This window comes from Blastomonas sp. (assembly GCF_030373265.1).
Lineage (GTDB): Bacteria > Pseudomonadota > Alphaproteobacteria > Sphingomonadales > Sphingomonadaceae > Blastomonas.
Genome location: NZ_JAUCZC010000029.1, coordinates 1 through 44,166 on the forward strand (window position 1 = coordinate 1; position 44,166 = coordinate 44,166).

38 protein-coding genes are annotated in these 44,166 nt (G+C 60.9%); 28 read left to right on the top strand and 10 right to left on the bottom strand.

The annotated features are described in order from the left end of the window. Positions 1–100 precede the first annotated feature (100 nt). From QUV11_RS14605 to QUV11_RS14625, 5 genes are all read right to left on the bottom strand, one after another. A complete protein-coding gene (locus tag QUV11_RS14605; protein ID WP_300883627.1) occupies positions 101–1,633 on the bottom strand; it encodes an acetyl-CoA acetyltransferase in 1,533 nt (510 codons plus the stop codon). Position 1,634: 1 nt separating this feature from the next. Next, complete coding sequence (locus QUV11_RS14610) at positions 1,635–2,441, bottom strand: crotonase/enoyl-CoA hydratase family protein (protein WP_300883628.1); 807 nt, start codon at positions 2,439–2,441, stop codon at positions 1,635–1,637. After that, a complete protein-coding gene (locus QUV11_RS14615; protein WP_300883629.1) occupies positions 2,438–4,741 on the bottom strand; it encodes a CoA transferase in 2,304 nt (767 codons plus the stop codon). Before QUV11_RS14615 ends, QUV11_RS14610 begins: the two co-directional genes overlap by 4 nt. A 150-nt stretch (positions 4,742–4,891) precedes the next feature. Beyond that, on the bottom strand, positions 4,892–6,082 hold the full coding sequence (locus QUV11_RS14620; RefSeq protein ID WP_300883630.1) for an acyl-CoA dehydrogenase family protein: 1,191 nt from the start codon (positions 6,080–6,082) through the stop codon (positions 4,892–4,894). Then, positions 6,079–7,185 (bottom strand): acyl-CoA dehydrogenase family protein, encoded by a 1,107-nt coding sequence (locus QUV11_RS14625; RefSeq protein ID WP_300883631.1) that lies wholly within the window; start codon positions 7,183–7,185, stop codon positions 6,079–6,081. Before QUV11_RS14625 ends, QUV11_RS14620 begins: the two co-directional genes overlap by 4 nt. Positions 7,186–7,270: 85 nt before the next feature. Here QUV11_RS14625 and QUV11_RS14630 point away from each other — a divergent pair, with 85 nt between their 5' ends. After that, positions 7,271–7,885, top strand: a complete 615-nt coding sequence (locus QUV11_RS14630) for a TetR/AcrR family transcriptional regulator (RefSeq protein ID WP_300883632.1) — start codon at positions 7,271–7,273, stop codon at positions 7,883–7,885. A gap of 506 nt (positions 7,886–8,391) precedes the next feature. Here QUV11_RS14630 and QUV11_RS14635 read toward each other — a convergent pair. Both QUV11_RS14635 and QUV11_RS14640 read right to left on the bottom strand, forming a co-directional pair. Beyond that, positions 8,392–9,603 (bottom strand): acyl-CoA dehydrogenase family protein, encoded by a 1,212-nt coding sequence (locus tag QUV11_RS14635; protein WP_300883633.1) that lies wholly within the window; start codon positions 9,601–9,603, stop codon positions 8,392–8,394. Further along, the gene (locus QUV11_RS14640) at positions 9,603–10,691 is read right to left on the bottom strand and encodes an acyl-CoA dehydrogenase family protein (protein WP_300883634.1); all 1,089 of its coding nucleotides are present in this window, start codon (positions 10,689–10,691) and stop codon (positions 9,603–9,605) included. The genes QUV11_RS14635 and QUV11_RS14640 overlap by 1 nt, the downstream gene beginning before the upstream one ends. An 88-nt stretch (positions 10,692–10,779) precedes the next feature. On the opposite strand from QUV11_RS14640, the gene QUV11_RS14645 reads away from it, so the two are divergent. The 4 genes from QUV11_RS14645 to QUV11_RS14660 are packed head-to-tail and all read left to right on the top strand — an operon-like array spanning position 10,780 to position 15,137. Beyond that, on the top strand, positions 10,780–11,580 hold the full coding sequence (locus QUV11_RS14645) for an enoyl-CoA hydratase/isomerase family protein (RefSeq protein WP_300883635.1): 801 nt from the start codon (positions 10,780–10,782) through the stop codon (positions 11,578–11,580). A gap of 1 nt (position 11,581) precedes the next feature. Then, entirely contained in the window at positions 11,582–12,676 is a 1,095-nt protein-coding gene (locus QUV11_RS14650; RefSeq protein ID WP_300883636.1) for an acyl-CoA dehydrogenase family protein, read from the top strand. Further along, complete coding sequence (locus QUV11_RS14655) at positions 12,673–13,878, top strand: acyl-CoA dehydrogenase family protein (RefSeq protein ID WP_300883637.1); 1,206 nt, start codon at positions 12,673–12,675, stop codon at positions 13,876–13,878. Before QUV11_RS14650 ends, QUV11_RS14655 begins: the two co-directional genes overlap by 4 nt. Before the next feature lie 11 nt (positions 13,879–13,889). Then, complete coding sequence (locus tag QUV11_RS14660) at positions 13,890–15,137, top strand: acetyl-CoA C-acetyltransferase (protein WP_300883638.1); 1,248 nt, start codon at positions 13,890–13,892, stop codon at positions 15,135–15,137. Between the two features lie 72 nt (positions 15,138–15,209). On the opposite strand, the gene QUV11_RS14665 is transcribed toward QUV11_RS14660, so the two are convergent. Continuing rightward, a complete protein-coding gene (locus tag QUV11_RS14665; RefSeq protein ID WP_300883639.1) occupies positions 15,210–16,697 on the bottom strand; it encodes a class I adenylate-forming enzyme family protein in 1,488 nt (495 codons plus the stop codon). Positions 16,698–16,771: 74 nt separating this feature from the next. Here QUV11_RS14665 and QUV11_RS14670 point away from each other — a divergent pair, with 74 nt between their 5' ends. From QUV11_RS14670 to QUV11_RS14695, 6 genes are read left to right on the top strand one after another with little or no spacing between them, the layout of a single operon-like run. Further along, entirely contained in the window at positions 16,772–18,070 is a 1,299-nt protein-coding gene (locus QUV11_RS14670) for a MaoC family dehydratase N-terminal domain-containing protein (protein ID WP_300883640.1), read from the top strand. A 30-nt stretch (positions 18,071–18,100) separates the two neighbouring features. Further along, positions 18,101–18,889, top strand: coding sequence for an enoyl-CoA hydratase-related protein (locus QUV11_RS14675; RefSeq protein ID WP_300883641.1), 789 nt, complete (start codon positions 18,101–18,103; stop codon positions 18,887–18,889). Between the two features lies 1 nt (position 18,890). Further along, positions 18,891–20,078, top strand: coding sequence for an acyl-CoA dehydrogenase family protein (locus QUV11_RS14680; protein WP_300883642.1), 1,188 nt, complete (start codon positions 18,891–18,893; stop codon positions 20,076–20,078). After that, positions 20,078–21,076 (top strand): acyl-CoA dehydrogenase family protein, encoded by a 999-nt coding sequence (locus QUV11_RS14685; RefSeq protein WP_300883643.1) that lies wholly within the window; start codon positions 20,078–20,080, stop codon positions 21,074–21,076. The genes QUV11_RS14680 and QUV11_RS14685 overlap by 1 nt, the downstream gene beginning before the upstream one ends. A 29-nt stretch (positions 21,077–21,105) precedes the next feature. Further along, a complete protein-coding gene (locus tag QUV11_RS14690) occupies positions 21,106–22,032 on the top strand; it encodes a nitronate monooxygenase family protein (RefSeq protein ID WP_300883644.1) in 927 nt (308 codons plus the stop codon). 10 nt (positions 22,033–22,042) lie between these two features. Further along, a complete protein-coding gene (locus QUV11_RS14695; protein ID WP_300883645.1) occupies positions 22,043–23,035 on the top strand; it encodes a nitronate monooxygenase family protein in 993 nt (330 codons plus the stop codon). Here QUV11_RS14695 and QUV11_RS14700 read toward each other — a convergent pair. Next, complete coding sequence (locus QUV11_RS14700; RefSeq protein ID WP_300883646.1) at positions 23,022–23,450, bottom strand: nuclear transport factor 2 family protein; 429 nt, start codon at positions 23,448–23,450, stop codon at positions 23,022–23,024. The two genes, QUV11_RS14695 and QUV11_RS14700, sit on opposite strands and share 14 nt — an antisense overlap. Positions 23,451–23,528: 78 nt before the next feature. On the opposite strand from QUV11_RS14700, the gene QUV11_RS14705 reads away from it, so the two are divergent. The 10 genes from QUV11_RS14705 (at position 23,529) to QUV11_RS14750 (ending at position 35,526) form a co-directional block, all read left to right on the top strand. After that, on the top strand, positions 23,529–24,410 hold the full coding sequence (locus tag QUV11_RS14705; RefSeq protein ID WP_300883647.1) for an SDR family oxidoreductase: 882 nt from the start codon (positions 23,529–23,531) through the stop codon (positions 24,408–24,410). Further along, on the top strand, positions 24,410–24,913 hold the full coding sequence (locus tag QUV11_RS14710) for an SDR family oxidoreductase (RefSeq protein WP_300883648.1): 504 nt from the start codon (positions 24,410–24,412) through the stop codon (positions 24,911–24,913). Before QUV11_RS14705 ends, QUV11_RS14710 begins: the two co-directional genes overlap by 1 nt. Positions 24,914–25,033: 120 nt before the next feature. Beyond that, a complete protein-coding gene (locus QUV11_RS14715) occupies positions 25,034–25,816 on the top strand; it encodes a FadR/GntR family transcriptional regulator (RefSeq protein ID WP_300883649.1) in 783 nt (260 codons plus the stop codon). Continuing rightward, positions 25,813–27,336, top strand: coding sequence for an AMP-binding protein (locus tag QUV11_RS14720; RefSeq protein ID WP_300883650.1), 1,524 nt, complete (start codon positions 25,813–25,815; stop codon positions 27,334–27,336). Before QUV11_RS14715 ends, QUV11_RS14720 begins: the two co-directional genes overlap by 4 nt. 54 nt (positions 27,337–27,390) lie before the next feature. Continuing rightward, positions 27,391–28,155 (top strand): SDR family oxidoreductase, encoded by a 765-nt coding sequence (locus tag QUV11_RS14725; RefSeq protein WP_300883651.1) that lies wholly within the window; start codon positions 27,391–27,393, stop codon positions 28,153–28,155. Further along, positions 28,155–29,657, top strand: a complete 1,503-nt coding sequence (locus QUV11_RS14730; protein WP_300883652.1) for a class I adenylate-forming enzyme family protein — start codon at positions 28,155–28,157, stop codon at positions 29,655–29,657. Before QUV11_RS14725 ends, QUV11_RS14730 begins: the two co-directional genes overlap by 1 nt. A gap of 35 nt (positions 29,658–29,692) precedes the next feature. Further along, positions 29,693–30,478, top strand: a complete 786-nt coding sequence (locus QUV11_RS14735; protein ID WP_300883653.1) for an SDR family NAD(P)-dependent oxidoreductase — start codon at positions 29,693–29,695, stop codon at positions 30,476–30,478. Positions 30,479–30,600: 122 nt separating this feature from the next. Beyond that, positions 30,601–31,488, top strand: a complete 888-nt coding sequence (locus tag QUV11_RS14740) for a DUF2889 domain-containing protein (protein WP_300883654.1) — start codon at positions 30,601–30,603, stop codon at positions 31,486–31,488. A 178-nt stretch (positions 31,489–31,666) separates the two neighbouring features. After that, entirely contained in the window at positions 31,667–34,120 is a 2,454-nt protein-coding gene (locus QUV11_RS14745) for a TonB-dependent receptor (RefSeq protein WP_300883655.1), read from the top strand. A 107-nt stretch (positions 34,121–34,227) separates the two neighbouring features. Further along, on the top strand, positions 34,228–35,526 hold the full coding sequence (locus QUV11_RS14750; protein WP_300883656.1) for an MFS transporter: 1,299 nt from the start codon (positions 34,228–34,230) through the stop codon (positions 35,524–35,526). Positions 35,527–35,568: 42 nt separating this feature from the next. On the opposite strand, the gene QUV11_RS14755 is transcribed toward QUV11_RS14750, so the two are convergent. Beyond that, positions 35,569–36,687, bottom strand: coding sequence for an amidohydrolase family protein (locus tag QUV11_RS14755; RefSeq protein ID WP_300883657.1), 1,119 nt, complete (start codon positions 36,685–36,687; stop codon positions 35,569–35,571). 136 nt (positions 36,688–36,823) lie between these two features. Here QUV11_RS14755 and QUV11_RS14760 point away from each other — a divergent pair, with 136 nt between their 5' ends. The 7 genes from QUV11_RS14760 (at position 36,824) to QUV11_RS14790 (ending at position 44,015) form a co-directional block, all read left to right on the top strand. After that, positions 36,824–37,519: a GntR family transcriptional regulator gene (locus QUV11_RS14760; RefSeq protein WP_300883658.1), complete on the top strand. Its 696-nt coding sequence runs from the start codon at positions 36,824–36,826 to the stop codon at positions 37,517–37,519. Beyond that, positions 37,516–38,742, top strand: coding sequence for an alpha/beta fold hydrolase (locus QUV11_RS14765; RefSeq protein ID WP_300883659.1), 1,227 nt, complete (start codon positions 37,516–37,518; stop codon positions 38,740–38,742). The genes QUV11_RS14760 and QUV11_RS14765 overlap by 4 nt, the downstream gene beginning before the upstream one ends. Before the next feature lie 84 nt (positions 38,743–38,826). Further along, on the top strand, positions 38,827–40,044 hold the full coding sequence (locus QUV11_RS14770; RefSeq protein WP_300883660.1) for a thiolase: 1,218 nt from the start codon (positions 38,827–38,829) through the stop codon (positions 40,042–40,044). Further along, positions 40,044–40,472 carry an OB-fold domain-containing protein gene (locus QUV11_RS14775; protein WP_300883661.1) on the top strand — a complete coding sequence of 143 codons (429 nt, stop codon included), beginning with the start codon at positions 40,044–40,046 and terminating at the stop codon, positions 40,470–40,472. The genes QUV11_RS14770 and QUV11_RS14775 overlap by 1 nt, the downstream gene beginning before the upstream one ends. 2 nt (positions 40,473–40,474) lie before the next feature. Next, positions 40,475–41,776 carry a hypothetical protein gene (locus QUV11_RS14780; protein WP_300883662.1) on the top strand — a complete coding sequence of 434 codons (1,302 nt, stop codon included), beginning with the start codon at positions 40,475–40,477 and terminating at the stop codon, positions 41,774–41,776. Between the two features lie 14 nt (positions 41,777–41,790). Continuing rightward, positions 41,791–42,462, top strand: a complete 672-nt coding sequence (locus QUV11_RS14785) for a hypothetical protein (RefSeq protein ID WP_300883663.1) — start codon at positions 41,791–41,793, stop codon at positions 42,460–42,462. Continuing rightward, positions 42,459–44,015: an AMP-binding protein gene (locus tag QUV11_RS14790; protein ID WP_300883664.1), complete on the top strand. Its 1,557-nt coding sequence runs from the start codon at positions 42,459–42,461 to the stop codon at positions 44,013–44,015. Before QUV11_RS14785 ends, QUV11_RS14790 begins: the two co-directional genes overlap by 4 nt. The last annotated feature ends 151 nt before the right edge of the window (positions 44,016–44,166 follow it).

A 44,166-nucleotide genomic window follows, 5' to 3' on the forward strand; every position in this document is an offset into this window, starting at 1 on the left:
CCCATGGCTGCGTAACTTAAACCAAACAGCCTCCGGGAAACCCGGTGCGGTTCAGCTTGTGTCAGATGGGCGTTCCAACGCGCGAGGCATTGGTCAGGCCTTAATGTTCATGCTGGGAATGAGCTATCTTCCAGATCTGGTTACCGTCGTCATCAGCGACCACATCACCTGATTTGCCGACTGGTTCCGAGTTACCGCCAATCAAATAGGCAATGGTAGCCTCATCTTCTCCGGGTACCTTTGCCAATGTCCGCCGGCCATCTGCAGTTCGCGCGACAATCACCCCGTGTTTGACGGACCCGTCTCGTTCATAAAGCACTGTATAGCTTTCGATGGTCGCAGGCCCGGAGTAAGATTCGATGACTATCGGTGCAGTGCCGCGGTTCGCATCTGCCTCCTCCTGATAGTCGAACGTCCGCGGGAACCGTGCTGCACCTATCGGTGCGCCGGCCAGGATGATGGTGTGGTTATGGGTTGCAAAGCCGCCATTGGCAAACAGCAGCCCGACACGCTGCCCTCCCCGCAGCCGCTGCACCATGCTGACGACTGCATGGCTCATGTAATTGCCAATCGGACCGCCGCCGAAGGTGAGGCCTCCGAACACCGTTGCGGGCCGCTCAATCGGCCAGTCCAGTATGCGGCGCGCCATCTTTGGCACGCATGGGAAGCAGCTGTACAACTCCACCAGATCGATATCGGGAACCGTAACCTCGTTCAGCGCCAGCGTGCGGCGGATTGACACCTCCATGCCGGATGACCGGTCATAGCGATCGCGACCAAGCGGATCTTCACTCTCATGGGCGGCCGCGCCATTGCCGACATAAACGATCCGATCCTCAGGCACGCCGCGCCGACGCGCCTCGGCAAGGCTGCTCACTATAAAGCCCGCACCCTGATTGACCGAGGAGTTTGCGACCATCAGCTTCGTATAAGGGAAAGCGATCGGCCGGTTGTCCGCTGTCGGCGTCTCGACCGTATCGATCGATACCGGGCGGTGAATCCAGGCACCTTCGTTACGGTCGGCTACCTCGGAGAAGCGGGACCATATCGCAGCGGATTCGCGCTGCCCTTCGGCAAGGCTTTGCCCATACGCGGAACGACCGGCATTCTCGTAAAGCGGATAGATATCAACTGGCGCGGTCAATCCATAACGCTGGCGAAAACTGGGGTTCTTGCGGGTGGATGCTGCGCGCGAGGCATTTTGAGCAGCAACAGCCGTGCCCTGTTCCCGTGCAGCACGCTGCGCCGCAGTCCTCAGCGCTTCACCGCCGACAATGGCTGCGACCTTAATCTCACCGGCACCAATCCTGTTCGCAGCCTCGTTCAACAGCAAGATCGGACTGTCGCCGCTGGCCACCGGCGTTTGTTCGATACGTCCAGGCGACGCGCCAAGAGCCTTAGCCAGGCCCGGGGCAATCGGATTGAGGTTGCGGAAGGATATCTGATCGACCACGGCCAGCGAATTGAGGCTGGCCAGCCATCCGTGACCTGCATCGGCATCCGCAGCGCGGAGCGCCGCGAGCATCAGGCCGAAGGAGTCCAGTCCTGCTTGAGGGTCACTAGGGCGATCGTTGACCTGACCGACGCCGACAATGACCGGGATCCGCTCAGGATCATGGGTGGCTCCAGTCATATCAACATCCCTTCCACTGAGGCTCACGCTTTTCGGCAAAGGCCCGCGGACCCTCTCGTGCGTCCTGTGACCGCATCACCAGGGCGCTTTCGTGCTGGTTCATTGCCCAGCGAGCAGCCTCGTTGGCAATCGCGCCCTCCTTAATCCCAAGAGCTATTCGCTTGGTGGCTTGAACTGAAAGCGGCGCATTGGCGGCGATCCGTTGCGCCAGGCTGAGCGCAGTGTCAATCAGATCACCGGGTGGAACGACGGCGTTGACCAGCCCCAAGGCCAAAGCACGCGTGGCGTCGAACGTGTCACCAGTCAGCAGTAATTCCATCGCAATTTTGCGGGGCAACTGCTCAACCAGGCGAAATGCGCCGCCGGCGCCTGCAAGTATGCCCCGCTTCACCTCCGGCAATCCAAATGTGGCGTTGTCCGCAGCAACGACCAGATCGCAGGCAAGCACTATTTCGGTGCCGCCACCAAGGGCAGTGCCATTCACTGCTGCGATAACCGGCTTTGAAATTGGGTGGTTCACGATACCCGCAAACCCCCAACTCATCTGTTCCTTTGACTCCGGCGCGATCCGTTCTCCGCGGGCCAAGGCCTTGAGGTCTGCGCCAGCGCAAAAGCTTTGATCGCCGGCCCCTGTAACGATGACTGCCCGAATGGTGATGTCATGCTCCGCCTGTGCCAGGGCGCTGCCGACGCCGACCCAAACAGCCTGATCGACTGCATTGCGCGCTTCAGGTCGATTGAGGGTAACCAGCAACACGCTTCCACGTTGTTCAACGACGACAGCCTTTTTGGTTCCGCTCTCGCTCATGATGTCTCCTCCCGCAGGACCACGATCTGCTCCAATATCCCAGCCTCGATCAGGCTGGTTATCGCCGCATTTCCGAGCCCCAGTTTTTCGCGCATCAGTTGCGCGGTATGCTCGCCTAGCAGCGGCGCAGGGAGATCGGGGGGAGCAGGCAGATGCATGGCTACCACAGGCGCGTCTTCTACTGTGATCGGTTCACTGAGATGGGGATGGACCTCCGTGCGAAAGAAGCCACGTTCTACGAAGTAATCGAATTTTGGTAACTGTGAGACCCGCAGCATGGCACCGGCAGGAACACCAGCGGCCTGCAATGCCACCATCGCATCTTGCGGCGTTTGTTTTGCCAACCAGTCCGACAGAGACAACCCGCCGGTCAACCGCGCCACAGCCTGCTGGTCTGTTGCATTGCGGATCGTGACTACGCACCATTCGTCATCCCCGGCGCATGGGTAGACGTCCGACTGGGGTGCATCACCTTCCAGCGTACAGCCTGCACGGCTGATGGCCTCGGCTGCAATTCTGGTCGCCAAATGGCTCAGCATGACTTCGGCCTGGCTGACGCTGACCTGTCCGCCGAACCCCGTCCGCAATCGTCGGACAAGCATGGCGATGACGCCGATAACGCCGATCCTCCCAGCAACGTGATCGGGATAGACGGTAATGGCATCGGAAAAGCTGTCTTCCTCGCCGGGATAGCGCCACTGCATTGTCAGGCCGGCCGAAGCGCGGACAAGCGGACCATAACCCATGCGCTTGGACCAAGGACCGGTTGGTCCGAATGCCGAACTGTCAACTACGATGATGCCAGGGTTAATTGCCTTGAGCGAGTGATAATCGAGCCCCAGCGATTCTAGCGTACCGCCCTTGAAGTTGGATAACAGGACATCGCTTTGCCGGATCAGATCGAGCAACAGCGCCTTGCCGCTAGGGTCCTTGATGTTGATACCGAGACTGCGCTTATTGCGATGCCCGGTGGCGAAGGTGGGCGCGATGAGGCCCGGCATGCGGCTTTGGCGGCTTCCGTCAGGAAACGCCGAGCTTTCAACCTTGATGACATCCGCGCCTTGATCGGCGAGGAGGCGTCCACCCTCGGCGCCGACCACAATCACGCCAAAATCCAGAACCTTGAGGCCGCTGAACGGACGGTCGCCAGAACGAGTGCCCGGTGTCACAGGGTTGCGCGGACGCCAATGGATTTCTGCCTGGGGAAGGGAGGGCGCTGGCCCCGCGATTCCCATCCGCTTTCCGTTGATCTCGATGACGCCGTCCGGCACCGGCGCGAATACGCCAGGCGTGATCTCGGTGGGCACAAAGGCGCATCGTGCCTTGATCTGTTCTGTATCGAGCGCCTCGTCCAGGTCGAGGACAGCTGCCGCAGGTACGCCGAACTGTTGGGCCTCCAGCTCCACTTGCTCACGGCTTTTCATGGCAAAAAAACGTTTGATCGCGGGCAGCAGGGTTTTCGAGGCAAAGCGGTTTTGCAGTTTGTCGAAAGCCGGGTCGGCAAATTCCTCCGGCCGCCCCATCCATTCGAACATGCCTTGCCACTGGCGCGGTGCGAGCACGCAAATGCGCACAAAGCCGTCGGCGCAAGGCAGGATCGGATACATGAAACGCGCTTCGGGTCGGCCACGCGGCAATTTGCTGGCAGGAACACCCGCGCTTGCGCTGCCGGCAATGCCAAAGCCGGGATCAAGCGCCTGGGTGGCTCCATCGAGTACCGAAAAATCGAGTACATCGCCGCGACCCGTCATGAGTGCCTGCCAATAGGCGACCAGCGTGACATAAGCCGCTTGAACCGCAGCGCAGGCAATCGCCAAATCGCCAGGCGGCAGCAATGGCGGCCGACCGGGAATACCGGAACGAGACAACTCTCCGGAAAGCGCATGGAAGACCGGGCCGGAACCCACCCAGTCCTTAAAATGGCGCGTATTGCCAAAGTCGGAGACCAATAGCACCACGAGAGCGGGGTTCAGTGCCGTCAGCCTGTCAGCATCGATTGCGCCGCGCGGCGCAATCATGATGTCTGCATCCGCAACCAGCGCCTCGTAACAGTCAAAGATGGCCGCTCGCTTGCCGAGGTTGGTTGTTACAAAGTCAATGCTTGCACCTTCGATGCTCAGACCGTTGCCACGATCGTCAGCCCCCGATCGTGGCTCGAGCCTTATAACATCCGCACCAAGCTCGACATACGTTTTGGAGATGGCTGCCATAGGCCCGGTCACGAGTTCAAGTACACGTACCCCGGCCAACGGCCGTTCGTCAGGCGTAGGTCTGTCTGGCGCAACATCAGCGTTGGTCATGCATCTAGTGTCCCATAATTGCGATGGTCAGACAGGGTCCAAGCGCGCGTTCGCGCGCATGGAAACAGGAGCTACCAAGGTGATCGCCTGCGCGCTTGCCGTTGTTATCTTCCGCGCTTGGCGCCCGTGAGGACTACTCTTGGTAAGGCCTCAACCAGTCACCGCTCGCGATTCCCTGAAGGGCACATTGCGGTCGGCTTCAGTCTCGCGCGGTAACCCAAGCACACGTTCGCCGATGATGTTGCGTTGTATCTGATCAGTTCCGCCACCGATCGAGGTCATATAGGCGTTCGCCGTCCGGTAATTGACGTCCGCTGCCAATGAATGCTCTGGCCCGTCGAGCATGGATGCAGCCCCCATCAGCTTGGTCATGATGCGGGCATCTTCATGCAGGATACGGCTCATTGCCAGCTTGCCCAGCGACATGATAGGCGAGGCAGAACCTTGCGCCATCTCTTGCTTGGCGCGCAGCATATTCAGAGCGTTGAGCTTGCGATAGGCCATTGCCTGTGCGATCTCCTGACGTGCTACCGGATCATTGATCTTACCGGTCTCGCGGGCAATATCGATCAGGCTGACGACATTGTTCTTGGAAGAACCCTGGCGCCTTTCGCCGGCGCCATCGCCCATCACCAATCGCTCAACGGCCAGCGCGGTCTGCATAACCTTCCAACCCTGGCCCTCGTCGCCCACGCGGTTCTCGACAGGGACGACAGCACCGTCGAGAAAGACCTCGTTGAAGTGGCTGTCGCCAGTGATCTGGTTTATCGGGCGGACTTCGATGCCGGGCTGGCGCATTTCGATGATGAAGAAGCTCAACCCTTCATGCTTGGGCACATCCCAGTCGGTTCGCGCGATCAGTAGTCCATAATCGGCGTTTTGGGCACCTGATGTCCAGACCTTCTGTCCAGTCACGAGGTAGTGGTCTCCCTGCAGGTCCGCGCGCGTCCGGACTGCTGCCAGGTCGGAGCCTGCGCCCGGTTCGGAATACAACAGGCATTGGCTCGCCCGTCCGGTCAGAAATTCAGGGATAATCTTCTGCTTGAGCGCATCGTTGCCGAACTGCATCACGCTGTTTGCGGTGATGTTGGTCCGGTCCTGGCCCGCACCGGGCGCCCCTACCTTGCGAAACTCGTTCACAATCAAGCTGACCGATTTCTTGTCGAGACCCCGGCCCCACCATTCGGCAGGCCAGCTGGGGACTGCCCATCCTGCTGCCACGACCTGGTCCATCCACTCGGCAAGCGATCCGCCGGACTTGGCGCGTCGGCTTTCGGCATCCCAGTGCTCGGCCAGCCAAACGCGGACCTCGTCACCCAACGTCTTTGCATCATTCATCATGCTGCCTTCTCCATCGCTGCAACGAACCGCTCGCGGTACGCATCGGATTGTCCAAACAACTGTGCGTCGGCACGTGCCCGGCGCAGATAGAGATGGGCGGGGTGCTCCCAGGTGAAGGCGATCCCGCCGTGCATCTGGATTGACGCCGCAGCGACCTGCGAAAACGCATCGGCGCACGCGAACGCTGCAAGGCTGATCAGGACATCCTTGTCTGGAGCATCGGTGGCAAGAGCCAGTGCGGCTGAGCGCGCTGCGGATGTGGCAGATTCGACTTCGATCAACAGATCGGCTGCCATGTGCTTGATGGCCTGAAAGCCCCCGATCGGACGCCCGAACTGCACGCGCGTCTTCAGATACTCGACGGTAATGTCGAAAATTCTGCGGCAGGCTCCGGCCTGTTCGCCTGCCAGCGCAACGACAGCAATCTCGATCAATTGTTCGAACGTAATGCTGTCGACACCGGCGATGCGAACTGCCTGGGTTTCACTGAGAGCGATTTTCGACATCCGCAGCGAGGGGTCCCAGCTCACCAGCGGACTGATCTGCACCTTGGACGGATCGACTTCAAAGCAGCCCACGCCGTCGGGTGTCCGCGCGAAAACCAGCAGGACATCGGCCAGATTGGCAGACAGGAGGAATGACGCTTCACCTTCAAGCACCCAAACGTTGCCCTGTGGCCGCGCAGTGACGCTGATGTCGGTTAGGCTCCAGGTCCCAGTATCTCCGGTAAAGGCGACGGTCGCAATGGTTTGCCCTGAAGCAATGGCGGGGAGAAGTCGCGCCTTGGCGTCGGCATCGTCTGACAGGCTGACAAGGCTTGCCGCAATGAATGCGCTCGGGAGCAGCGGACCAGCAAGCAAGGCAGCGCCAGCCTCCTCCATGATTTCCTCCATTTCGACGGCCCCGGCGCCGATACCGTCAAATTCCTCGGGTACCAGCAGCGACACGATACCAAGGTTTGCCATCGCCTGCCAAAGATCGGCATCGTGACCGCCCGGTGACGCCATTACACGCCGGATATCGGTTTCCGCGCACTTCTCGGCGAGGAGCCGTCTGAAGCTCTCGCGCATTGCTGCTCGTTCGTCAGCACTGATTATGGTCACGCCGCCACTCCCCTGCTATCTCTGATTCTGGAATTACCAGACAGTTATCGTCGGTATATGATTCGAGATGGTTATACAAGTGACAATGAACGTCGATCAGCCCGATGAGCGACCTGGCCGCGGGAGGCCGAGGAATCCCGCCATCGAAGCCAGGATCATGGACGCAGCGTTGCGGCTTTATGGTCAGATGGGATGGCAGGGGTTCAACCTTGATGCGGTTGCGCGCGGTGCCAGTGTCAGCAAGGATGCTCTCTATCGGCGCTGGAAGTCTCGCGAATCCCTGCTTGAAGCTGCCTTACGAGAGCGTCTAAATTGGGTCGTCACGATCGATACCGGAAACATCAGGGACGATTTGCTCGCGCTTGCCGCCAGAAGTTTCGATGTCTTTGCCGGAACCTATGGCGATGTGGCCTTGCAGTTAAGATCTGACGCGCGGCGCTTCAAGGAAGTGGGAGCTTTTGCTGCGCCATATCGCGAAACGATGGTGCTGCAGGGGCGGCGGATTGTAAGGCGTGCGCTGGACCGGGATGAATTGCCAGCTAACGCCAAGCCCGCACTCATTATGGATCTCCTGATCGGGGGGATTATCAATCACATTGTCTCAACACCGCCCCAATTGCGCGAGAGCATGATGTCAAATGCAGGGCTTTTCACGACGACGATCGTGGACATCATCCTGAACGGCATTGGCCAGATCTGACAATTGTTTACGTTCATCGAATATCCCGATAGCTCGGGCGACAACCGACACGAACATCGTTCTCCAGCTGCCCGTTGCGGCCAATCCAATCAAAGCCTCCGCGCGCGATCGAGCTAGGACTGGTTGCTGTTCAGTGCCTTTCGCACCGCAACCTTGGGAAAATAGCGGTTCCCCTGAACAGCGTTGTTACTGTCCATTTGCGTATACCTTGGAGCGATGATCAAGCGATGGTGTCCTTGCAGATGTGCAGCAACGGCCAAAGCGCAGGCATCGGCGGCATCGGCCGTGTCTAACTAACTCTACAAGTTCAGTTAGCGCCAGGCCGGACTGACATGGATTTCCTGAACGTGTCGATAGTCGTCCTGCGCGAGCACGTTTGAAGACCGCAGCGAAATTACCTCGAGGTCGGCGTGCCAGCGGCAGAAGCGGTCGCCCAGCTGCTCGGATAATGCGCAGGACAAATTCGGCCGATCGGGGGCAGCGTCGTTGAACCAGATCGACGGGGACTACCTCAACTGGTCGAAGGGAACGTCTTTGTCCATGCGAACATCACCCGGCATGCCCAGTACCCGCTCGGCGATCTGGTTCTTCAGCACTTCGTCAGCCCCGCCTGCGATGCGCATAACGGTCGACCAGATGTAATCGTGCTGCACCTCCCGGGTTGCGGCGTCCTGCGGCGCGGGCGCGATGGCATCGAGACCGCGCAACTCCATCGCAAGCCCGCTGGTCTTCTGGAGACGCGAGGCATAAGCAAGCTTGACCATTCCTGCGAGCGCGCCCGGGTTCTCGCCGCGGCTTACCATGGTGCGCAACCGAGCCTCGAAGTAGCGGCTGCCCTGTTCCTCCGCCAGCGCCTGGGCCAGCGCCAGCCTGATGCCGCCGCTTTCCAGGGCAGTTCCGCCTGCATGGCCCGGTGTTGCGAGCGCATAGTCGATCAGCGGGCCGACAGTCGATTTCTCACTGCCGCTTCCCAACCGCTCGCCCATCAGCACCGTCATGCAGCACGCCCATCCCTCTCCCGGCGCGCCGACTCGGTTCGCATCGGGAATGCGTACATCGGTAAGGAAAGTCTCGTTGAAGTCGCTTGCACCCGATATCTGGCGGATCGGACGGATGTCGATGCCAGGCGATTTCATATCAACGACGAAAAAGGTCAGTCCCTTGTGCTTCGGAAGCTTGGGGTCGGTCCGCGCGACGAGAATGCCCCAGTCGCTGCGATGCGCCCAGCTCGACCAGACCTTCTGGCCGTTGACCACCCAGTCGCCGTCGTATGCCACTGCCTTTGTACGCAGCGCCGCAAGGTCGGAGCCGGCGGCAGGTTCGGAAAAAAGCTGGCACCAGGTGAGATCGCCTCTGAGCGTTGGTTCGACAAAGCGCGCTCGCTGCTGGTCGGTGCCGTGGCGCGCAATGACCGCAATGGCCATGCCAAGGCCGATAGCAATATACGGGCCCTTGGGTAAATTGTAGCGTGCCTCTTCTTCAGCAAACACGACCGCTTCTATGATTGATCCACCTCGGCCTCCGAGCGCTGTTGGCAGTGTGATGCCAGCATAGCCGCCATCGTACAACGCGCGCTGCCATGCCTTGCCGCGTGATACTTCCTCAGCATCGTCAAGCATGACGCCTGATGGCACGACGTGGCTGGGCGCATTGGAGGCGAGCCATGCCTTCGCTTCGGCGCGAAAGGTCGCTTCCTGTGGGGTGTCGTTGAAATCCATTATGCTGCCTCTGCCTGTGTGCCGGGCAGATGCGCAATCAGCCTGTCGGCCCAGTATTCGCGGTTGCCGACGTGAACACTCAGCACGCGTTCGCGCCGGTAGAAAAAGTGGCAGTTCGCCTCGAATGTATAGCCGATACCACCGTGGACCTGCAGATTCTCGCGTGCGCCCGTCTCGAAGGCCGCAATGGCGGATAGTCGCGCTGCAGCGGCGGCAGCAGGGAGCTGATCAGGCGATTGCTCGACAGCCCAGCCGGCGAAATAGGCGTTGGATCGCGACAGCTCGACCAACATTGCCAGGTCAGCCAGCTTGTGCTTGATTGCTTGGTACGATGCGAGCGGACGGCCGAAGATCTGCCGTGACAGCGCATAATCGCGCGCCATGTGCAGACAGGCCTCGGCAGCGCCAGTTGCCTCGAACGCGGCCTGCACGGCGGCGCGGTCCAGTAACGTTGCTGCCGATGTTTTGCCGGGGAGCATTTCGGCAGCCGCATTGGTGAAGCTGAGGCTGTAGTGCGCGCGCAACTGGTCGAAGCTTTCCAGCTTCGTGCGCGTGACACCGGGCTGGTCAAGCTCGATCAGAACCAGTCCCGACGCGGTGAGCACGACGGCAATACTGGCGATCCCGGCATCGGCGACGGGGGTCTTGGTTCCGTTTACGCCAGCGGACGAAAATGTTGTGCCCGTCGCCAGCGCCGGGCCGGGGCCTTCTGCATAGGCAAAAGTGCCGACCACCTCGCCTGAAGCCAGAAGAGGCAACCATTTGGCCTTTTGCGCTTCGCTTCCGGCAAGCTGGATCGCATCGGCGCACAGCACGATGGACGAAAAGAACGGCACGGCCGCATTGGCGCGGCCAAGTTCCTGAGCAATCACGCCAAGATCAAGCTCGCCCAGGCCCAGGCCGCCATGCGACTCCGCAATGGTGACGCCCAGAAAGCCCATCTCCCCAAGCTCATGCCACAACGCCTGGTCCCATTCGGCACAAGCGTCGATCAGCTTGCGCAGATGGTCAAAAGGGCTACGCTCGGCGAGGAGCCCGCGTGCTTGTTCCGCGAGCATTTTCTGCTCGTCAGACAGGTCAAAGTTCATCGTGCCTGCTATCCTCTCTCGAATGAGCCGGTTATAGCCACTTGTATAACCAGGTCAACTACGATAGGCCGAGTGGCAGGAGCAAGGGATGCCATACGAAACGATCATCGTCGACATTGTCGACCATATTGCCACGATCACGATTAACCGCCCGCAGGCGATGAACAGCTTCACTCGCCAGATGATGGACGAGTTCGAGCATCTTTGGAAATCCATCGCGGCGAATGACGACGTGCATTGCTGCGTGCTGCGCGCGGCACCTGGCCGGGCGTTTTCCACCGGCGTCGATGTCAAGGCATCGCAGGAGGCGGGCGGTACGGTCGTCGATCTGGCCAACATCTGGCATTGCGAGGATCCGGGCAACTACCTCGGCCCCAAATCGATGAACTGCTGGAAGCCGGTGATCTGCGCCGTACACGGCATGGCGGCAGGCGGCGCGTTCTACTGGATCAACGAGGCTGATATCGTCATCTGTTCCGAGGACGCGACGTTCTTCGACCCGCATGTCACTTACGGCATGACATCGGCGCTGGAGCCGATCGGCATGACTTACAAGCTGCCGTTGCAGGATGTGTTGCGGATGGTGCTGCTGGGCAATGATGAACGCATCGGTGCAGGCACGGCTATGCGCATCGGACTTGTCAGCGAAATCGTTACGCTCGAAGAATTGTGGCCGCGTGCAAACGAGCTCGCCGCAACGATTGCCGCCAAACCACCAGCCGCGACTGCAGGGTCGATCAAGGCAATCTGGCAGTCGCTTGATCTGCCGCGCAGCGTCGCGTTGCAAATGGGCCTGAAATATTGCCAGATCGGTAACCCGGTAGGCGTTCCACAGGTCGATCGTGCCGCTCTGACGGCGGACAAGGCCAAGCAATTCAAGGTTCGCTGATATGTCACTGCTTTATGATGAGGGCCAGCAGGCCATTGCCACCGAATCGCGCCGGGTGCTGGAAGCGCGGGTGCAGACCGACCAGTTGCTGCCGCTGCTGGAACGGCAGGGTGAGTTTCACCGGCCCTTCTGGGATACGGCCAGGGAGCAGGGCTGGACCGCGCTGGCACTGCCCGAGGCTTATGGTGGGCTGGAACTGGGTCTGGTGGAACTGGGGCTGATCGCGCTTCAGGCCGGGCGTTCGCTATCGGGTGCGCCGTTCCTGACCAGTTCGTTCGGTGCCGCGCGGGCGATACTCGATTTTGGCGATGATGCTTTAAGGGGGCATTGGCTGCCTTTGCTGGCGCGCGGTGAGGCAATCGGTGCTATTGCATTTGCCGAAGGCCAGTCGCCGCTGCCAGCCAACCCGACGGTTAAGTTCAGCGGCGGAAAATTGCTTGGCGTCAAGGATGCGGTATCTGCCGCGCTCCATGCCGACGTTGCAGTCGTGCTGGCGATGAACGATTCTGGCCCGGTTTTGGCGATTGCGTCGCTGAAGGACGTTGAGCGCATCGGCTTCAACACTTTCGACAACAGCCGCTGTATTGCCGATCTGGCCTTCAACGGTGCCCCTGCCACCGTGATCGCGCAAGGGGATGCTGCCCTCGATGCTGCGCAGCATATCCTGGCGCTGCAGGCAGTGATCACCGCGCATGAGCAGACCGGTGGCGCAGAGGTGCTGATGGAGCGGGCGCGCGATTACGCCAACACACGGCGGGCGTTCGGCCAGACGATCGGCTCGTTCCAGTCGGTCAAACACCGCATCGCGGAAATCTACGGGCTGGTCGAACTGGCACGCGCAGGTGCGCTTCACGCTGCCACGCGCGAGGGGCATGCCGATTTCCTGAAGGCCGCCGCAGCGGCGCGCATTCAGGCTACGGAAGCCTATGACACTGCTGCACGTGACTGCGTGCAGGTGCATGGCGGCATTGGCGTGACTTGGGAGGCCGGCTTGCATCTGCATATGCGCCGCGCGCGAACTTTGGCAATGGAACAGGGCAATATGCTGTTCTGGGAAGATGTTCTGGTCAACGAACTGGCAGGAGAGAATGCATGAGCGACCTGGTAGCCTATTCGGAAAAAGCCAACGCATGGCTGGAATCGGTCGCCGCTGAGTTCGGACGCAGCGCCCGCAAGGGCCTGTCGGAAGCCGAAGATCTGGCGCTTGGACGCCGTTATCTGAAGGCACGTTTCGATGCAGGCTATGCCGGCATAAATTGGCCCACCGAATATGGCGGGCAGGGGCTGACACATATCGAGAAGGTTGCGTTCGAGACTGAAGAGATGAAGTTCGGCATGCCGACAGCCTATTTCGGTATCAGCCTCGGTATGCCGGTGCCGATCATGATGAAATTCGGGTCGGATCAGGTGTTCGCCAAGGAACGCGTGCTTAAGGCACTGCAGGGTGAGGAAATCTGGTGTCAGCTTTTCTCCGAACCTGCAGGCGGGTCCGACCTTGCCGGCCTGCGGCTGCGCGCCGAGCAGGATGGCAATGGCTGGAAGCTCAACGGGCAGAAGTTGTGGACCAGTTGGGCGCAATATTCCGATTATGGGGTAATCGTCGCCCGGACCGATCCCACCGTGCAGAAGCACAAGGGCCTCACCTATTTCTGGGTCGATATGAAGGCGCCCGGCGTCACAGTGCGCCCGATCAAGCTGGCAGGCGGCGACAGCCACGTCAACGAGGTGTTCTTCGACGACGTCAAGCTTACCGATGATCACCGCATGTCCCCGGTTGGCGGCGGATTTGCGGTGGCGATGGCGACCCTGATGATTGAACGTTATGTCGCCACTGACAGCGCTGGGTTCGGACCGCATCTCGACCTGTTTATTAGCCTGGCCAAAGAGGTCGAGGTCAATGGCCGTCCCGCCATAGAAGATGGCCGCATCAGGCAGGCGATCGCCCGCAATTATGCGATGCGTAACGGGCTGGACGCTATCACCGCGCGCGCGATGCTGATGATGCAGGCGGGCATGGAGCCAGGGGCGGAAGGTTCGCTCAACAAGCTGGTGTCGGTGCGCTCGCGTCAGCGATTGTCCGAAATGGCCATTGATCTGCAAGGCCCCGGCGGGGCGCATTTCGATGAACACGCTCCCGTTAAAGAGAACTGGCAGACGAGCTGGATCAACGCGCCCACCGGGCGGATCGCGGGTGGTGCAGACGAGATGCTGCTCAACACGATTGCTGAGCGTATTCTCGGCCTGCCGCAGGATTATCGGCCCGACAAGGCCGTACCGTTCAATCAGATACCAGCGTAGGAAGATCGAAAATGTCCGAAGCCTATATCATCGATGCCGTTCGCACGCCGCGCGGGATCGGCAAGCCTGGTAAGGGCGCATTGTCGCACCTGCACCCCCAGCATCTTGCAGCCACCGTGCTGAAGGCACTGCGCGACCGCAACAACATCAACACCGCCGATGTCGAGGACGTGATCTGGTCGACCTCGACGCAGAAGGGCAAGCAGGGCGGCGACCTTGGCCGTATGGCGGCGCTCGATGCCGACTACGACATCAAGGCGTCTGGGATGACGCTCGACCGTTTCTGCGGCGGCGGCATCACTTCGGTCAATCTTGCTGCGGCGACCATCATGTCGGGCATGGAAGACCTGGTCATCGCAGGCGGCACCGAGATGATGAGCTATACCGCTGAGGTTAGTGCCCAGGAGTCCGCTGCCGGAATCAAGCCGATGGGCATGGGTTCGGGCAATACGCACCTGATGAAGCTGCATCCGCAGTCGCATCAGGGTGTGTGCGGCGACGCGATTGCCGCGCGCGAAGGGATCACCCGCGCCGATGTCGATGCCCTTGGCTATGACAGCCAGCAAAAGGCAGCGCGGGCCATCGCCGAAGGCCGGTTTGACCGGAGCCTGATCGCAGTCCTGAACGAGGATGGCTCGGTTGCACTGGACCATGAGGAGTTTCCGCGTCCGCAGACCACGCTGGAGGGGCTTGGCCAGCTCAAGGCCTCGTTCGATGCCATCGCCGATTACGATTTGGGAGGCATGACATTCCGTCAGCTCATCCAGCTGAAATATCCTGACCTCAACTGGACTGGTGTGCATCACGCAGGCAACAGTTCGGGCGTTGTCGATGGTGCCGCGGGCATCCTGCTCTCCTCGAAGGGCTATGCCAACAAGCACGGCCTCAAGCCGCGCGCGCGCATCGTCGCGTTTGCCAATCAGGGCGACTGCCCGACCTTGATGCTGAACGCGCCGGTGCCTGCCGCTCAAAAGGTTCTCGCAAGGGCCGGTCTGACGGTGGATGACATCGACCTGTGGGAGATCAACGAGGCATTCGCGGTGGTAGCTGAGAAATTCATTCGAGACCTCAAGCTGGATCGCGACACGGTCAACGTCAACGGCGGAGCGTGCGCGCTGGGCCATCCGATCGGTGCGACCGGGTCGATCCTGATCGGCACGGTGCTCGACGAATTGGAGCGCCGCGATCTCAAGCGCGGATTGGTGACCATGTGTGCTGCGGGCGGCATGGCGCCTGCGATCATTATCGAGCGTGTCTGACTGATTGCAACTGCCCCTCTGCCTGATCGCGGGCAGGGGGCAACTGTGACAGGGGGCAGGACGACCAGGCTTTCAGGCGGCGCGTTTTCTGGCCTTGGCGGCGGCCTCGAGCAACGGCTTCAGCTCGCGCTTCAGAACCTTGCCGTTGGGATTGTGCGGCAATTCTGCAAGAATAATGATGGTGCGCGGCACCTTGTTGTCGGCAAGGTGCTGTTTGCACCAATCGGCCAGGTCTGTGTCGGTGGCTTCGGTATCGGGCCGCAGGGTAACGGCAGCCGCAACGTCTTCTCCCAGAACATCGTGATCGATACCGACGACAGCGGCGCTGTGGACTGCGGGATGTTCGTGCAGCACCGATTCGATCTCCAGCGGCGTGATGTTGTATCCGCCGCGAATGATCAGCTCTTTTGACCGGCCAGACATGATCAGGTCACCGTCATCATCGACAAAGCCCAGATCACCGGTTTTCGTCCAGCCTTCGCGGAACGACGCGGCTGTTGCCTCCGGGTCGTTCCAGTAGCGCCGAGAGTGATTCTGATACCCGTAAATTTCGCCACTGACGTTCCGTGCAGTGATGATCTTACCATTTTCGTCGCGCAGTTGCATGTGATCGGGCATCCTGCCGACACAGCCGGGCTTCAGGATCTGTTCGCGCGAAGTCGTCGCAATTCCGATGCCGCCTTCTGACATGCCGTAGCTGTTGCGCATCCTGACATTGGGCCACAGAGTTAGCGCACGTACCACTGAGTCATGCGGCAACGGCGCGGTGCCGGTCATCAGATATTTGACTCCGGCAAAATCGTAATCCGCGACGTCGGGATGATCGAGCAACAGCCTCAGCATCGATGGCACCAGATACACCAGGTCCGGCTGCTTTTCGCGCACGAGATCCAGAAAGCCTTTGGGATCGAACTTGGGCTGGGTAAATGTCGTAGCGCCGCCACGCGCGGGCAGCATCAATACACCCAGATTGCCGCCAGAGCCGGAGAACGGCAACGCATGCAGCGTAGAGCGGCTGCGATCGAGGTTGAGGCCGGTCACGTCCTTGACGAGATCGGGATGGCTGACGACCACGCCCTTGATCTTGCCGGTGGTGCCGCTGGTGCCGAGGATTTCGGCATCGGCGGTCGCATCGAGCGTCGTTTGGTCGGGAAGCTGCGCCAGATCACGCGGCGGCGAATCGACATGCCAGCACCCGTCAAGCGCGATGTCGGCCAGCAGTTCGGGTGCATCGGTCAGCGCAAAGCGCGGTTCGCACAGCGCAGCGTAATCGGTGATTTCTCGCGGCGACAGGCGGGTATTGATCGGGCAGACGATGCCGCCTGCGCGGAACACCGCGAAGACCGCAATGGCGTGCTCGACCGCACGGTCGTTGCTGATCGCCAGAAACACGCGGTCACCGGGGGTCAGCCCTGCTGCGGCCAGACCGCCACCGATCTCGTCGGCTTCCCGGTCCCATTCGGCAAAGGTCAGCACGCGCCGGGTATCGTCATGTGCGACCTCGTCGCGCTGATGCCGCGCGCGCACCTTCAAGGCATCGCTGATCCGCCTGACTTCCACCCTCGATATCCCCTCTTGCTTCTAATTGATCCGTGTATTACCTAGTTATACAACTACGATCAAGGAGAGAATGGATGTCGGATAGCAAAACCGCCGTAAAGGCGGATATCCTCGAAAGTGACGAATGGCGCAAAGCCGTCGATTACGCGATAACGGATGACGATATCGAGCGTCAGCGCAAGCTGCTGGGATTCGATCAAGCGGCAAAGGCGCGCGAGTACAACCAGGTCGCTACCGAGGACAACATCCGCAATTTCGCGCACGGTTGCGGCAACGACAATCCGCTGCACTGCGACCCGGACTATGCAAAAAAGACCCGTTGGGGTGGCCTGATCGCGCCCGGCATGATGGCGGGCATCATCAACAAGCCGATGCTGGGCGATCCGGTGCCGGACGAGATCAAGGCGCTGCGCAAGAGCCTGTTCAAGGGCGTCCATGTGTTCGTGTCAGGCTCGACCTGGGATTTCTATCGCCCGATCTATCCTGGCGACACGATTTACAGCTTTAACGGTGATGAAACCTGCGAGGTCAAGCAGTCCGAATTTGCGGGGCGCTCAGTGATCAGCACGCGGCGCGACGTCAAGCTCAACCAGCGTGGCGAAGTCGTTTCGGTCTATCGCATCCTGCGGGTGATGACCGAGCGCAAGACCGCTGCGAAAAAGGGCAAATATTCCGCGATCGAACCTGCAACCTATACCGATGACGACATCGCGAAAATCGACGCCGTCTACGCCGAAGAAAAGGTGCAGGGTGCCAGCAAACGCTATTTCGAGGACGTAGCCGAGGGCGACGCATTGGGCACCCAGGCCAAGGGTCCGCTGACTGTCACCGATGTGATCTGCTTCCATTCTGGCGGTTACGGATTTGTGCCCTATGCACCCACCGTCGGGAGGCTCGCCCACAAGAACCGCAAACGCATTGCGGCGTTCTATGTGAAGAACGAGCAGGGCATCCCGGATGTCGCGCAGCGGCTGCACTGGGATCCGAAATGGGCGCAGGCGATCGGGAACCCGATGGCGTACGACTACGGGGTCATGCGTGAGAATTACCTCTACCAGTATCTCACCGACTGGTGCGGTGATGATGGGCTGGTGCTGCACGTCCATGACGAGATCCGCAAGTTCAACTATATGGGCGATGTCCAGATGGTGACCGGTAAGGTGCTCGCGAAGAGGACCGAAAATGGCCAGAACCTGGTCGATGTCGCGGTGACGTTCGTCAACCAGCGCGATGAGGAGACCTTGCGCGCCACCGCAACGATTGCCCTGCCTTCGAAGGACAACCCGTTGCCACTCTTCCCCGAGGTGCCACGCGAACTGGCACAGAAGGCCGCGCAGATGATGGCGCGGCATTGGGAACTGGGCGGCCAGTGATGTCACAGTATGGCTTCAGCGGACACTGCCATGAGTGACGAGGTGCTGATAGAAAATCAGGGAGGGGTGCGGATCATCACGATGAACCGGCCCGACCGCCTGAATGCACTGACCGGATCGATCATGGCACCACTTGCCGACGCCTGTGCCGACGCGGCGCGGGATGCATCGGTAGGCTGCGTTATCGTCACCGGTGCAGGCAGAGGGTTCTGCGCCGGTGGCGATCTGAAGGATGGCGGCTCGTCCCGTGATATCGTCCCAGCCAATAGCGAGAGCGGGAGCCGGACTGAGCAGGGCTTTGCGCGGCTGCGCGGCTTCATGGAAACATCGCGGCTGCTGCACGAAATGCCCAAACCTAGCATTGCAATGGTAAACGGCCCGGTGGCCGGCGCAGGCATCGGCATTGCTGGGGCTTGTGACCTGCGGTTTGCCGGCGAGAGCGCAACCTTTCTCACCGCATTTGACCGTATCGGCGCGGGCGGCGACTTCGGATCGACATGGTTCTGGACCAAGATCGTCGGCACAGGCGTTGCGCGTGAGCTTTTCTTGCTAGGGGAGAAGCTGACAGCCCAGCAGGCCTTCTCCAAGGGTCTTTACACCCGGCTGTTGGCCGATGATGACCTGCGCGCTGTGACGCTGGCAGCAGCGCATCGTCTGGCAGATGGCCCTCGCATGGGCTTTCGCTACATGAAAGCCAATCTCAACAACGCCGAGGACTGGGCATTTGAAGCTGCACTGGATCAGGAGGCATTGAATATGTCCCTGTCGACACAGGCAGCCAGTGCCATCTGGAAAACATCGCAGAAGAAGGACGACTGAGATGGATCTCAGCTATGGGGATGACGCCGAGGCTTTTCGCGGCGAGGTGAAAGCGTTTCTAAATGCTGCGTGGCAACCGGGCGAACGCCGGAGGGATGAGCTGAAGGCCTACATCGCCGAGTTTCGCACGAATGCGACCGGACACGGCTATCTTTACCGCTCGGTACCGAAACGTTATGGCGGATCCGAACAACCCGTTGATGTCATTCGCGCTCAGGTTATCCGCGAAGAATTCCAGCGCGCACGTGCACCGATGGAGGTGGGTGGCAACGGCATGAACATGACCGTTCCCACGCTGCTGGAAAAAGGAACTGAAGAGCAGAAGGAGCTTTTCATCCGCAAGACGGTCGAGGGCGAGTACATATGGGGTCAGGGCTATTCCGAACCCGGCGCCGGGTCTGACCTCGCAGCTGTGCGCACCAAGGGCGAGCTTTCAGCCGACGGCAGCACATGGATCATCAACGGCCAGAAGATCTGGACGTCACAGGGCATGCAATCGACCCACATGTTCATGCTGGTTCGTACTGAGCCAAATGCGGCCAAACATGACGGCATCACTTACCTGCTGATCGATCTCAACCAGCCCGGCATTACCCGTCGTCCGATCCGTCAGATGACCGGCGAGGGCGGATTTTGTGAATTTTTCTTCGACAACGCTCAAACGCCAGTCAGCTGGCAGGTCGGCGAGCGCGGACAGGGCTGGTATGTCAGCCGCACCACGCTCAAGCACGAGCGCGCCAGCATCGGCAGTGCGGACGGCCTCGGCAACCAGTTTGACAAGCTGGTCGAGCTTGCCCGTGAAACCGGGCGCATCGCTGACCCGGTTGTACGTCACGAGCTCGCCCGGATTGAAGGGTTCGTTATGGCGCACCGTTACACCAGCTTCCGGCTGTTTTCGTGCGCGGCGGCCGGGGAAGATCCCGGCCCCGTAAGTCTGATGATGAAGCTGGCACTGACCGAGATCGGACATGAGATGGCGCTGCTCGCGCAGGACCTGGCCGGCGAAGCATTGCTGCGCGAACCTGCGGCGGCAGGGACGCGAGGACGGGGTCCGGAAAAGTGGCTCGACCAGATCATGGGTAGCCTGGGCAATTCCATCGCTGGGGGTGCATCTAACATCCAGCGCAACATCATCGCCGAACGCGGTCTTGGCTTGCCGCGCGATCTGGCCATGCAGGCAGAACGCTGATGCATTTTCATCTGACCGAAGAACAGATCGCCATCCAGGAAGCGGTGCGCGGTACATTGGCAGACAACTGGCCGATGGCGCGGCTTCACGCCTTTGCCGAGAGCGATGCTGATTTCGATCCGCCAAGCTGGCAGGCGCTGATGGCGCTGGGGCTCGGTGGCATCCTGCTGCCCGACAGCGGCATGGGGCTGCTCGATGCGGCGCTCGCCAGCCAAATTGCCGGGGAAGCCGCTGCACCGGGTCCGCTGATCGGCCAGATGCTAGCGGTTCATGCGGTCGCGCTTTCATCCAACCCGGACGTGGCAGGGTTTCTTGATGATCTGGTGGAAGGTGCCACGGTAGCCACACTTGCGCTGGACGGCAGCGATCATGTGCAGTCAGCAAATGCCGCTCGATTCTTTCTCACTGGTTCGCGCAACGGGCCGCTTGAGCTGGTTGAAGCAGGGGCCGGAGTAACGATAACGCCGATGCCATCAACAGACCGCAGCCGTCCACTGGCCAGCGTGACTTTTGACGGGGCCATGACGCACCAGCTGTTTGCAGCGGGCGATCCATTCATCGCGCGCCTGTTCGACGCCGCGCTGATCCTGGTCGCCGCCGACGCTCTGGGCGGCGCACAGAAATGCACGGATATGTCCGTAGATTATGCCAAGACGCGCGAACAGTTCGGCCAGCCCATCGGGCGGTTTCAGGGTCTGAAGCATCAGTTGGCGCAGATGGCGCTGGAGGTCGAGCCTGCGCATGCCTTCGTCTGGTATGCCGCTTATGCCTGGGATGCGCAGCTGCCTGACGCCCCGCGCGCCGCCGCCATGGCCAAAGCGCATCTGGCAGATGTCTATGTCCGCTGCACCCGCGCTGCGGTCGCGGCACACGGCGGCATCGGCTACACGTGGGAATTTGGCCTCAATTACTGGTTCCGCCGGGCGATCTTCGACCGGGCGTGGCTGGGCTCGCCCGCTGAGCATCGCGCCCGCGCTGCGCAGATGGCGGGCTGGTAAGGTACTGTGTCCCAGGGTAGCGTTTTGAGATGAGCTTTGATCTCTCCCGCCTGCGCCTTCCGCTGATGTGTGCGCCGATGTCGTTCGCCTCGTCGGTGGATCTGGCGGTCGCTTGCTGCAAGGCGGGCGTCATCGGTGGCTGGCAGGGCGGTACCTTCACGCCCCTTGGGCAGTTTGAGGCCTACCTTGACGCTCTGGCAGCGGTCGATGGCGCGCCCGCGATAGTCAACCTGCCCGCCCGCATCGCTTCTGAACCAACCGGCGCGGCCAAGCTGGACTTGCTGGAAAGGCACCGCGTGCCGCTTGTGCTGTCGAGTATCGGTGACCCCCGCCTGCTGGTGGAACGCGTTCATGGCTGGGGCGGCAAGGTTATCCATGATGTCACCACCATGCGGCACGCCGAAAAGGCACTGGCGGCGGGTGCAGATGGCTTGATGCTGACCTGCGCGGGAGCTGGCGGTCATACAGGCTTTCTGACGCCTTTTGCCTTCGTGCCTGCAGTGCGTAGGATGTTCAGCGGATTGTTGATCGTTGCGGGCGGCATCGCCGATGGTTCGGGTATCGCTGCGGTGCTCGCGCTTGGTGGGGACATCGCCTGTATGGGGACGCGGTTTATCGCGACACCAGAGTCGGGCGTGGTCGATGGCCACCGTCAGATGATCCCGCGATCTGGCATCGACGAGATCGTCGTTTCCGCAGCGATGAATGGAGTTCCGGCCAACTGGATGCGCGGCTCCCTTGCATCGGCGGGACTCGATGATCCCGCGCTGCATCAGTCGCGCCAGCCGATGCCCGAGGGTATCAAGGCGTGGCGCGATATCTGGAGCGCAGGACAGAGCGTTGCGCTGATCGACGGGATTGAGCCAGTTGCTGTGCTGGTTGACCGGCTCACCCAAGAATTCGCAGATGCAGGCGCTGCTTCAAAATGGCGCATGCATCTCAACCAGCTGGTTTAGGAGAGAGTTTATGGCGTTCAGGACGCGGATCACCGACCTGCTCGAAATCGAGCACCCCATCGTGCAAGGCGGCATGCAAAGCGTCGGCGTGGCAGAACTTGCCTCAGCGGTATCGAATGCCGGCGGACTTGGCATCCTGACCGCACTTACCCAGCCCAGTCCGCTGGCGTTGCGCGAAGAGATTGAACGGTGCCGTTCGATGACAGACAAGCCGTTCGGCGTGAACCTGACGGTGTTCCCGACGATCAACTCGCCCGATTACAACGCTTATGCTGACGCGATCATCGATGGCGGCGTGAAGATCGTGGAGACGGCTGGAACGCCTGCAGTGCGCGAGATCTGGGAACGCCTCAAGCCGCATGGCATCAAGATCCTGCACAAATGCACCGCCGTGCGCCATGCGCTCTCTGCCGAGCGCGCCGGTTGCGACGTGATCTCCATCGATGGCTTCGAATGTGCCGGACATCCGGGCGAAGACGACATTCCCGGCCTGATCCTGATCCCGGCTGCCGCGGACAAGGTGAAGATTCCCATGCTCGCATCGGGTGGCTTTGGCGACGGTCGTGGCCTGGCAGCGGCATTGGCGCTGGGGGCAGACGGCATCAACATGGGCACGCGTTTTTGTGCAACACAGGAAGCGCCGATCCACCCCAATGTCAAACAGGCGTATATCGATAACGACGAGCGCGGCAGCTTCCTGATCTTCCGCAATTTCAAGAACACTGCGCGGGTCGGCAGAAGCCCGGTTTCCGAAGAGGTCGTGCGGCGGTTGGCCCAGCCCGATGCACGGTTCTCCGATGTTCAGGAACTGGTCGCGGGCACTGCCGGGCGCGAATTGCTGGAAACCGGCGACATGACCAAGGGTGTGTTCTGGGCCGGCATGGTTCAGGGCCTGATCCACGACATCCCGACCTGTCAGGACCTCATAGCAAGAATCGTTGCCGATGCCGAAGCCATCGTCGAACGGCGGCTGGCCGCGATGCTGCGCATCAAGGTCGCGTAAGCATCGGGCGGAACAGCGACGACCCGGATTGCCAGTCGATCCGCACTGTACGGTGGGCAAAGCGCCATCCGAAGGCGGTTTTGACGAACCGGTCCGAATATGTTCCAGAGTGATCGGGACCATTGTCGCTGGTGACGGCGAAATAGCTGCGTGCCGTTGCCGTTTCACCAGATAATTCGATGAGCGGATTGGTAACGTGGTGGCGCACGAAAGTGATCGCCGGGTTGCGCGCGCCGTCTGTCAGCGCCGCAACGATTGCATCCGGCCCCGCGGCGCGGTTGCCAGGATATTCCAGAACACCGTCGTCAGAAAAGCAGGCCGCAAGCTCGGCTACGCGACCACGGTCCCCATTATAGGTGTAACGGGCGAGCAGATCGCGAATGGCATCCCGGTCAATCAGTGCATCGATGTTCATTGGTAATACACCTGGTTTACCAAGTATTGACAGGCTTGGTCGCCGCGCGCAAGCTTGGACAAAGACAGGAGAGCGATCATGCCCGTCCCGGACCACCATATCGTGGCGGAGCCGCCGCCGTTTGATAAGCCGCCATATCCGTCAGATATTTTCGCACGTCAGGTCGTGCTGGTGACTGGCGGAGGCTCGGGAATGGGCCTGGCCATGGCGCAGGCCTTTGCGCAGGGCGGGGCCAGCGTCGCGGTCGTGGGTCGCTCGCTGGAACGAGCGCAGGAGGGCGCGGCGACCATCGAGGCCATCGGCGGCAAGACGCATGCAATTTCATGCGACGTGCGGAAAGCCGATAAGGTTGCGGCAGCCTTCGATGAGGCCGAACGCGCGCTGGGGCCGGTCTCGCTGCTCGCCAACAATGCTGGTGCAAATTTTCCCGTGCTGGCCGAAGCGATCTCGGTCAACGCCTGGAATGCCGTAACCCGCATCGCCATCGACGGCACGTTCCTATGCTCGTCGGAATTTGTCCGGCGCCGTATCGCGCAAGGGCATGGCGGAGCCATCGTCAACAACTCCGCGCAATATATCTGGACCGGCTTTCCCGGTGATGCACATTCCGCCGCCGCCAAGACCGCGCAGGCGACGATGACAAGGGCGATGGCGCGCGAATGGGCTGGCTATGGCATTCGGGTAAATGCTGTGGCAGCAGGGTTCTTCCCGCATGCAGCCTCGACACGCGGCGATGGCAATGATGCCATAGAGCCGCTGCAAAACATGATCCCCGCCGGACGCACTGGACGAATCCGGGAGTTCGGCTGGCTGGCCGCGCTCACCTGCTCGCCCCTGTTTTCTGGCATGACCGGGCAGGTTATCGTTCAGGATGGCGGCGAAAGCCTGCGCCGGTCGCTGATGATGCCGGATTTCATCCCGCCCCGCGAACGGGCTAATGGTCCCTGGGGTTGGCAGTGATGGGTTGGCTGACGGGACGCCGCGCGCGGCTGATCGGCGATTATCCTCCGATCAGCGCCGCGTTGTCGAGCGCAGGAGCCGAGCTTTGCACCGACGGCGCTTGCGACATATTGCTGCACTGTGCCGAGATGGCAATGGTGCGACCGTTGCATGAGATGAGCCATGCGCAGTGGCGACATGCACTCGATCAGGGCCTCGACCAAAGGTTTTTCGAGGCCAAGGCCTTTGCTGATCAATGTCGCGAGGCCGGGAAGGGCGGATCGATCATTTTCATTGGTTGGCCCGAACATGATCGAGGCAGTGCGCAGGCTGCAGCGGTCGGTGCGCTGGGTAACCTCACCAAGACCCTGGCCGTCGAATGGGCGCGAGACGGCATCCGCGTCAACACCGTGCTGACCGCAAGTCATGCTGCAACGCTTGGCCATCTCGTCGCCTATCTTGCCAGCGACTACGCCGCCTATGTCACCGGCGCGGTGATGGGGATCGGTATGGATGATCTTTGACCCGCAAGAGCAATCTCGCCCGGTGGCGGACGGCGTCAGCGCAATGTTGCGAATGCGGCATCTATGATGCTAATGCCTGAAATCCACGACTTGGTACAACGATTGAACAGGGTTCCGATTTTGGCTGACAGTGAAACCACCAGTCCCACCAAGCGCATCCGCGTTCCAAAGACATCGGAAATTGTGGCAGATCATTTTCGCGGCCAGATCGTGCGCGGGGAACTCAAGGAGGGTGATTTCCTCCCGCCCGAAGGCCAGCTGATGACCACCTTGGGCATCTCGCGCCCCACCTTGCGTGAAGCGTTCCGCATATTGGAAGCTGAAAGCCTGATCAGCGTTGTGCGCGGGTCGCGCACCGGTGCGCGCGTGCACCAGCCCTCGACTGAACTCGTGTCGCGCTATGCCGGCTATGTGCTGCAGTCCATGGGTACGACCATCGCCGACCTGTACCAGGCCCGCCTCGCCATCGAGCCGCAGGTTGTCCGCTGGCTTGCGGCAAAACCCGAGCGACGTGCGATCAAGCGGCTGCGCGATGAGATCGAGCGGCTGCGCGTTCTCCTGCTGGCTGACCGGTTCGATGCGTTCATTGATGCGGTGTCGGAATTTCACGGCGCCCTGGTTGAGGTCTCTGGCACGCAGACCCTCATGTTCATGAACCAGTTGCTGCTTAATCTGATGTCGAGGCATCAAAGCGATTACAAGCGTCGTCATCCGTTGGACTATGAAGAACAAAAAAAGAGTTTGCATGCTGGTTTGCGATCCTATGAAAAACTCATCGATCTGATCGAGGCGGGCGAAGTTGATGGCGCGGTCAAGCATTGGAGGCTGCATCTGACCAATGCCAACGAAACATGGGCGGAAGATGCCGAGGGCGCTCGTATCGTCGACTCGCTGGGTCAATGACAGATGCAACTTCCGACACGTTGATCGAGGCCTTCATCGCGGCAGCGCAAATCAAGCCCGATGCGCGGTTTGTCGCGGTTTCCGATGTGCGGGCGTCGAGCGATGCGCTAGCGGATATTGTTCTGGCGGGACGTCAGATGGGCACCCGGCTAATTGCAATGGGCATTGCGCCGGGCGATGTTATCGGGATCATGCTACCCAACTGGCGCGAGTGGCTGGTGGCATGTGTCGCGGCCCAGCAGGCAGGCGCGGTAATGTTGCCGATCGTTACCATATATGGCGCAGCCGAACTGGGTTTCATTCTGAGGCAGTCGAGGGCAAAACTGCTTTTCACACCCGACCATTGGCGTGGTATCGACTATGCGAGGGTCGTTCGCGACTGCGGCACGCTGCCTGATCTTGCGCATCATATCATTACAGGCAGCACATTTGCAGCGCTCGAAGATGCAGGCCCTGTCGACGAGCCCGAAAAGCGATCAGCCGATGATTTGGCCATGCTTGTCTATACCTCTGGCACCACTGCCGATCCCAAAGGTGTAATGCACTCCAGCCGTACCCTGCTGGCTGAACTTGCCGCGCAGAAGGAGAGCCGCACGGTTATCGCCGATGAAGTCGTCCTCACCCCTTGGCCGCCTGGGCATGTTGCCGGTGCGCTGTCGCTTTTGCGCTTCTTGGCTCAAGGGGTGCCGGTGGTAGCAATGGATCAGTGGAATGCGCAGGCAGCAGCTGAACTCATCTCTAACTACGATATTACATCATCGTCAGGGACACCGTTCCACCTTAACGGACTGTTGGAAGCTGCGGATGTCGGGGAGCATGACCTGTCGTCGCTACGCAACTATATTGTGGGTGCGGCGCCCGTGCCGACGTCGCTGGTCGAGCGCTGCGTCGCGAAGGGGTTGGCGGTCTATCACTGCTATGGATCGAGCGAACATCCGACCGTTACGACCGGAACGGCAGACGATCCGCTCGACAAAAGGCTGAATACCGAAGGCCGTGCCATGGCAGGAGCCGAAATGCGGTTCGTCGATGACGATGGAAACGACGTGCCGCCGCATTGCGAAGGCGAAATCGTTACCCGCGGCGCTGATCTGTTTATCGGCTATCTGGACCAGCGGCTCAACGACGCGGCGTTTTTGCCCGGCGGCTGGTATCGCACTGGAGACATCGGGCGACTTGATGAGGATGGCTATCTGCTGATCACCGATCGCAAAAAGGACATCATCATCAGGGGTGGGGAGAATATCTCGTCCAAGGAAGTCGAGAACATCTTGCTTACCCATCCTGCGATTGCGGATGTGGCGGTCGTTGCTGCGCCCGATGCGCGAATGGGGGAGATTGTCTGCGCGTGCGTCGTGCTGGCTCCGGATACGGTCCTGACATTGGAGGACATCAAAGGCCATTTCGTCGCTGCCGCAATCGCCCGCCAGAAGACACCCGAACGCCTCAGCGTCATGGACGCCCTGCCGCGCAATGCATCGGGCAAGGTTCTCAAGCACCTATTGCGGACAACAATCTGATTGAGCCGAGTTTAACCTATTGCACTAGGTGACATATGTGGGCACTGTCGGGATATGGGAGAGCTTGCAGGAAAGACTGCGCTGGTTACGGGCGGTGCGCGCGGCATAGGTGCCGCGGTGTCGCGTCGTCTGGGGGCAGCCGGCGTTCGGGTCGCGATAAATTATGCCAGCCGCGCCGACGCAGCAGAGGCGTTAGTCGCGCAGATCGTTGCGGAGGGCGGCGCAGCATTCGCCGTTCAGGGAGATGTTTCATCGCTGGACGCCATCGCAGCGACGTTTTCGCGATGCGATCACGTTTTCGGCGACGGCCCCAATCTTGATATCCTTGTCAATAATGCCGGTGTGGGCAGCGATGGCGGCGATGTCAGCCTGAAAAGCGGCTCCGAAGCAGTATTCGACCGGATGATGGCGGTGAACGTCAAGGCACCCCATTTCGTGACCCAGGCTGCACTGCCCCGGTTGCGCAACGGAGGGCGGATCGTCAATATCGGGTCGGTTTCGGGCAAGGTCGGTCAGCCGTTTGCGGCCGGCTATGCGATGGGTAAGCGAGCCCTGCAGAGCCTTACGTTTTCGACGGCGCTTGAAGTCGCCAAGCGCCAGATTACCTGCAACTTGATTGCGCCCGGAGCAGTGGCGACCGACTTCATCGCGGCATTGCGCGCAAAGCCGGGTTGGGATGAAGCAACTTCGCGGCATACGCCGATGGGGCGGCTGGGTACGCCCGAAGATATTGCAGGCGCGGTCATGATGCTTCTCAGCGATGATGCAGGCTGGGTCACCGGCCAGATTATCGAAGCCAGTGGCGGCTTGTCGCTCTGATGTCGCAGATCACCCAAAAGCTCCGCGCGATCATGGCGCTCGACCCGGACCGGGCGGAAATCGATTTCGACGGTCAGGAGTATAGCTGGGGGGACATTGCCCGCGTCGTGCACGCTGTCGAGGCTGGGCTTGATGCCATGGCGCTGCCTGCTGAAACGCGCGTTGGCGTCATGTTGCGCAACCGTCCGGGGCATGTCGCGGCGATGCTGGCAGTACTTGCGACAGATCGCTGCCTGGTCACGCTCAACCCCGCTTTGCCCGATACCAGGCTGGTTGCCGATATTGCCGGGCTGAACCTGGCGGCGATCATCGCCGATGCTGATGACCTGGTCCGCGATGGCATCGCAGCACAGCTTGCGAATGAGGGCATGGGGGTGATTGCAATTGGTTCGGCGCTGGATCTTGTAGCGGTGCAGAGCCTGCCGACGGCGGACCTCTCACCGACGACAGCTCCGGGCGTTGCCATCGAGATGCTGACCAGTGGAACGACCGGTACGCCCAAGCGCGTCCCGCTGGCACGTAGCGCGTTCGATGCCAGCTTTGCCGCATTCACGCGCTATGAACGTGGCCGCGAATTTGTGGACAAGCCTCAATTGCGCTCAGGGGTCACCATTGTCGTCAATCCGCTGACGCATATTGGCGGAATTTATGGCTGTATCGGCGCCCTGATCGCGGGCCGCAAGATTGCCCTGCTCGAACGCTTTACGGTCGACAGCTGGGTGGCTGCCATCAAGCGCAACGAGGCAAGGGTGGCGCCTGCAGTGCCCTCGGCGCTCAAGATGATCCTTGAGGCCGATGTCCCGCGCGAAGACCTTTCAAGCCTGACCGCGCTGATCAGCGGCACCGCGCCTCTCGATCCCGATACTGTCGATGCCTTCTATGCGCGCTTTGGAATCCCGGTGCTTGCCAATTATGGCGCGACCGAGTTTGCCGGTGCAGTAGCGGGCTGGACCATTGATGATTTTCGCGCACATTGGAGCACGAAACGCGGTTCTGCAGGCCGAATCCATGCTGATATGGTGGCACGGATCGTCGATCCGGATACCGGTGCGGTCCTGGAGCTCGGCGAACAGGGTGTGCTCGAATTGAAAGGCGCACAGCTCAACAACGCGTTGCAGTGGCTGCGCACAACCGACCGGGCGGTTCTGGACGAGGACAACTTCCTGTTCATCCGCGGGCGAGCGGACAACGCGATTGTGCGCGGCGGTTTCAAGGTACATCCCGATGAAGTCGTGGCAGCTCTGCACCAGCATCCGTGCATTCGCGAAGCTGCCGTGGTGGGCGTCGCCGACGCGCGGCTGGGCGAGGTTCCGGCGGCCGCCATCATCCTCAAGGACGGATCCTCGCCACCAGCACAAGAAGAGCTCAAGACATTCCTCAAGGGTCGGCTGATTGCCTATCAGGTGCCCGTACACTTCCGCTACGTCACAGACTTTCCGCGCACGCCATCGATGAAGCCATCGACACCGGGGCTGAAGGCACTGTTCAAGACGTCGTCATAAGTTTTTGTCCCAGGATCTGACTAGGAGAGTAACCCATGCAGTTCGATAGCAATACCGCAGCTGTGGTGACAGGCGGCGCGTCGGGACTTGGGCGCGCCACCGCCGAAGCACTGGCGGCAGCAGGTATCAAAGTCGCCATCTTCGACATGAATGCAGAGCATGGCGAGCAGGTGGCAAGCGACATCGGCGGGCTGTTCTGCAAGGTCGATATCACCAGCGAAGACAGCGTGCTTTCCGGTTTCGAACAAGCTCGTGCGGCTCATGGTCAGGAGCGTATTCTGGTGCATTGCGCGCAGACTTCGCGCGGTGGCCAGAAAACGGTGGGTCGCAATCGCGAGACTGGCGGCTTCAAGCGATACTCAACCGAAGACTATGAATATTCCATCCTCGGCATCCTCGTCGCCAGCTACCGTCTGGCCTCGTTGTCGGCGCTGGGCATGGCGGCGCTCGACCCGCTCGAGGATGGCGAACGCGGCGTGATCACGCTGACCGCCTCGGCAGCGGCGCAGGACGCGCAGATGGGGCAGATCGGCTATGGGTCGGGCAAGGCCGGGGTCAACGGGCTGGTGCTGCCGATGGCGCGCGATCTGATGGACCTGGGCATCCGGGTCAATTCGATCATGCCCGGCATTTTTGCCACTCCGCCGATGCTGGGCGTGCCACCCAAGGTGCTCGAAGGTCTGGCGGCGTCTGTGCCTTTCCCCAAGCGGCTCGGAAAGCCAGAGGAGTTCGGTTCTCTGGTGATGGAACTGGTGCGCAACAGCTATTTCAACGGGCAGAATTTGCGTCTTGACGGTGCTATCCGGATGCCGCCGCGATGAACGCGCCGCCCCAGTTTCCGCTGGCACGTCGTCCAATTGGCCCTGCGCCGTTGCGCAGGCCGGGATCGGTCCGGCGCACATCGACCATCGATACGCATTGGCCGGATGGCCATGGTCAGCCGATGATCATGCAGGGCCAGGCCCGCGATCTGCTGACCCCTTCCGATGGCGGCGCGCCGTTGGTGCTAGCCGAGGACTGCTATACAATACTGGCATCGCCACGGCGCGAAATCCTTTCAATCGAGGTTTCGCCGGATCGCCCCGAAGCGCAACAGCTGATTGGCATCAGGGCGGGGAGCGACAGCCGCTCCGCGCTGATCCGCATCATGGCCGAGGAACGCCGCAAGGGCTCGCCGCTCTACCTGATCCTCGATGATTTTGCCGGTGCAAGTCTGGTCGCCGGCTGGGTCTGGTCGCGCTGGGTGGATGATTGGGCAGCGCTGATGCAGAAATCTGGAGCGCGGAGCAGTTCGGGTCGCCGAGCCAGTATGGAGAGCGTCTGTTCAGGCTTTGCGCCGGGGTCTTCGGCGTTGGCCAGCGCCGGTGGCAGTCGCACCGAGGATCAGAACTGCATGCCCGTGCCTACGCTGGTCCACCCCGAAGACCCAAACGGCTGGCACAGCATTGTGGTCCAGGAAGGCGTTGGTATGCGTCGCGCTCGGCGGATCGATGTCTGGCGCGACGGCGATGCCCTGGAGATTGACATTGGCTTTCAGGACAGCGGCACCGCGCCCAACAGTAAAGACAGAATCGCCATTCACGAATATCATGTTCGCGCGCGTGCCGAACAAGGCCGACTAACCGAGCTGGTGGTCGATCCACGCATTTTGCCATTTCGCGAATGTCCTGGCGCGGTCGCGCATGCGCAGCGCATGCTGGGTGCCCCGTTGCACGAACTGCGCACGCAAGTGCTTGAGAATCTGCACGGAATCCTGGGGTGCACGCATCTTAATGATGTCCTGCGTTCAATGGCGGAAGTGCCACACATGGCGTCTGCCCTCCATGAATGATGCATCGTTGCAACAATTTGCAGCTAACTGCACGTCCGCAGTTGTCTTTCTTCGAACACCTAGTTATACAACTCATGCAGACCCCGGAGAGGGCGCATTTCGGAGGGAGAGGATTAACATGGTTTCTCGCATTGTGTATCGCACGGTCTTTAGGCGCACTTTGTGCGGGGCCTCGACGTTGGCGTTGCTCACCAGCTTGTCATCACTTTCCCCCGCGATCGCGCAGGATGCAGCCGCCGGAGAAGCCGACACCCAGCCCAATAGCGGCCTTGCCGAAATCGTAGTTCAAGCGCGCAAGGTCGACGAAAATCTGCAGGACGTTCCTGTGGCGATTACTGCATTCACAGGTGGCGATCTCGTCGCCCAGAATGTGCAAAAGGTGCAGGATCTGGCAAATTTCACTCCTGGTCTCGCCATTCGCCCCGGCCAGTCAACGCCTTCGGCCATCACCATCACACTGCGCGGTCAGGTGCAGACCGACATTCTCGCGACGCTCGATCCATCCGTTGGCACCTATGTCGACGGCGTCTACTGGGCGCGGGCTACCGGCCTGAATGGTGGTTTTCTGGACATTCGTTCGGTACAGATCCTCAAAGGTCCGCAAGGAACATTGTTTGGCCGGAACACCACCGGCGGCGCTCTGCTGATCAATTCCAACGATCCAGATCTCAATGACTTCAGCGGCAGCCTGGCCGCAACATATGGACGCTTCAACGAGCGCGAAGGCACTGCGGTGCTCAACGTACCGATCCTGGAAGATCGCATTGCCCTGCGTCTTGCGGGCCAGATCTCCAAGAGAGATGGCTACACCCGCAATGTTGTCCCTGCCACAGCTGTTTCGGCCATTGCTGCCAATAATACTGTCGTTCGCAAAGGGCCGTTTGCCGGGTCGCCGAATGGTCGGAAATTCGACAACCGCGATCGTATGAACTTCCGTGGGAAGTTACTGGTCAAGCCGACCGATACCCTGAGCCTGCTTTTCTCAGGTGAATATTTCGACATGGATGAGCGTGCCCCGTCTCGCGAAATTCTTCTGGCACTGCCGACCTTCGCGGCCACTAATCCCAACTATGGCGTTGGTTCTACCGCGGCCCTGTTTGCCGGAATCTCGAGTGGTGGCCCGCCGCCAACGAGCGGTGCCAATGCTGCTGCTTCGACCACACTCGGCCGCAATGTGCTGAATGGCCAGGCGGCAAACCTGATCGCCAATCCGCGCACTACGTCCAACAATGAAATCCCCTATGTCGCCGCGCGGACCTACACGGCCAACTTCATCGGTACGTTGGAGACCGGCTGGGGCGAAATCAAGCTGCTCACCAACTGGCGTCGTGTCTCGTCCTTTGCCGGCGTAGATCTGGAAGGCTCCTCTTTCCCGATTCACTTCACCGAAGGGCAGCAGCGTCTGACGCAGAAGTCGGCGGAACTCCAGTTTGTTGGTACTGCATTTAATGATCGTGTCGATTTTGCCGTTGGCGCATTCGTATTCCAGGAGGACGGCTTCGATCAGTCGATCTCGATTACGGTCCCTGCGCTCAATCCGGTCACATCGCAATTCTACGGGTTGGTCGACAACGACAGCATAGGCGTTTACGGCCAGGCCACTGTGCGGCTGACCGACAGCTTGGCCTTTACGGGCGGATTGCGTTATTCGATCGACGACAAGGCACTGGAATCGCGCAGCAGTAACTTCAATCGGACGAGCGGCCTAACCACTTGTGCATTGCTGATCGGCAGCGCGCCATTCAACGCTGGCGGCCAAGTCGGCGGACCGGCGCAATGCGCGTTCCGCCGCAAGGATGACTTTGCTGGGATTTCATACACGGCGGGATTGGATTACCAGATCGCTGACGATATCCTTGTATATGCAAAGACCTCGCGGGGATTCCGCTCCGGCGGACAGAATCTGCGAGCACCTAGTGCTGCCGCCTTTATCCCATTCGAGCCAGAGTTTGCCGACTCGCACGAAATTGGCCTCAAGAGCCAGTTTTTCGACAACCGTATCCGCTTCAACATCGCGCTGTATGAAACCACCGTCAAGGACATCCAGCGCACCACCCTGATTTCAGTGCCCCCGATTCCGCCTTCAACTGTGCCGGGCGCCGCCACCATATTGGGCAATGCCGGCAAGTCGCGATTCCGCGGGCTGGAGGCGGAAATTCAGGCCGTGCTTTTCACCGGCTTCAGGGTCAGTGCATCCGGGGCGCTGGTCGATCCTAAGTACATTCGGTTTACCGATCTGAGCGGCGACCGTTCGTTTGAACGCTTTACCGGCGTGGCCAAGGAACAGTTTGCCGTGGCTGCAGACTACTCGACCGAAATCGGGTCCTCGTCCAAGGTCAATTTCCGCGTTGATTATGCTTGGCGTGGCGATGTGGCGACAGCGGAATATTTTTTCGCTCCCAACCCTAACAATGCTGCGATTGTAGCTGCATCGACAGCGCAAAAGCTTGGGCTTCTCGGCGCGCGAGCCTCTCTGGAGATCGGCGACAATTACGAGATTGCAATCTTCGGCCGCAACATCACCAACGAACGCAAGTTCATCAATAATCTGGTGGTGGCACCGCTTGGGTATGTTTCTGGCGTCCGGAACGAACCTGCCACCTACGGGATCACTGCATCAGTCAAGTTCTGAACAGCAAACTGTTTTGACAATGATCGGATTCATAGGGGGGTCTGATCATATTCTGAGGGGTGCGGGAAACCGCGCCCCTTTCTTTTTGTAGACTGGATCGATGCATGATGGCCTTGCAACCCCTCCCGGCTGAAACTGTGCCCGCCAGCAAACCCATCACGACGATGGCGCGCAACCTGACACTCGGGCTGCTGCTGCTGGTCGCGGTGCTGAGCTATGTCGACCGCCAGATTTTCACACTGTTTCAGGATGACATCAAGGACGAGCTGGGCCTGAGCGATGGCGAACTGGGATTGCTCACCGGGTTGTCCTTTGCGCTGTTCTACGCGCTCGCAGCCTTTCCGGTGGCGCGCTATTCGGATCGTGGCGACCGGCGGCTGGTGGTGGCCATCAGTGTCATCGTGTGGAGCGCGGCAACTGCGTTCTGCGGTATCGCCGCCAGCTTCTGGCAGATGATGCTGGCGCGCATCGGCCTGGCCGCAGGCGAATCCGGCGCGGGTCCTGCGTCGTATTCGCTGCTGGTCGATATCTATCCGCCCGAGCGCAGGGTGACGGTCATTTCATCGATGCTGGCAGCCAACTCGGTGGGCCTGGCAGGCGGACTGGCCCTTGCCGGCTGGTTGTCGCTGTATTTCAGCTGGCGCGAGGTATTCCTGATCGTTGGCCTGCCCGGGATCGGCATCGGGTTGCTGACATGGTTGATGGTCGTCGAGCCACGCCGTAGAGGCGCCGCCAGCATCAAACCGCCCGAGCAGCACTCCGTGCGTGATGTCGTCAGGACGATGGCAGCCAATGTATCGCTGCGCTGGGTCGCACTGGCCCTGATGACCGTGCCGGTGACCGGTTTCGCGCTGATCATCTGGGGGGCGAGCTTCTTCCAGCGCGTGCACGGCATGGACAAGAGCGAGACCGGTTATTGGCTGGGTGGCGCGATGCTGGGCGGGTTGGTCATTGGCAACATGCTGGCTGGATGGCTGGGCGATCGCTACGGTACCGCTAATCCGGGTTTCAACGGCTGGCTGGCCGGGGCCGGGCTGCTGCTTGCGTTCCCGATTGCGTTGCTGTTTGCGCTCGGGCCTAACCCCTATGTTGCGCTGGTATGCTTTATGGCGGTCAAATTCCTGATGACGCTGTTTCTGGGGCCGCTGATCGCGCTAAGCTATGCGCAGGTTCCCGTATCGATGCGGGCGATCACGCAGGCGGTGATCAACATGCTGATCGGACTGGCAGGCACAGGGATCGGTGGAACATTGGCAGGCGTATTGAGCCAGGCGTTCGGCCCGACCTATGGCGAGATGTCACTGCGCCCGGCGCTCGCCTGCATGGCGCTGTTCCTGCTGGTCGGTGGTGTCGCAGCGTTTATGGCAGGGCGCACCGCCCGGCCGCTGCCCGAGCAAGCCGCGTAAGGTAACCGCCACCCCGGCATGACCGGGGCAGCGGCTGCTGCTTTACGCTGCCAGAGCGGCTTCACTCGTGGCGACAACCGGATCGATCCTAAAAAGGCGTGCGGCATTCAGGCCGAGCACATTGCGGCGCACCTCGTCAGATACCGCCAGCCCTTGGAACAGATCACTGACAAGGTTGCGCGAAATCGGGAAGGTGCCCTCGGCGTGCGGATAATCTGACCCCCACATCACATTGCGTGCGCCGGGCAGATTGCCCTGCGCTGCGGTGATGCAGGCGCGGTCATGCTGAAAGCTCGCCCAGACCTGATCGTCGATGATCTGGCTGGGCAGGCGTGACAGCTTGGGGTGGACGAAATTCGCATGCGCCTCGTGGACCTCATCCATCCGCTCGGCGAGCGCGACCAGCCAGCTGGCGCCCGACTCGATGAAGGCGACCTTGGCTTTGGGGTTCCGATCCAGCACCCCGCCACCAACGAGGAACATCGCCGAGCGCATCGCGTCGTTCATCTGCACGGTGTAATTGATGATCGCTGCGCCGGGGCCGCGTTCATGCACCACGGTCTCAAGGCCCGTACCGGTGTGCAGCACGAACACGATGCCAAGCTCGCCTGCCAGAGCGAACACGGGGTCCCATTTTTCGTCGTTATATTTGGGCAGATTGGCGGGCGTTACGGCAGGCAGCATTGCAGCGGTAAAGCCCTTGTCTGCAAGGTAGCGCAGTTCGGCCAGGGTGTTGGAGAAATCGAGCACCGGCAACATTCCGCAGCGTACGAAGCGGTTGGGGTTGCCGCTCAAGAACGTATGATTCCAGTCGTTGTACAGCCGCGCAGATGCCGCTTCGGCTTCAGGATCGTCAAGGCAATAAAGCCACAGGCCAAGCGAGGGAAAGCAGATCTCGGCATCGATGCCTTCGAGTTCCATGTCATCGAGACGACCGGGAATCTCGCGGATACCCCGGCGCTCGTTGTCGCCCAGAGCCTTTTCGCGGTGCTGCCCAACCCGCAGACGGTAGATGACCTTATCTTCTGTGCCGGTGATCAGATACTCGCCCTCCTTGCGCGCATGGATGGCGTGGCGTTTCAGCGAGGCTGGCAGGCCGTCGAGAAAAATGCCTGCCGGTTCCATGATATGGCTGTCGGCGCTGAACACGAATTCCTTCATCGGGGCGTCTCCTAGATTGATGCTTTTCAACATTCTGAGTCGCATAAAAGATACCTAGTTACATATCTCAATGCAAGATACCTTGCGTCTTTCTCGATCAGTGCTATAAAAAGATACCTAATAGAGGGTTCGGGCATTGGAAACTTACGCAACCACACTTATCGGCAAGACTGCACAAACGCTGTCGCAGCTCAGCCTTGCGGCCGCGCCGGGGGACTATCTGGGTGCGGAAAGCGACCTTCTCGATCGGTTGGGGGTCAGCAGGCCGACGCTGCGCCAGGCCGCCAAGATCGTCGAGCGCGACAGGTTGATCAGTGTCCGCCGTGGCATGCGTGGCGGTTTTTACGCCGAGCGCCCCGATGCGCAGGATGCCGTGCGCGCCCTGACGCGATATTTGCGGCTTGAGGGCACCACCATCCGCGATGTATTTGCCGTGACTCGGATGATATCCGAGGAGAGCGGTGCGCTGGCTACGCAATGCAGCGATCCGGTACTGCGTGCCGAACTGCAAGCATTCAAGAGTACCATCGATGCATGCGACACCCCTGCCGATATTGTCCGCAGCGAAACCGCGCTGGCGCGTCTGCTGGCGTTGATGTCCGGCAATCCGGTGCTGCGGCTGTTTGTCGAGATCGGCTATACTTTCGGCATCCGTGAAAGCGACGTACACTTCTACACCAGCGCCCAAGACCGGGCGCAGACCCGCACATTGCAGCACGGGCTGTGCGAGGCGGTGCTGGCCGGAGATGCCGATATCGCGCGCCTGATGATGCGCCGGCGGTCGGCCCTGGTGACCGAATGGCTTGAACGCGAAACGAGTCCGGCGACATGAGTCTGCAGACGTTCGCAGGCTTTGGCGGGTTGCCGATTGTCGCGCGGCTCTGGGGTGATCCCCACCTGCCACCGGTGCTGCTGCTACACGGTATCGGACAGACCCATGCAGCATGGGCCGATGCTGCATATGCCCTGGAGCAAGCCGGACGTCATGTCATCGCGCTGGATCTGCGCGGCCACGGGGAAAGCGGGCGTCCAGTTGATGGAGCTTACAGTTTCGATGCATTTGTAGGCGATCTGCGCGGCGTTCTGGCACAGCTCCCCGCGCGCCCGGTGGTCGTTGCCGCTTCGTTCGGTGGCTGGCTTGCTGCCGTCGTTCTGGGTGAGGATGGCGGGCATCTGGCCAGCGGTCTGGTGCTGGCCGATGCCCCGCCTGAGCTTGATCCCCAGATCGCGCGCGGCATTGCTGATGGCCTTCGGCGACGTGCCGCCGACAATGCGCAAGCCGCCGTCTGGGACGCGCGGATTCTGGATACCATCGACTCGGAGGCAGTTGCCATCAGGGTCCGGGATGCAGCATCGCGGCTCGCGGTGCCTACGCTTTTCGTGCGCGGCAGCGAAAGCCGGGTAACCGACGCCGGTGCAGTGGAAAGCTTCGTCGCCTGCATTGCCAGTGCCGAATTCGCCCAGATCGAGGGCGCTGGCCATCTGGCAGCGACCGACCGTACCGAGGCTTTCAACGCGGTGCTGCTCAATTTCCTGGAGCGACGCGTGCCGCTGCTACCGCCGGAGTATCGCGAGGGGACCGATCCCCGCACGTTGCGCGATGCGCTGGGCTGCTTTGCTACAGGTGTGACAATCGTTACGGCCCTTGCCGACGATGGAACGCCTGTGGGTCTCACCGCCAACAGCTTCACCTCGGTCTCACTCGATCCGCCGCTCCTGCTGGTGTGTATCGCACGCAACGCCGGCAGCGCCTCGGTACTCGAACAGGCAGACCGTTTTGCCGTCAACGTGTTGCAGATCGGCCAGCAACCCGCATCGAACCGCTTTGCCAGTCGTACCGCAGATCGCTTTGGCATGACTGACTGGCAGCTCGGTGAAATGGGGGTGCCGGTGCTGAACGGCTCGCTGTCCACGTTCGAATGCGCCCGCCACGCGCTGCACGACGGTGGCGATCACATCATCCTGGTCGGGCGGGTCATCAAGGCGACATTCGAGCCGCGCCGTGACCCATTGCTCTATTTTCGCGGCAAGTATCGCCGACTGCATTTCGCCTGAGCGGCAATTGTGGCTGGACAAGGCAATGCCGCTATCATAATAAACCTAGTTATATAGGTAAGAACAAGCCGGAGAGAGATGCACATGGTCTGGAAGAATCAGGACACGTGCGCCATCGTGGGCGTCGGCGCGACCGACTATTACCGACGCGGACAAAGCTGGCCGCGCACGATCAACGACATGGCGGGCGAGGCTATCCTCAATGCATGTGCCGATGCCGGGATCGACGTCAAGCAGATCGACGGCTTTGCCTATTATTCTACTGCTGGGGCAGGCTATCTCGACAAGTTCGATACCGCGAGCCTGATGGAAACGCTGGGAATTCCGCATGTCGGCTTTTCTGCGACGCTGACCAGCGGCGGCGGTGGCTGCCCAGGTGCCATCGGTCTTGCCACAGCCGGCCTGATGAACGAAGACTGCACCTACACGGTCACCCTCATGGCGCTCCAACAACTGCCGCAGCACCGCCTGGGTGTGGTGTTCGGAGCCTCGGCCCCCAATCCGGAGAACAGCTTTCTCCAGCCCTCCGGGCTGGTCGGACCCGGCCACCTGATGTCGGTGCTGGCACGGCGGCATATGCACCTTTACGGCACGCAGCCCGAAGCCTTTCGCGAGGTCGTGCAAGCGACGCGGGCCAACACCCACAACCGGCCCAAGGCGGTACGGCGCAATTCGCTCAGCAACGAGGAGTATAACGGGTCGCCGATGCTGGCCGACCCCTTGCGCCGCCTCGATTTCTGCCTGGAGACCGATGGCGCAGTTGCCGTCATCACGACCACGATGGACCGCGCCCGCGATTGTCGCCACAAGCCCGCTGTCGTCCATGGGGTCACCCATGGCGGCCAGCGCGAGTGGGGCAGGGCTTTCGCCTGGATGGGTATGCCCGATCCGCATTTTGCCTCATCGGGGCATCAATATGTCGCCGACCGGCTTTGGGAGCAGACCGGTCTGAGTGCTGGCGACATGGATGTCGCGCTGATCTACGATCACTTCTCGTGCATGGTGCTGATGCAGCTTGAGGATTACGGCTTCTGCGCCAAGGGCGAGGGCAGCGATTATGTGCTTTCTGGCAAGCTGCGCTATGATGCGACGACGCGGGGCGGCACCCATGGCGGCGTGCCGGTCAACACCCACGGCGGCAATCTCAACGAAGCCTATATCATCGGCATGACCCATATCGTGGAGGGCGTCGAGCAGGTGCGCGGCACCGCGATCAATCAGGTGAAAGACGCAGAGTTTGCGCTGGTGACTGGCGGCCCTGCCTCCTTGCCTGTGTCCGGCATGGTATTGAGGAGAGACTGATGGCTTACGGACCCGCGCGCGCGCTGCCCGGCGACCAGATCGCGATCACCACCAACCCGGATACCGAACCGTTTTGGGACGCGGCGAAGGCGCATCGCCTGACCGCGTGCCAGTGCGCCGATTGCGGGCATTTCCGGATGCCGCCATCGCCCTATTGCCCGCAATGCCAGAGCCGCAACAAGGGCTGGCCGACACTGCCGGGCACGGGAACGGTGTTCAGCTATGCCATCTGCAACAAGAACCCGAAGACCGGCGAGGACTATGTCTACGTCCCTGTCGTGGTCGATCTGGACGGTGCGCCCGGCGCGCGGCTCAACGCCAATGTCTCGGGCTGCGAAGCCGAGGATGTGCACATCGGCATGAAGGTGACGGTGGACTGGACCGCGATCACCGACGGCTGGGTGCTGCCCAATTTCAGAAAGGTCTGAGCATGGCGCATCCGGAATTTTTCGACCCCGTCGAGACCGCCAGCCGCGAGGATCTCGACCGGCTGCAGGAAGGCGCGATCGTGGCGATAGCGGCCCATGCCTATGCCCGCGCGCCGCTGATCCGCGAGACATGGGACGCGGCCGGGGTCAGGCCGTCAGACATCCGATCGGTCGGCGATTTTGTCGCCAAGGTGCCGATCATCGACAAGGATGATGTACGCTCATATCGCGACCGGCATGACGATCCTTCGGGCGGGATGAGCGCCAGTGTTCCGGGCGAAACGGTGTCGATTGGCACGACCTCGGGCACGACGGGCGATCCCACCCCTGTACCCAACTGGTATCGATCAGGCAGCGAAGAGGCGTATTTTCGCGATCACTGGCATATAGGCCTGAGGCCCGGCGACTATTTCAGCTGGATGATGTTCACGTTCCGGGGTGGCCACCGGCGGCGTTATTATTCCGAGCACGGCGTCAGCGAGATCTGCTTCTCTATCGGGCCAAGCGAGATTCCGCGTTTTGCGGAAGCCTCCAAACGGTGGCGGCCGACGTCAGGGGCGATCTTTTCCAACCCCATGCTGCTGATGCTGGAAGCGTATTTCGAGAAATCCGGCGACGATCCGGTCGATGTGTTCAAGAGCTACAAGGGTGCGATCTTTGGCGGCGAGCCATTGGGCAACCGGCTGGCGACGCTGACCCGCAGCTGGGGGCTGGAACTGTTCGAGACGACATCGCTAGGCGATGTGGCAGGAGCGACGATGTGCCGCATGCACGATGGTTTCCATGCCTATGAAGACTTAGCGTTCATCGAGACCGTCGATCCGGTGACCCGCGAGCCGCTGGCCGATGGCGAGGTCGGCGAGCTGGTGGTGACGACGCTCAACGACCGGCTGACGCCGCTTGTGCGCTATGGCTCAGGCGATCTGGTGCAGATCAAGCGCGGGCCATGCGGTTGCGGACGCAACCACGCGCGTTATGATCTGCTGGGCCGCGCTACTGACCAGATCATCATCGAGGGCCGCTCGATTCTGCCGCGCGAGATCATGGGACTGGTCGAGCAGCATAGCGAGACCCGTGCCGGACTTTTCCAGATCATCCGCACCGACCGCGAGATGGACGCGCTGAAACTGCGCATCGGATATGATCGGGCGCGGCTGGAGGTCAGCCATGAGGTGCTGCGCGACCGGCTGCATGGGATGATCGCAGAGGCGGTGGGCGTCAGGCTGCACGTCGAGCTGGTGGACGAGCAGGACCTGCTCAAGCTTGGCCCGCCGCACAAGATTCCGCGGGTAACCAGGCAATGAATCAGGAGCAGGCGATGACAAGCGCGATCCGGCGGCCCGATTTCATCGGCAGCTACAATGTGCGGGGAACAGTCTCGTTCTACGGTGCGACAGCGGCAGAAATTGACCGCTCCGCCTTCACCCTGACCCGCGTTCTGCGAACCTTCGGTTTCGCTGCCGGATCCAATATCATGACCATCTCGATGGTGCCGGAGATCATCCAGTATGGCGGGTTCGAGCGGGCTGTGCAGATGCTGGGTCTCTATGGTCTGAACGCCGATGACAGCCCTTTCGATGCGGGCAGAGTGGAATCGATCAGCCGCCAGTTCGATCCCGTTGCCATTTGCGGGGTTGCGGCATCAACGCTGGAGGGACTCAGGATGTTCGGGCACGACGCGGAAAAGGTATTTGCCGGGCGGACGGTCTGGGCACGGCCCGATGCTTATGCCCAAGTCTGTTCTATGCCCAATGTAGATACGCGCCGGGTGGTGTCTATCGGGCCGGCGCTGGCGCTGGAATGCGCGCACGGCTGCCTGCATTACGATAGCCGCGACTGGACGATGGCCGAATACGATGGTGTGCTACATCTCAGCTCGCGCTATGATCGGACCGAGCCACTGGCCGAGCTCGATACCGGCATTGCCGGATCTATCTCCGACCGTCCCTGCACATGCGGCGTCCGCGACGGCGTTGTGGTGCCGGCATGAAGCTGCACCCCGCTCTTGCCCCCTATGCCGCCGTCCATGCTTATGGCTGGGGCGATCTGCTGCACGAACAGGCGCGAAGCCGCCATGCCATGCCCGCTATGATCGATGGCGAACAGATCTACAGCTACGCTGAGCTTGACGAACGGGTCAACCGGCTGGCGGGCGTGCTGCGCAGCCGGGCCGTGGTCAAGGGTGACCGCATCCTGTGGCTCGGCCAGAACAGCTTTCGCGTGCTGGAGGCGCTGCTGGCATCTGCACGGGTGGGGGCGATCTTCTGCCCGGCAAATTGGCGCTGGTCGGCGCAGGAAATCGCCTTTGCGCTCGATGACTTCGATCCGAAGGTCGTGTTTTGGCAGGATGCCGAAATCGGCGCGGTCAACCGCGATGCGCGCGCGGCATGGAAGCCCGACGGCAACTGGATCTGCCATGACGGCTGCGACGGAGAAGACAGCTATGAGGCACTGCTCGCCGCTGCTGATCCCGAAGCGGATTTCGATCCGGTCGAGACATCAACGCCCCTGCTGGCCATCTACACCGCCGGATTCTCCGGTCGACCGGGAGCTGCATTGCTCAGCCATGAATCGCTTCTCATCATTTCATGGCTGGCGATGACTGGCCAGGCTATCGACGAGGATTCAGGCTATCTGGTGTCAGGCCCGATGTTCCATCTGGGCGTGCTGATGGGCACGCTCGGGACGTTTTTGGCCGGTGGCCGAAATGCTTTCGTCGCTCGCGTCGATGCAACTGAACTGCTCGAAAACATCGACCGGCATAAGCTGACCCACGCCTTTGTCCCGCAGCCTACCGTCGTGCAGATGCGCGAGGCAAACCGCGATGGTCGCTACGATGTCTCCTCGATCTGGGCGGACAGCCAGATGAGCGACTATGCGATGCCCATGGTGATGCCCCGCCATGCGCCTGCGATGCGCAAGATCGGCGGCTATGGCCAGACCGAGATCGGCGGGCTGGCGGCGGTTGCCTGGATGGGCGGCAGCGGCGCAGGACGTCCGGTGCCGTACGTGCAGTTCCGCATCGCCGATGATGCAGGGCATGAGCTGACCTTCGGCCAGACCGGCGAAATTCTGGCGCGCGGGCCGATCGTCATGTGCGGCTACTGGAACCGTCCGGAGGAAAATGCGCGGCGCGTGGTCGATGGCTGGCACCGCACAAACGATCTGGGCAAGCGGCTCGACGACGGCAGTCTGGTGTTCATCGGTCCCAAGACGACCATGATCAAGACGGGCGTGGAAAACGTCTATCCCGCCGAGGTCGAAAACTGCCTGAAATCGCATGAAGGCGTTGCCGATGCTGCTGTAATCGGTGTGCCCGACCCGACCTGGGACCAGAATATAAAGGCGATCATCGTGCGCAAGCCGGGCACCGATTTCCCGGCGGATGCCTTCATCGCCCATGTGCGCGAGCGGCTCGCGGGATACAAAAAGCCCAAGACTATAGTTTTTGCCGAAAGCCTGCCGCGCGGTGCCGATTACCAGCTGGATCGTGCCGCGCTGGACGCAGCCTATGGCGGCGGCGGCTATCCCAAGGCGGGCTGAAAAAATGAATGACATTGTGACCAGTTCAGACATTCGCATCGAATATCCCGACCCCGGCATCGCCCGCATCATGTTTGCAAGCGGCGATCGCGGCAATGCTTCCCATCTGTGGACGCCCCGAAAGATGCAAGAGTAAATTCGGGTCTTGGCG

Coding starts and splice junctions, on each gene's coding strand:
- QUV11_RS14640 (WP_300883634.1), bottom strand. CDS start 10,691: ATGAACTTTGACCTGTCTGACGAGCAGAAAATGCTCGCGGAACAAGCA.
- QUV11_RS14740 (WP_300883654.1), top strand. CDS start 30,601: ATGATCATGCAGGGCCAGGCCCGCGATCTGCTGACCCCTTCCGATGGC.
- QUV11_RS14730 (WP_300883652.1), top strand. CDS start 28,155: ATGTCGCAGATCACCCAAAAGCTCCGCGCGATCATGGCGCTCGACCCG.
- QUV11_RS14635 (WP_300883633.1), bottom strand. CDS start 9,603: ATGGATTTCAACGACACCCCACAGGAAGCGACCTTTCGCGCCGAAGCG.
- QUV11_RS14755 (WP_300883657.1), bottom strand. CDS start 36,687: ATGAAGGAATTCGTGTTCAGCGCCGACAGCCATATCATGGAACCGGCA.
- QUV11_RS14790 (WP_300883664.1), top strand. CDS start 42,459: ATGAAGCTGCACCCCGCTCTTGCCCCCTATGCCGCCGTCCATGCTTAT.
- QUV11_RS14605 (WP_300883627.1), bottom strand. CDS start 1,633: ATGACTGGAGCCACCCATGATCCTGAGCGGATCCCGGTCATTGTCGGC.
- QUV11_RS14615 (WP_300883629.1), bottom strand. CDS start 4,741: ATGACCAACGCTGATGTTGCGCCAGACAGACCTACGCCTGACGAACGG.
- QUV11_RS14695 (WP_300883645.1), top strand. CDS start 22,043: ATGGCGTTCAGGACGCGGATCACCGACCTGCTCGAAATCGAGCACCCC.
- QUV11_RS14750 (WP_300883656.1), top strand. CDS start 34,228: ATGGCCTTGCAACCCCTCCCGGCTGAAACTGTGCCCGCCAGCAAACCC.
- QUV11_RS14610 (WP_300883628.1), bottom strand. CDS start 2,441: ATGAGCGAGAGCGGAACCAAAAAGGCTGTCGTCGTTGAACAACGTGGA.
- QUV11_RS14735 (WP_300883653.1), top strand. CDS start 29,693: ATGCAGTTCGATAGCAATACCGCAGCTGTGGTGACAGGCGGCGCGTCG.
- QUV11_RS14620 (WP_300883630.1), bottom strand. CDS start 6,082: ATGATGAATGATGCAAAGACGTTGGGTGACGAGGTCCGCGTTTGGCTG.
- QUV11_RS14775 (WP_300883661.1), top strand. CDS start 40,044: ATGGCTTACGGACCCGCGCGCGCGCTGCCCGGCGACCAGATCGCGATC.
- QUV11_RS14770 (WP_300883660.1), top strand. CDS start 38,827: ATGGTCTGGAAGAATCAGGACACGTGCGCCATCGTGGGCGTCGGCGCG.
- QUV11_RS14675 (WP_300883641.1), top strand. CDS start 18,101: ATGAGTGACGAGGTGCTGATAGAAAATCAGGGAGGGGTGCGGATCATC.
- QUV11_RS14690 (WP_300883644.1), top strand. CDS start 21,106: ATGAGCTTTGATCTCTCCCGCCTGCGCCTTCCGCTGATGTGTGCGCCG.
- QUV11_RS14680 (WP_300883642.1), top strand. CDS start 18,891: ATGGATCTCAGCTATGGGGATGACGCCGAGGCTTTTCGCGGCGAGGTG.
- QUV11_RS14685 (WP_300883643.1), top strand. CDS start 20,078: ATGCATTTTCATCTGACCGAAGAACAGATCGCCATCCAGGAAGCGGTG.
- QUV11_RS14725 (WP_300883651.1), top strand. CDS start 27,391: ATGGGAGAGCTTGCAGGAAAGACTGCGCTGGTTACGGGCGGTGCGCGC.
- QUV11_RS14670 (WP_300883640.1), top strand. CDS start 16,772: ATGTCGGATAGCAAAACCGCCGTAAAGGCGGATATCCTCGAAAGTGAC.
- QUV11_RS14630 (WP_300883632.1), top strand. CDS start 7,271: ATGAACGTCGATCAGCCCGATGAGCGACCTGGCCGCGGGAGGCCGAGG.
- QUV11_RS14645 (WP_300883635.1), top strand. CDS start 10,780: ATGCCATACGAAACGATCATCGTCGACATTGTCGACCATATTGCCACG.
- QUV11_RS14780 (WP_300883662.1), top strand. CDS start 40,475: ATGGCGCATCCGGAATTTTTCGACCCCGTCGAGACCGCCAGCCGCGAG.
- QUV11_RS14655 (WP_300883637.1), top strand. CDS start 12,673: ATGAGCGACCTGGTAGCCTATTCGGAAAAAGCCAACGCATGGCTGGAA.
- QUV11_RS14710 (WP_300883648.1), top strand. CDS start 24,410: ATGGGTTGGCTGACGGGACGCCGCGCGCGGCTGATCGGCGATTATCCT.
- QUV11_RS14785 (WP_300883663.1), top strand. CDS start 41,791: ATGACAAGCGCGATCCGGCGGCCCGATTTCATCGGCAGCTACAATGTG.
- QUV11_RS14660 (WP_300883638.1), top strand. CDS start 13,890: ATGTCCGAAGCCTATATCATCGATGCCGTTCGCACGCCGCGCGGGATC.
- QUV11_RS14705 (WP_300883647.1), top strand. CDS start 23,529: ATGCCCGTCCCGGACCACCATATCGTGGCGGAGCCGCCGCCGTTTGAT.
- QUV11_RS14650 (WP_300883636.1), top strand. CDS start 11,582: ATGTCACTGCTTTATGATGAGGGCCAGCAGGCCATTGCCACCGAATCG.
- QUV11_RS14700 (WP_300883646.1), bottom strand. CDS start 23,450: ATGAACATCGATGCACTGATTGACCGGGATGCCATTCGCGATCTGCTC.
- QUV11_RS14720 (WP_300883650.1), top strand. CDS start 25,813: ATGACAGATGCAACTTCCGACACGTTGATCGAGGCCTTCATCGCGGCA.
- QUV11_RS14765 (WP_300883659.1), top strand. CDS start 37,516: ATGAGTCTGCAGACGTTCGCAGGCTTTGGCGGGTTGCCGATTGTCGCG.